The sequence below is a fragment of the Kitasatospora sp. MBT66 genome, from assembly GCF_000710405.2.
Classification (GTDB): Bacteria; Actinomycetota; Actinomycetes; order Streptomycetales; family Streptomycetaceae; genus Kitasatospora; species Kitasatospora purpeofusca.
Window position 1 is genome coordinate 284,315 of record NZ_JAIY01000008.1, and the last position, 45,414, is coordinate 329,728.

Here is a 45,414-nt window from a genome sequence, read left to right on the forward strand (position 1 = left end):
CCCGCAGGTCCCGCCGCAGGGCGGCGCGCCCGCACCGGCGGCGCCCGCGGCCCCCGGCGCACCGGCCGCACCGGCGCCCAGCAATGAGACCAATGTCGTCCCGGCCCCGGTGGGCGGCCTGGTCGACAACCTCACCAGCGGGCTCACCGGGGCCAAGCCCTCGCCCAGCGCGGACGCGCCGGCCCCGCCGTTCTGCTCGGCCAGGAGGCTCACCCGGCCCGGAGGGGCACTCGGCTCAGAAGAAGACCGAGCGCCGCCGCACCAGCAGCTGGTAGAGCGTGTGCTGGATGGTCTCCCGGACCTCGTCGGCCAGGTCGAAGACCAGCATCGGGTCGTCCGCCGCCTCCACCGGGTGCCGGTCGGTCGCGATCGGCTCGCCGAACTCGATGATCCACTTGGTCGGCAGCGGCACCGCCCCCAGCGGGCCCAGCCACGGGAAGGTCGGCGTGATCGGCACGTACGGCAGGCCCAGCAGCCGGGCCAGGGTCCGGAAGTCGCCGATCATCGGGTAGGTCTCCTCCGCCCCGACGATCGAGCACGGCACGATCGGCACCCGGGCCCGCAGCGCCGAGGAGACGAAGCCGCCCCGGCCGAAGCGCTGGAGCTTGTACCGCTCGGAGAACGGCTTGCCGACCCCCTTGAAGCCCTCCGGCCACACCCCGACCAGCTCGCCGCGCTCCAGCAGGGCCTGGGCGTCCTCGTTGCAGGCCAGGGTGTGCCCGGCCTTGCGGGCCAGCTCGTTGATCCCGGGCAGGACGAACACCAGGTCCGCGGCGAGCATCCGCAGGTGCCGGTGGCGCGGGTGGTGGTCGTGTATCACCACCTGGGTCATCAGCGCGTCCAGCGGGATCGTCCCGGAGTGGTTGGCGACGATCAGCGCGCCGCCCTCGGCCGGGATGTTCTCGATCCCGCGCACCTCGATCCGGAAGTACTTCTCCGCCAGCGGCCGCAGCAGCCCGAGCAGCACCTCCTCGGTGAGCTCCCGGTCGAAGCCGAACTCGTCCACCTCGTAGTCGCCGGTGATCCGGCGGCGCAGGAAGGCCAGGCCGTCGGCGGCCCGGTCCTCCCAGCCCTTGCCGAAGGCGCGGGTGGCGGCGGCGCCGAGCCGGCCGGCCAGCGCGCCGCCGACGGCACCGGCCACCCGGTCGGCCAGGCCGGAGCCGTCGGCCGGCGGTTCGCTCCAGCTGGGGGCGGACTCGATCGGGATGACCTTCGCCTCGCCCGGCGCGTTCTCGGCGGCGGCACTCATGCGGGTTCAGCTCCTGGGTCGGTGCGGTCGGGCGGGGGTGCCCGGGGTGGTGGGGCCCGGGCCGGTGGTCCGGCCGGCCTCCGGGCCGAGCAGCGCGGCCAGTCCGTCGGTGACGGCGGTCAGCCGGCCCGGCGGCAGCAGGCCCGGCGACTGCGCGGCGGCGAAGTCCGCGAAGGCCTCCGGGGTGCTGAACGCCGGGCGGTAGCCGAAGGACTCGCGCAGCCGGGCGGTGTCCACCACCCGGCCGTGGGTCAGCAGCCGCAGGTGCTCGGGCGAGACGTCGACCAGCCGGGTCTGCCGGGCCAGTCCGGCGATCCAGCTGACCGCCGGCAGCAGCAGCGGCAGGGTCGGCCGGCCCAGTCGGCGGGCGCACTGGGAGAGCAGCAGCACGCCCTCCCCGGCGACGTTGACGGTGCCGGTGTTCACGGTGCCCGGCTCGGCCGGGAAGGAGGCCCGGCAGAGCACCTCGACCACGTCGTCCTCGTGCGCGAACTGCAGCCGGGGGTCGTAGCCGAGCACGGTCGGCAGGACCGGCAGCGCGAAGTAGTCGGTCAGCGGGGTGTCGGCGCCCGGGCCGACGATGTTGGCGAACCGCAGCACCGTGACCGCGACATCCGGACGGCGCCGGGCGAAGCCCCGGACGTAGCCCTCCACCTCGACCGCGTCCTTGGCGAAACCGCCGCCCGGCAGGGTCTTCGGCTGGGTCCGCTCGGTGAACACGGCCGGGTCGCGCGGCGCCGAGCCGTAGACGCCGGTGGTCGACTTCACCACCAGCCGGCGCACCCCCGGCGCCTTCTGGCAGGCGCCGAGCAGCTGCATCGTGCCGATCACATTGGACTCCTTCACCGCGGAGCGGTTGGTGGAGCCCAGTCCGGTGGCGCTGACCGCGAGGTGCACCACGGTGTCGACGCCGTGCTCGGCGATCACCCGCGCCACGGCGGGGCGGCGCAGGTCCAGCTGGTGGAAGCGGTAGGACGCGGCGGGCCCGTCCGGCTCGGCGAGCGCGCGCAGCGCCGGGCCCGGCGGCTGCACGTCCACGCCGACCACCAGGTCCACGCCCGGGCGGCGGCGCAGCTCGGCGGCGAAGCGGGCGCCCAGGTGCCGGCCGACACCGGTGACGAGCACGACCGTTCCCACAGCGCTGCACCCCATTCCTCGGCCCGGGAGACCTGCGTGCACCGTACCGCGCCGCCCCGGCGGGCCGGGAAACACCGGGCCGGGAAACGACCGGGCCAGGAGAACGGCGGGGCCAGGAGAACGGCGGGGCCGGAAAAGCGGACGGGCCGGAAAAGCGGCACCGCCCGCCCCGGCCGGAAGGCCAGGACGGGCGGTGCCAAGCGCTGGGCGCGCGAGCGCGGCCGGGGGCGCTTACTTCTTGTTGCGACGCTGAACGCGCGTGCGCTTGAGAAGCTTGCGGTGCTTCTTCTTGGCCATACGCTTGCGACGCTTCTTGATGACAGAGCCCACGGAACAACCCTCGCTCACTGAGACTCTCGCCCGTGAGAGACGGAGTCCATACGACTGACGTGAGGGCCCAGCCTACCGTCCCCTTGCCCAGGGTCGTAATCGCGCCCCCGGGAGCAGGCGAACCGCAGGCGAATCCGGAGCGAACGGAGGCGGGGCCCACCGGTGGTGGACCCCGCCCGGACCGGCCTTTGCCTACGCGCTCTCGAGCCGCACGTAGGACTCCTTGAGGTACTCGTGCACTGCCTGCTGGGGCACCCTGAACGAGCGGCCGACCCGGATGGCAGGCAGCTCACCGCTGTGCACCAACCGGTAGACCGTCATCTTGGAGACCCGCATGACCGCGGCCACCTCGGCCACGGTCAGGAAGACGACGTCCTGCAAGGGGCGTTCGCCGGAACTCATGACCATCACCCGACCCTTACCCGTGTGCAAGGCACCGGCTTCCCCTCCGGTGACTCCACCGGCACACGTGTATCCCCAGAGTAGTTATGGGTGGTACCAGTGGGAAGAGGGAGAAGCCCAGTCCTCGTACGGTGAGGGATAAGTCGGTTGCAGTACGTAGTCGATCGGCGATCTGTACCGGTCGGCCTGCGCACGGAACGCGACCGGACACCAGGTCCTCACAAGCGGACGGCGATCCTTCGCCACCGCTCAGGGCAGCAGGCCGTGGTGCGGCAGGACGGCGCGGCGGGCGGCCAGAATCGCCTGGTCGAGGCGGTCCGCCGGATCGTATCCCGCGTCGAAGTCCCGCCAGACCGGGCTGGCGCCGTCGGTCATCCGGAGCGGGGCGGGGCCCCGGGTGCGCCGGTAGACCTCGGCGCGCCAGGACTCCGGGGTCTCGGTGGCCGGGTCGACCGGCCGGCCCGCGGCGGTGGCGACCAGGTGGGTCCAGGCTCTCGGGACGACGTCGACCACCGCGTAGCCGCCCCCGCCGAGCGCGATCCACCGGCCGTCGGCGTGCTCGTGCGCCAGCCCGTGCAGCGCCCCGGCGATGGCCCGCTGGGCGTCCACGGTCACGGCGAGGTGGGCGAGCGGGTCCTCCAGATGGGTGTCGGCCCCGTGCTGGGTGACCAGGACCTGCGGGCGGAAGGCGGCCAGCAGCTCGGGCACCAGGGCGTGGAAGGCGCGCAGCCAGCCGGCGTCGCCGGTGCCGGCCGGCAGCGGGAGGTTGGCGGCGGACCCCTCGGCGCCCGGGCCGCCGGTCTCGGTGCTCCAGCCGGTCTGCGGGAAGAGCGTGGCCGGGTGCTCGTGCAGCGAGACGGTGAGCACCCGGGGGTCGTCCCAGAACGCCTGCTGGACGCCGTCGCCGTGGTGGACGTCCACGTCGACGTAGGCGATCCGCTCGGCGCCGAGTTCGAGCAGCCGGGCGATGGCGAGGGCCGGGTCGTTGTAGACGCAGAAGCCGGAGGCGCGGTCGGGCATCGCGTGGTGCAGCCCGCCGGCGAAGTTGACGGCGTGCGGGGTCTCCCCGCGCCAGACGGCCTCGGCGGCGGCGACCGACTGGCCGGCGATCAGCGCGGAGGCGGAGTGGAGGGCGGGGAAGGACCAGTTGTCGTCGGTGCCCAGGCCGTGCCGCGAGTCCTGCCGGTCGGGGTGGGCGGCGGCCTGCTTGACCGCCTCGACGTACGCCGCGGTGTGCACCAGCCGGAGGGTGGAGTCGCCCGCGGCGGGCGCGGAGCGGACGGTGACACCCGGTCCGGCGGCGAGGCCGAGGTCCTCGACCAGGCGCATGGTGAGCGACAGCCGGGTGGGGTCCATCGGGTGGCCCGGGCCGAAGTCGTAGGCGGTGACCGCCTCGTCCCAGAACAGGTGCAGGCCGCAGGAGGGGTCACGCTCGGCGTCGGGCATGGCCTCCACCGTAGTGGGTGGCGGCCGTCCGGCCGGGCAACGGGTCCTTGAACGCCCGCGGTACGGGAGTCAGACCCGGGCGCTCGTCCCCGGGGCGGGCGCGGCGGCGGGCGTGGCCGCGCCAACGGGGGCGTGCGCGGGCGTCCGGGCGGCGGCGCGGGCGGTTCGGCGGCCGGCCAGCCGGCAGCCGAGGCAATCGGGGTGGCCGTGCCGGCCGGCCGGGTCGGGGGTGCGCCAGTGCCGCAGTTCCGGCGGGCGCGGCCCGGTGGCCTTGCCCCGGCCTGCCAGGTGCAGCACCCAGGCGGCGACCGCCCCGAGCAGGATCAGCGCCGCGCCGGCCCAGAGGCCCGGTCCGGAGCCCGCGACGAAGGCCGCGCCCGCGACGGCGAAGCCCAGGGTGACGACGGCGGTGCCGGTCCAGCCGGCCACGGTGTGGCCCATGTCGTGATCGGCGTGTGCGCCCATGTGTCCTCGTTTGGTGTGATGGACGGGTCCACCCGGGCTCCCGTCCGCGAACGGACCGACGGCTTATCTCACGAGATAAGTAACTTAGATGCTAAGGAGATTTCCCGTGGAGGGCAAGCCGCGCCCCGAGGCGTCGCCCGAGCAGGCGCTCTACGCGATGGACCGGATGATCGCGCTCGCGCAGTTCGGCCAGCAGGACATCGCGGCGCGGCTCGGTCTGAACGTCACCGACCTCACCTGCGTCGGCTTCCTGATCGAGGCGGCGATGGCCGGCGAGGCCCTGGCCGCGGGCGACCTCGCCGAACGCGCGCAGCTGACCACCGGCGCGGTGACCGGCGTGCTCAACCGGCTGGAGAAGGCCGGGTACGCCCGGCGCGAGGCCGACCCGGGCGACCGCCGCCGGGTGCGGGTGGTGCTGGAGGCCGCCGCGCAGGACCGGATCATGGAGGTCTACGGCCCGTTCTACGGCCGGATCAACGGCCTCTTCGCCGACTACACCCCGGCCGAGATCGCCGTACTCACCGACTGGTTCACCCGCGCCAGGGCGATCCTGGACGAGTCGCTGACGGAGATCAGGGAGGCGACAGCCTGAGGCCGACGCCCTTGAGCCGGACCGCCTGAGGCGCGCCCTCCGGTGGCGCGCCCTACGGCGTGCCCCGGACGGCGTCCCGGACGGCCGGACCGGTGGGCGCCGGGGACGGCGCCGCCGCCGGGGCGAAGCGGTCCGCCAGCGGCAGCACCGCCAGCACCAGCAGCATCGGCGCCAGCAGCGCCCAGCGGTACGAACTCGCGTCCGCGAGCGCCCCCACCAATGGCGAACCCACCAGGAACCCCACGTAGTTGAACAGGTTGAGCCGGGCCACCGCGGCGTCCGAGTCGGCCGGGAACAGCCGCCCGCCGGCCGCGAACACCTGCGGGATGATCGCGCAGATCCCCAGCCCCAGCACGGTGAAGCCGGCGATCCCGGCCCAGGCGGCGGGCGCGGCGGCGGCCAGCGCGAACCCGAGCGCGGACAGCGCGGCACCGGACCGCACCACCGGGACGGCGCCCCAGCGCTGCACCGCGCGGTCGCCGAGCGCCCGGCCGAGCAGCATCGCCACCATGTAGCCGAGGTACGAGAGCTTGGCGACGTCCTCGGGGCTGCCCAGACCGTCGGTCAGGTACTTGACGCTGTAGTTGGAGACCGAGGCGTCGGCGATGTAGGCGAAGGCCATCACCAGGCAGAGCGGCAGCAGCGGCCGCCAGGGGATCGACCGGGCCGCGGCGGCGGCGGCCTCCCGTACCGCGTCGCCGAGTTCGGCCGGTCCGGCGAACCTGGTGCCGGCCAGCAGCGCGAGCGGGGCGACCACCCCGGCCGCCGTCCCGAACAGCACCGGCAGACCGAGCCCGACGTGCGCGCCGAGACCCGCGACGGCCGCGCCGACGATGCCGCCGAGGCTGAACGCGGCGTGGAAGCCGAGCATCACCGAGCGGCCGTAGCGGTGCTGGAGCCCGACCCCGAGCATGTTCATACTCGCGTCCAGCGCGCCGACCAGCAGGCCGAAGGCACCCAGGGCCAGCGCCAGTTGCCAGAGCTCGTCGCCCAGGCCGGCGGCGGCAAGGGTCGCGCAGACCGCCGGCTGGACCACCCGCAGCACGGCCCGCGCGCTCGTCCGGCGCACCAGCCGCTCGGAGGCGATCGACCCCACCCCGGCCAGCACCGGCACCGCGGCCAGGAACAGCGGCAGCAGGGAGTCGCTCAGCCCGTACCGGTCCTGGATCTCCGGGATGCAGGTGACCAGCAGGGCGAAGGTGACGCCCTGGAGGAGGAAGCTCGCGGCCAGCGCCGCCCGGCCGGCCCGGAGCCGCGGCGTGACCGGGACGCTCCCGTCCCCCGCGTCGCTCCCGGAACGGTAGGCACTCTCGGTAGGCACATCCACCTCGCTACTGGCCGGTACGGCGGTCGGTGGCGAGAGCGTAGGCGCTGGCGGGCGTTCGCGGGAGGGGGTGTGCGTGGGTCGGCCGCGTCCGCCGACCGGCCCCGGGGACTCCGGGAGCTACCGGTCGAGCAGGGGGAGCACCTCGGCGAGGTCGGCGATCAGGCCGGTGGCGCCGGCGGCGGTCAGCTTCGCCGGGTCGGTCAGCGCGGTGTAGCCGTACACGTCCATACCGGCCGCACGGGCGGCGAGCACGCCGTTCGGGCTGTCCTCCACCACCAGGCAGGCGGCCGGATCGACGCCGAGGGTACGGGCGGCGTGCAGGAAGAGGTCCGGTGCCGGCTTGCCCACCCCCACGTCCTGGGCGCTGAAGATCCGCTCCTCCGGGAGCCACCCGCGCAGACCGGTGACGTCCAGCGCGGCGCGGATCCAGCTGTGGTGCGCGGACGAGGCCAGGCAGTACGGCACGGAGCGCTGCCGGAGCTCCTTCAGCAGCGTCTCCGCGCCCCGCACGGCGGCGAGTTCGGCGGTGAAGGTGTCGAAGACCCGGCCGTGGAACGCCTCGTCGAAGCCCTCCGGGAGGAGCGCGCCGTCGTACCGCTCGGCGATCACGTCGTGCACCCGGTGGGCCGCGGTGCCCATGAAGTCCCGGTAGGAGTCCTCGACGGTGGTCGGGTAACCCAGCTCGGTCAGGTACTCGGCGAGCACCCGGTTGGAGAGCGGCTCGCTGTCCACCAGGACACCGTCGTTGTCGAAGATCACCAGTTCATAGGCCATACGGGCGACCCTACCGGCCGTCCCGGCCGGTCACTTGCCGCCGGAGGCCAGCTCCCGGGAGCGGTCCCGGGCCGCCTCCAGGGCGCTCAGCAGGGCCGCCCGCACCCCGTGGTTCTCCAGCTCGCGGATGGCCGCGATGGTGGTGCCGGCCGGCGAGGTGACCGCCTCGCGCAGCTTCACCGGGTGCTCCCCGGAGTCCCGCAGCATCACCGAGGCGCCGATCGCCGACTGCACGATGAGGTCGTGCGCCACCTGCCGGGGCAGGCCGAGCAGAATGCCCGCGTCGGTCATCGCCTCGACCAGGAAGTAGAAGTACGCCGGGCCGGAGCCGGAGAGGGCCGTCGCCGCGTCCTGCTGGGACTCGGGCAGCCGCAGCGCCTTGCCGACCGAGCGGAAGATCTCCTCCGCCCGCTCCAGGTGCGCCTCGGCGGCGTGCGACCCGCCGGAGATGACGCTCATGCCCTCGTCCACCAGCACGGGCGTGTTCGGCATCACCCGGACCACCGGGGTGCCGGGCGCCAGCCGGGCCTCGAACCAGGCGGTGGGGATGCCGGCCGCGGCCGAGATCACCAGCCGGTCGGGGTCGATGTGCGGCGCCAGCTCGTCCAGCAGGGTGCCCATGTCCTGCGGCTTCACCGCGAGGATCAGGGTGTCCGCGAGCTTGGCGGCCTCGGCGTTGCCCACCGCGCCGACCCCGTACCTGGCGGCCAGCTCGGCGGCCCGCTCCGGCCGACGGGCCGTCACCAGGACGTCCGCCGGGTCCTTGCCGGCCCGCAGCAGACCGGAGAGCAGGGCCTCCCCGATCTTGCCCGTGCCGAGGAAGGCGATCTTCTGTCCGTGTGCCGCGCTGCTGGTCATGGCCGCTCCTTGCCTCCGGTGCCGCGTCCCGCTACCCCGGCCATCCTCGCACCGCGCCCCGCCCCGGGGCGGCACCGTCCACCCTGCGGGCACCGGTGCGACGCAGCCCCTAGGGCGAAACTCGGGGTTCTCCCCTATGGCCCGGCGGTGGGCGCGGGCGCACCGTGGAGGCATGGCACACGGAGAGATGTCCCGACGTGAGAACCGGCAGGTCGCCGTCGCCGCGGCGACCTTGGGCCCGTGGCGGACGGCCGCGGGGGTCGGTGCGCTGGTGGGGGCGACGGACCTGGTGATCGATCTGATCGACGGGGACTGGTCGCTGAGCATGCTGGCCGGTCCGGCCGGCGTCGCCCTGTTCTTCTTCTTCCTGGTCGGCACGGTGGGCGGCCGGCTGCGCCGGGACACCGCCGACCGGCGGCTGCAGAAGTGGGCGAACGAGCACCCCTGGCAGGCCGCGCTCCCGGCGGCGGGCGGAATGCTCCTCCTGAACACGCTGGCCCAGCTGTTCCTCGGCGACGCGGGCGTGTTCGAGGCGTTCTTCCTCTCGCTGTTCCCGGCGGCCATGGTCCTGGGTGTGGCGGGGGTGGTCGGCTCGGTGAAGCGCGCCCGCACCAAGGACTGACGTTCCGGGAGAAAACGGGTGGTCTGACGGCCTGCGCCGAGCTGGTGTTCACCCGGCGGTGCGCCCCCGATCGAACAGCTGTCGCACCCCGTCGGCATACTGGCGCGATGCCGATCGCCGAAGACCCCGAACCGCGTCCGTCCGAGGAGCCGAAGGACGGGAAGGACCCGTTCGCCGACCTCGTGCTCGACGAGGAGTTCGTCCGCGGTGCCGCCGTCAAGGAGCAGGCCGGCCGCACCCGAATGCTCGCCGCCCGGTGGCAGCACACGCCGCCGGTCGACCCCGGCGGCCGCCGCTCGGTGAACGACGGGCCCCGGCCGCAGCGGCGTTTCGCCCGCCGGGCGCGGCCGGTCGACCCGTGGGGCAACCCCCGGCCGCGCCGCGGCGGACGGTGGCGGACGCCGCTGTTCGTGGTGCTCACCGTCGCCCTGGTGCTCGCGGCGCTGAACGTCGACGGGCTGCGGTCCTGGTACTCGACGCGGTTCGGCGACGGCTCCGGCGGTACGACGGCCGGCACGCCCGTGGCGACCGTCGCCCCGGAGACCGCGGCACCGACCGCCGCGCCACCGCCGGTCGACCCGAAGCAGCCGACCGTCGACCGCCCGTGGGCGGGCTCCCCCGCCGAGGGGTGGCCCACCACCGTCGACGCCTTCGGGCCCGAACCGGGCACGGTCACCAGGATCGGCGTGTTCGGCGCCGACCAGGTCGCCGCGCAGGTCGAACTGGTCAAGCGGTACCTGGTGGCTGCCAACCTGGACCCGCGGACGGTGGCCGGCGCCCGCCCGGAGGCGGCCCTGGCCATGCTGGGCCCGGAGGACCGGGCGGCGGCCGAGAAGGCGCTGGCCAGCCCCTCCCGCGAGCAGGACCCGACCAACTGGTTCAGCCGCTTCGACGGGCGCGACGCGATCCCGGTCGGCGACACCTACCGGCTGCAGGGCCGGATCAGCGTCGAGGGGGACGGCAAGCGCGGCGTGCTGGTGCACACCGACTTCACCTTCGTCTACCCGCTCCGGCCCGGCCCGGACGCCGCCAAGCGCGCCACCGCGCCCCGGCCCTCCGGTCCCCCGCGGCCGGCGGGCAGCCCGGCGCCCGGCGGGGGCGGCGTGGCGAAGCCGGTCGGCCTGCTCACCCCGGCGGCCGACGTGGCCGGCGACACCTGGACGGCGCGGACCGTCGTGCGCCGGGTGGACACCTTCCGCTTCTACGACCCGGCGAAGTTCAACGTCGAGCGGGACCGGCTCTACTTCGAGAAGACCACGACCGACGCGGGCAACACCGAGTGCGACGTGTACGACGGCTGGTACCACCCGCAGTTCGACCAGTTCGCGGCCGTCGCAGGGGCGTCCCCCGCGCCGTCCGGGCCGACCTCGGACCCGTACGACCGCAGCCAGGAGCCGCGGACGGACGGCGTCTGCGGCACGGTCAGCCGCAGCTGACCCGGCCGGTGCGGCGCCGGGTCAGCGCCGGCGCCGGCCCCGGCCCTGGGCGCCGGTGCCGGGCCGGCCGCTGCGGCCGGCCTGCCGGCGCTCGTGCTGGGCGAGCGCCTTCTCGTAGCGGGCCCGGTGGAGGGCCTCGCCGGGGGCCTCGCGCAGGGCGCGGAGGAAGTAGGCGAGCAGGGAGCCGACCCCGCCGATCACCCAGACCACGCCGAGCGACTTGTCCTCGGCCATCCAGCCGGTCAGCGCGTCCCGGCCCTCGGTGAGCAGCTTCCAGGTGCGCAGCGCGGCGAGCAGCGAGCAGATCGCGACGGCGGCGACCAGCAGTCCGTTGAGGAAGCCGCCGTTGTCGGCGAGCTTGATGCCGTCGACGGCGAGGCGCAGCACGAAGGCGCCGGCCGCGGCGGCGAGCAGCGCCCCGACCGGGACGAGGACGCGGCGCAGCCGGTAGTCGCCGCCGCGCTCGACCCAGCTGGTGCCGAACCAGCGGATCGGCTCCGGCTCGGGGGCGCCGGCGGGCTGGGTGGTGGGGGTGCGTTCCTGGGTCACGGGTCCGATTATCCCCGGCGGGCGGGAACGGCGGAGGCGCCGTCCCGGTGGCCGGGACGGCGCCCAGGACACGCCCATGGTCGCGGTGGGGTCAGCCGAGCTTGCTGACGTCCCGGACGGCGCCCTTGTCGGCGGAGGTGGCCATCGCGGCGTAGGCGCGCAGGGCCTGGCTGACCTGGCGGTCGCGGTTCTGCGGCCGGTAGCCGTGGCCGGCCTCCAGGACGCGGCGGCGCTCGTCCAGCACCTCGGCCGGGACCTCCAGCGAGATCCGCCGGCCCGGGATGTCGATGGCGATGGTGTCGCCGTCCTCGACCAGGGCGATGGTGCCGCCGGACGCGGCCTCCGGGGAGGCGTGGCCGATCGACAGTCCCGAGGTGCCGCCGGAGAAGCGGCCGTCGGTGACCAGCGCGCAGGCCTTGCCCAGGCCCCGGCCCTTGAGGAAGGAGGTCGGGTAGAGCATCTCCTGCATGCCGGGGCCGCCCTTGGGGCCCTCGTAGCGGATGACGACGACGTCGCCCTCCTTGATCCGCTTGGCGAGGATCGCCTCGACCGCGTCCTCCTGGGACTCGACCACGACGGCCGGGCCGCTGAACGTCCAGATCGACTCGTCGACGCCGGCGGTCTTCACGATGCAGCCGTCCTCGGCGAGGTTGCCGTACAGCACGGCGAGTCCGCCCTCGACGGAGTAGGCGTGCTCGACGGCGCGGATGCAGCCCCGGGCGCCGTCGGTGTCCAGCGACTCCCAGCGCTCGGACTGCGAGAAGGCCTCGGCGGAGCGGACGCAGCCGGGGGCGGCGTGCCACAGCTCGACGGCCTCCGCGGACGGCGAGCCGCCGCGGACGTCCCAGGTCTTGAGCCACTCGGTGAGCGAGTCGGAGTGGACGGTGTGCACGTCCTCGTTCAGCAGCCCGCCCCGGTGCAGCTCGCCGAGGATGGCGGGGATCCCGCCGGCCCGGTGCACGTCCTCCATGTAGTACGCGCCGTTGGGCGCGACCTTGGACAGGCACGGCACCTTGCGGGAGATCGCGTCGATGGCCCGGAGGTCGAAGTCCAGCTCGGCCTCCTGGGCGGCGGCGAGCAGGTGGAGGATGGTGTTGGTCGAGCCGCCCATGGCGATGTCGAGGGCCATGGCGTTCTCGAAGGCGGCGCGGGAGGCGATCGAGCGCGGCAGGACGGAGTGGTCGTCCTGGCCGTAGTGCCGGTTCGTGATCTCGACCACGGTCCGGCCGGCGGCCTCGTAGAGGGCGCGGCGGGCGGTGTGGGTGGCGAGCAGCGAGCCGTTGCCGGGCAGCGAGAGGCCGATCGCCTCGGTGAGGCAGTTCATCGAGTTGGCGGTGAACATGCCCGAGCAGGAGCCGCAGGTCGGACAGGCGTTCTCCTCGATGATCGCGATGTCCTCGTCGGAGACGTTCTCGTTGACCGCCTGCGAGATCGCGTCGACCAGGTCGAGCTTGCGCACCGTGCCGTCGACCAGGGTGGCCTTGCCGGCCTCCATCGGGCCGCCGGAGACGAACACCGTCGGGATGTTCAGCCGCAGTGCGGCCATCAGCATGCCGGGGGTGATCTTGTCGCAGTTGGAGATGCAGATCAGCGCGTCCGCGCAGTGCGCGTTGACCATGTACTCGACCGAGTCGGCGATCAGATCGCGCGAGGGCAGCGAGTACAGCATGCCGCTGTGGCCCATCGCGATGCCGTCGTCCACCGCGATGGTGTTGAACTCGCGGGGGATGCCGCCGGCCTGCTTGATCGCCTCGGACACGATCCGGCCGACCGGCTGGAGGTGGGTGTGACCGGGGACGAACTCGGTGAAGGAGTTGGCGACCGCGATGATCGGCTTGCCGAAGTCCTCGCGGGCTACGCCGGCCGCCCGGAGAAGCGCCCGGGCGCCTGCCATGTTGCGACCGTGGGTGACCGTACGGGACCTCAGCTCGGGCACTGTGCTCCACTCCTTCGGAGGCTGACTGGCGGCCCCGCTCGATCAGGAGGGTGCGGGGCCACTGTGTCTGTCGAGCCTACGCCCGCCGTCCGGGCGGCGGACACGGCGTCCGCGATGCGGTCAGCCGGGTGGCCGCACCGCGGGGCCGGGCGGCCCCCGGCGGGGGTCAGGACGGGGTGAGCGCCACGGTGAGGTCCAGGACGTACGGCTCGACGACCGTGCCGTCCGGGAACTCCGCCAGCAGGGCCTCGCGCTCGACGGCCAGCAGCGGCGCGCGCTGCTCCGGGGCGAGCGCGGCGAGGTAGGAGCGGGAGGTGAGGTCGGTGATCATGTGGTCCACGGTGACCCGGCGCTCCCATCGCAGCCGGGTGTGTTCCACCCGCAGGTCGTAGGGGGCGAGGTGCGAGGTGACCTCGTCGACGGCGCCGTAGCCGTGGTAGGTGGTGGGCAGCGCGGCGTGCAGCCGCTCGCCCATCGCCCGGACCCAGGCCGCGTTGCTGTCCTTCACGTTCCACCAGAGGGCCAGCGCGCCGCCGGGCCGCAGGACCCGGATCGCCTCCGGCACGGACTTCTCCGGGGTGGTCCAGTGGAAGGCCTGGGCGTAGGTGACGAAGTCCGCCGAGGCGTCGTGGAACGGCAGCTCGTCGCCGCTGCCCCGGACCAGCCCGAGCCCGGGCGAGACGGCGAGGAACTGCCCGGCCATGCCCGCGTTCGGCTCCACCGCGAGCACGTCGGCGCCGCGGCCGGCCAGCAGCCGGGTCGAGATGCCGGTGCCGGCGCCGACGTCCAGCACCCGCGCGCCCTTCAGACCGCGCCCGGCCAGCCGCTCCAGCGCGTCGAACAACTCCTGCGGGTACGAGGGCCTGGCCCGGTCGTACTCCGCCGCCACGCCGCCGAAGGACTTCGCCAGTTCACGGAAGTCGCTGCTGGGCCCGGTTCCGGTCTTTTCCGCCATGTGTCCCCCTGTGGACGGCAGTTCGTGTGCCGTCAGCGTACGCGCGCGGGGGTGGCCAGGTGCAAGCGGGTGAAGGCGAGGGCCTCGGCCAGGTCGGCCTCGCGTTCGGCGGGCGACGCGGAGCGGCGGGTGTTGACCTCCAGCACGACGTGGCCGTCGAAGCCGGTCCGGGCGAGGTGTTCCAGCAGCTCGGCGCAGGGCTGCTTGCCCCGGCCGGGGATGAGGTGCTCGTCCTTGCCGGAGCCGGAGCCGTCCGCCAGGTGGATGTGGGCGAGCCGGTCCCCCATCCGCTCGACCATCGCGAAGGCGTCCACCCGCGAGGTGGCGACGTGCGACAGGTCGATGGTGAAGTGCCGGTACTCCTCCTCGGTGACGTCCCAGCCCGGCGCGTAGGCCAGCATCTCGCGGTCCTTGTACCGCCACGGGTACATGTTCTCGACCGCGAAGCGGACGTCGGTCTCCCCCGCCATCCGGTGGATGCCCTCGACGAACTCCCGGGCGTACTGGCGCTGCCAGCGGAACGGCGGGTGGACGACGACCGCGCTCGCGCCGAGCTTCTCGGCCGCCGCCCGGGCGCGGACCAGCTTGGTCCACGGGTCGGTGCTCCACACCCGCTGGGTGATCAGCAGGCACGGCGCGTGCACGGCGAGGATCGGCATCCGGTGGGCGTCGGAGAGCCGGCGCAGCGCCTCGATGTCCTGGCTGACCGGGTCGTTCCAGACCATCACCTCGACACCGTCGTAGCCGAGTTTGGCGGCCAGCTCGAAGGCGACCGCGGTGGTGGCCGGGTAGACCGAGGCGGTGGAGAGGACGACCTTGGTGTCCGGGATGTGCAGGGCCGGGTGCGGGGGCAGGACCAGGCGGTCGGTGGTGCGCAGCAGCGGCGGGCGGGCGGCGGCCTGGCGGGCGGCCTTGACCGACTTCACGGACTGGACGGCGGCCTTGGCGGCGCCGGCCGCCCGGGCGGTGCGGGTGGGCTCGGCACCGGGGGCCTTGGGTCCCTTGCGCGCCCCGGCGGTCTTCGCCGCCCCGGTGGCTGCGGCGGGTCCGGTCGCACCGGTCGCACCGGTGGCCCTGGTCGCCTTGGTGGCCGCGCGGCTCGCGGCCTTGCGGGCGGCCTTCTCGGCGACGCCGCCGGCCGCCTCCCGGGCCGCCTTCACCGCCTTGACGCCCTTGGCACCCCTGGCGTCCTTGACGCCCTTGACGCCCTTCGCCGGCTTGACGCCCTTGACCGCCTTGCCGAGCTTGCGGGTCGGCGCGGGAGCCCCCGGAGAGGTGTCCGGACCGGTGTCCGAACCAGGGGTCGGGTCGGTATCGGTGTCGGTGCCGGTGTCCGGAGCGGGATCCGCGGCGGCGTCCGGGCCGGGACCGGAGCCGGTGCGGCGCCCGGCGCGGCGCGGGGCGTCCGGCCGCGGCTTCCCGTCCTGGGGCGCGCGGCCCTCCCGCGTCCCGTCCTCGTCCGCTGGTTGCGCCACGGGAGACAGCGTAAGCGGACCGCGCCCGGAACGGGGAGCCGGTCGGCGCGCGCCCGGCCGCCCCGCTCCCGGGGTCAGGGGGTGAGCGCGACGGGCCGGCGGCGGTCGGCGGGGCTGTCCATGGCGTCCAGTCGGCGCAGGATGATGCCCTCGCGCAGCGCCCAGGGGCAGACGTCCAGCTCGTCCAGGCCGAACAGGTCCATCGCCGCGTCGGCGACCAGCGCGCCCGCGAGCAGCTGCTTGGCGCGGCCCTCGGAGACCCCGGGGATCTGCGCGCGCTCGGCGACGGTCATCGCGGACAGCCGGGGCAGCCAGGCGGCGAGGTTGGCGCGGGTGAGCCGGCGGTCCGCGTACGGGCCGGCGTCAGCCGGGGCGGCGCCGGTCATCCGGGCCAGCTGCTTGAAGGTCTTGGAGGTGGCGACGGCGTGGTCCGGCGGGCCGAGCCGGGAGATCTCGCCGACGACGGTGGCGATCTCGGCGCGGATGTGCCGTCTCAGCCGGCGGAGCTGCTCGGGGTCGGCGACGTCTCCGGGCAGCCAGCGGGCGGTCAGCCGGCCGGCGCCCAGCGGCACCGAGCAGGCCACGTCGGGCTGCTCGTCCAGGCCGCAGGCGATCTCCAGCGAGCCGCCGCCGATGTCGAGGTTGAGCAGTCGGCCGGAGGACCAGCCGAACCAGCGGCGGACCGCCAGGAAGGTGAGCCGGGCCTCGTCCTGGCCGGAGAGCACCCGCAGTTCGACCCCGGTCTCCTCGGCGACCCGGCGGAGCACCTCCTCGCCGTTGGCGGCCTCGCGCACGGCGGAGGTGGCGAAGGGCAGTATGTCGACCACGCCCTTGTCCTCGGCGACCCGCAGCGAGGAGGCGATCATGCCGATCAGCTTCTCGACCCCGGATCCGTCGATCGCGCCCTGCTCGTCGAGGAGTTCGGCGAGCCGCAGCTCGGCCTTGTGGGAGTACGCGGGCAGGGGTGCGGCGCCCGGGTGGGCGTCGACCACCAGGAAGTGGACCGTGTTGGAACCTACGTCGAGTACACCGAGTCGCATAACCCTCCACGCTACGCGATCTCGCGCCGGAGGTGACCGGTCGTGCCGGTGTTCGTGCTGGTCCGGGTACTGATCGCGGGCCGGGACGGACCGGCCGGGCCGGACCGGGGCCCCGGTTCGAACGGCATTCGGCCGGTGTTGACCCGGCGTTCACCGGGCCCGGCGGTGAACTCGCCGTGAACCGCGCGACCACGGACGGTTCGCAGCTCCGCGGAGGCTCTACCCTTGCCGGGTGGCAGCAGCAGACACGTCCCAGCACAGCGGCACCTCCAAGGGCGGCAAGAAGAAGTCCGGGAGCGGCGGCCCGGGCGCCGTCGACCTGGCGATGCCGACCCTCCGCTCCGAACTCCGCCCCGAGGTCCCGCTCGACTTCGCGCGCGCCTGGGTCGAGTTCACCGACCCCGAGGACGAGGAGCAGGTCTTCCGCTGCGACCTGACCTGGCTGACCTCGCGCTGGTCGTGCATCTTCGGCCAGGGCTGCCAGGGCATTCGCGAGGGCCGGGGCGAGTCCGACGGCTGCTGCACCCTGGGCGCGCACTACTCGGACGAGGACGACGAGAAGCGGGTGGCCGGCCACGCGGCCCGGCTCACCCCGGAGCTGTGGGAGAACCACCGGCACGGCACCGACGCCAAGGGCCGGCTCAAGCTCGACGGCGGCATCACCATGTTCGACGAGGACGGCGACCGCCAGACCCGGCGGGTCGACGGCGCCTGCATCTTCGTGAACAGCCCCGGCTTCGCCGGCGGAGGGGGCTGCGCCCTGCACGCGCTGGCGCTCGCGGAGGGCCGCGAGCCTCTGGAGACCAAGCCGGACGTCTGCTGGCAGCTGCCGGTCCGCCGCACCTACGACTGGATCGACCGGCCGGACGACACCCGCTACCTCCAGGTCACCATCGGCGAGTACGACCGCCGGGGCTGGGGCCCGGGCGGCCACGACCTGCACTGGTGGTGCACCGGCAGCCCGGACGCGCACCAGGGCGCCGACCCGGTCTACGTCAGCTACCGCCCGGAGCTCACCGAGCTGATGGGCCGGGCCGCGTACCGGGTGCTGGCCGGCCTCTGCGAGGAGCGGATCGCCACCAAGGGCGACCGCAAGGTGGCCCCGCACCCGGCCGACCCGGTGAAGCGGCCGAAGGCGCCGAAGAAGTAGTCCGCCCCGGCGAGGAGCAGCCGACCGGCTGCTCCTCGCCGGCCGGCTACTTGTCGATGTCGCCGACGACGAAGAACATCGAGCCCAGGATCGCCACCATGTCCGCGACCAGGGTCCCCGGCAGCAGCTCGGTCAGCGTCTGGATGTTGTTGAACGAGGCCGAGCGCAGCTTCAGCCGCCATGGCGTCTTGTCGCCGCGCGACACCAGGTAGTAGCCGTTGACGCCGAGCGGGTTCTCGGTCCAGGCGTAGGTGCTGCCCTCCGGGGCCTTGAGCACCTTGGGCAGCCGCAGGTTGACCGGCCCGGGGGCGAGCGTGGCCAGCTTGTCGAGGCAGGCGTCGGCGAGGTCGAGCGCGTTGACGGTCTGCTCCAGCAGGCACTCGAAGCGGGCCAGGCAGTCGCCCTCCTCGCGGGTGACCACGGTCAGCACCTGCCGCAGCTCCTCGCTGCCGTACGCCAGGTAGGGCTCGTCCCGGCGCAGGTCGAGGTCGAGGCCGCTCGCCCGCGCGATCGGGCCGCTGGCGCCGTACGCCTCGGCCTGCGCCCGGGTCAGCACGCCGACACCGGCGGTGCGGGCGCGGAAGATCTCGTTGCCCAGCACCAGGTCCTCGAAGACCGGCAGCTGGGAGCGGACCACGGCGACGGCGGCGCGGACCCGGCCGAGCCAGCCGGCCGGCAGGTCCTCCTTGAGGCCGCCGACCCGGTTGAACATGTAGTGCATCCGGCCGCCGGAGGCCTCCTCCAGCACGTGCTGGAGGTCCTCGCGGCCGGTGAAGGCGTGGAAGATCGGGGTGATCCCGCCCAGCTCCAGCGGGTAGGAGCCGAGGAACATCAGATGGTTGAGGACGCGGTTCAGCTCGGCCAGCAGGGTGCGGATCCACACCGCCCGCTCGGGCACCTCCATGCCGAGCATCCGCTCGACGCCGAGCACCACGCCCAGTTCGTTGGAGAAGGCCGAGAGCCAGTCGTGCCGGTTGGCCAGCATGATGATCTGCCGGTAGTCCCGGGCCTCGAAGAGCTTCTCCGCACCCCGGTGCATATAGCCGATCACCGGCTCGGCGCTGACGATGCGCTCGCCGTCCAGCACCAGGCGCAGCCGCAGCACACCGTGGGTCGCCGGGTGCTGCGGGCCGATGTTGAGCACCATGTCGGTGCTGCCCGCCCCGCCCGTGAAGTTCTCGGCTCCCGCCCCGATGCCGACCGTGGTCTCCCTCATGGGGTCAGAGTCTGCCATCCCGGCAGCGCCCCGAGGCCCGGCGGTACCGGCATCCGGACGGCCTGCGAGAGCCAGCCGAATCCGCCCAGGCCGGCGGGGTCGGTGAGCTCGGCGCCCTCGCCCGCGCCGCCGAGCGCGCGCAGGTAGCCGACCGGGTCGCTGGAGGCGAGGGCCAGCGGCGGCCGGGCGCCGCTGACGCCGAGCGCCCGCAGCGCCTCCCGCTGCGTCGTCCACAGGCTGTGGAGACCGGGCGCGGCCACCGCGTCCAGTGCCACGTGCGCGGTGACGTCGCACGAGCCGTCGGGCACCGGGGGCACCTCGCGGCCGGCCCGGAAGCCGGTCCGGGTGGGGAACGGCGGGCGGCGCCCGGCGGTGTGCCCGTAGTCGACGGCCACGGCCAGGCCGCGTTCCAGGCCGGCCACCGCGTGCGCCCAGGCGGCGTCCCTGGGCGTGCCGAACTCGACGAAGTCCCCGGGCCGTTCGGCCGGCCACCAGCGGGCGGCCCAGTCCGCGTCGGCGGCGTCCACCGGCCCGCCGAGCCGCTCCTCGCCGGTCGCCGGGTCCACCTCCAGGTAGCGCAGCAGCCCGTCCTCGCCGACCTCGCCGGTGTCCAGCGGCACGTTGTCCAGCCACTCGTTGGCGAACAGCAGCCCGGTGACGCCGCGCGGCACCTCCGCCGTCCACACCGTCCGGGCCCAGCTCCGCTCCGTCCACAGGCCTGTGGACGGAGCGGCGGGCGGCGCGTCCGGGCGGGCGGCGAGCTCCACCGCCCACACCCGCAGCCGCTCCCCCACCGGCTCCGGCAGTTCGGCCAGCACCCCGGCGACCAGCTCGCCCCGGCCGGCCCCGACGTCCACGAAGGCCAGCTCCTCCGGACGGCCGAGCGCCTCGTCCACCTCCAGCAGCAGTCGGGCCACCGCCCGGGCGAACAGCGGCGAGGCGTGCACCGAGGTTCGGAAGTGCCCGGCCGGGCCCTCCGGCCTGCGGTAGAAGCCGCCGTCGGGGTCGTAGAGGGCACGCTCCGTGGCGGGCGCCCACCGCATCCAGCTCATGGAGCGGGACGCTACACACCCGGTCCGTACCCGCCCAATCCGTACGGCAGCGGCATGCCGGGCTCTCCGACCTAGGGAGTAGGACGGATCGCCCTCCCGGCGGACCTGGGCACAGGGTGCGACTGCCTACGCTTGAGTCGTGCATCGACTCAACGCCTGGCTCCGCCGTCACCCCATGGTGATCGACTCCGTCTGGGCCGCGATGGTGCTCTTCGTCGGCGTGCTGCCGGAGAACGGGAGCGGAAACAGCGGCTGGCGACTCGGGGTCCACTTCGCCGTGGCCGTCCTGCTGCCCCTGCTGATGGTGTTCCGCCGCCGCTTCCCCGACGCGACCGTGGCCGCCGCGGGCCTGATCGGCTTCACCCAGGTCCTGCTGGACGTCACCCCGGCGATCTCCAGCATCGCCTACCTGGTGTTCGCCTACACCGGCGCCGCGTTCGGCAAGCCCTGGACGTCCCGGTTCGCGCTGCTCGGCGGACTGCTCGCGGGCCCGCTGGTGTACTGGCGGCTGCATCCGCAGAAGATCGAGTCGGTCGCCGACTCCGACGTCCACTTCGTCAGCTACTCCGCCCCCGAGGCGCTGCTCATCATCGGCCTGATGACCACCCCGTTCATCCTCTGCTGGGCCTGGGGCCGGCTGACCCGGGTGCGCCGGGCGTACCTGGTCGAGCTGGAGGACCGCGCGGCCCGGCTGGAGCGGGAGCGTGACGCCCAGTCCAAGGTCGCGGTCGCCGCCGAGCGGGCCCGGATCGCCCGCGAACTGCACGACGTGGTCGCGCACAACGTCTCGGTGATGATCGTCCAGGCCGACGGCGCCGCCTACGTCCTGGACAACTCGCCGCAGCAGGCCAAGGAGGCGCTGAGCACCATCGCCTCGACCGGCCGGCAGGCGCTGGTCGAGATGCGCCGGCTGCTGGGCGTGCTGCGCAGCGCCGACAGCAAGGGCGAGGAGTACGTGCCGCAGCCCGGCGTCGAGGAGCTGCCGGAGCTGCTAGACCAGGTCCGCACGGCCGGCCTCCAGGTGGACTTCGCCACCTCGGGCCACCCGCGCGAGCTGCCGCGCGGCGTCGAGCTGACGGTCTACCGGATCGTCCAGGAGGCGCTGACCAACGTCCGCAAGCACGGCGGCCCCGACGTCCACGCCCGGGTCGCGGTCGACTTCGGCGAGCGCGAGCTCGCGGTGCTGGTCGAGGACGACGGCCGCGGCAGCACCGACGAGCAGCTCGCCTCCGGCGGCACCGACGGCCAGGGCCACGGCCTGATCGGCATGCGCGAGCGGGTCGGTATGGTCAGCGGCAGCCTCGACATCGGGCCGCGCCCCGGCGGCGGGTTCCGGATCCGCGCCGTCCTGCCGCTCAAGGCCGCCTGACCCCCGGACACCCGCAGACCCGCCGACGGGCACCACCGCCCCCCGCTGTCCTCCCCGAGGAACCTAGGAGCCACCCATGACCATCCGCGTGATGCTGGTCGACGACCAGGAGCTGCTGCGCACCGGATTCCGGATGATCCTCCAGTCGCAGGGGGACATCGAGATCGCCGCCGAGGCCGGGGACGGCGCCCAGGCCGTGGAGAAGCTCCGGCACACGGAGGTGGACGTGATCCTCATGGACGTCCGGATGCCGCGGCTGGACGGGGTGCAGGCCACCCGGCGGATCTGCCTGGCCGAGGACGGCAGCCCGCTGCCGGACGCCCCGCACGTGCTCATCCTCACCACCTTCGACCTCGACGAGTACGCCTTCGCCGCGCTCAAGGCCGGGGCCAGCGGCTTCCTGCTCAAGGACGTGCCGCCGACCGAGCTGGTGGCGGCGATCCGCGCCGTCCACGGCGGGGACGCCGTGGTCGCGCCGACCACCACCCGCCGCATGATCGACCGCTTCGCCGAGGTGCTGCCGACCCCGCAGAGCGGCCCCGGCGGCTCCGACACCCTGGGCCCGCTCACCGAGCGCGAGCGCGAGGTGTTCCTGCTGGTCGCCCAGGGCCTGTCGAACGGGGAGATCGCGGCCCGGCTGGTGCTCTCCGAGGCCACCGTGAAGACCCACGTCGGGCGGATCCTGGCCAAGCTGGGCCTGCGCGACCGGGTCCAGGCCGTGGTGCTGGCCTACGAGGCCGGACTGATCCGGGCCGGCGCCACCGACTGACCCGCGCAGGCCCCGACCCCCGACCCCGGACCCCGACCCCGGACCCGGCCCCGCGCCCGGTCCGGAGCGAACCGCTCCGCGGGCCCGGCCCCGCCCGTAGAATGGGCCGGTACGTCCGGTACCCCGGCTGTGGACTGGAACGGAACCCCTGGACAAAGGTGGACGCGTGAGTCCGTCCGACTTCGCCGACCGCGGCGAGTTCGCCCCGCTCGCCGACGGCCTCGGCGACCCGGCCGATCCCGGCAACCGCCCCGCCCGCCTGGCCGTCGGCGTGGTCGGCACCGGCCGGGTCGGACCGGCGCTCGGCGCCGCCCTCCAGCTCGCCGGCCACAAGGTGGTCGCCGCCTCCGGGGTGTCCGCCGCCTCGCGCCGCCGGGCCGAGACCCTGCTGCCGGGCGTACGGATCGTCACCCCGCCGCAGGTGCTGGCCGCCGCCGACCTCGTCCTGCTCACCGTCCCCGACGACGCACTGGCCGACCTGGTCACCGGCCTCGCCGCCACCGGCGCCGTCCGGCCCGGCCAGATCCTGGTGCACACCTCCGGCGCGCACGGCGTGGCCGTGCTGGAGCCGGCCGCCGCGGCCGGCGCGCTGCCGCTCGCACTGCACCCCGCGATGACGTTCACCGGCACCTCCGTCGACCTGGCCCGGCTGGCCGGCTGCCCCTTCGGGGTGACCGCCCCCGAGGAGCTGCGACCGGTCGCCGAGGCGCTGGTGGTGGAGATGGGCGGCGAACCCGAGTGGGTGCCCGAGAGCGTCCGCCCGATGTACCACACCGCCCTCGCGCACGGCGCCAACCACCTGGTCACGCTGGTCGCGCAGGCGATGGAGCTGCTGCGCACGGCCGGCGTCGCCGAGCCCGGCCGGATGCTCGGCCCGCTGCTCGGCGCCGCCCTCGACAACTCCCTGCGCTCCGGCGACGCGGCCCTCACCGGCCCGGTCGCCCGGGGCGACGCCGGCACCGTACGGCGCCACCTGGCGCAGCTCAGTACGGTGTCCCCGGACATCCCCGCCGCCTACCGGGCGATGGCCCGGGCCACCGCCCAGCGGGCCCTGGCCCGCGGAACGATCGACGAGACGTCGGCGGCGGCGCTGCTGGACGTACTGAACGAGGAGAAGCAGTAATGGCACGCGGCAAGCAGCCGGGCAAGGCCCAGCACGCCCCGAAGGTCCACCGGGCCGTCGTCACCCGCACCGTCGACGACTTCGAGTCGGCGTTCTGGCCGGACGAGCAGCCGGTCGACAACGCGGTCGTGATGACGATGGGCGCCCTGCACGAGGGCCACGCCGCGCTGATCCGGGCCGCCCGCAAGCAGGTCGGCCGGGACGGCCGGGTCGCCGTCACCGTCTTCGTCAACCCGCTGCAGTTCGGTGCCGGCGAGGACCTCGAGCGCTACCCGCGCAGCCTGGACGACGACGTGCGGCTGGCCGAGGCCAGCGGTGCCGACGTGGTCTTCGCGCCGTCCGTCGACGAGGTCTACCCGAACGGCGAGCCGCAGGTGCGGCTGGCGGCCGGCCCGATGGGCGAGCGCTACGAGGGCGCCACCCGGCCCGGCCACTTCGACGGGGTGCTGACCGTCGTCGCCAAGCTGCTGCACATCACCGACCCGGACTTCGCGTTCTTCGGCGAGAAGGACGCCCAGCAGCTGGCGGTCGTCCGCCGGATGGTGGCCGACCTGGACTTCGACGTCGAGATCGTCGGCGTGCCGACCGTCCGCGAGGAGGACGGCCTGGCGCTCTCCTCCCGCAACCGCTACCTCTCGGCCGAGGAGCGCGACCGCGCCCTGGCCCTGTCCGGCGCCCTGTTCGCCGGCCGGGACGCGGCCGCGCGGGGCCCGGAGGCCGTGCGCGAGGCCGCCTCGGCCGTGCTCGACGCCGCCGAGGGCGTCGACCTCGACTACCTCTCCCTGATCGATCCGCACGACTTCACCGAGGCGCCGGACGACTTCCGGGGCGAGGCGGTGCTGGCCGTCGCCGCGAAGGTGGGCGCGACCCGCCTGATCGACAACGTCCGCGTCGTCGTCCGGTAGCCACCGCGCCGGACCGCAGCACCGAACCGAAACAAACGCTCGCCCGCAGAGCGTTGGGCAGCAAGTACCCCCTAGGCATGCACTCACAGGAGGCGTGACCCGCAATGCTCCGCACCATGCTCAAGTCCAAGATCCACCGGGCCACCGTGACCCAGGCCGACCTGCACTACGTCGGCTCGGTCACGGTGGACGAGGACCTGCTCGACGCCGCCGACCTGCTCCCCGGCGAGCTGGTCCACATCGTCGACATCAACAACGGCGCCCGGCTGGAGACGTACACCATCGCCGGCCCGCGCGGCTCCGGCGTCATCGGCATCAACGGCGCCGCCGCCCGCCTGGTCCACCCCGGTGACCTGGTCATCCTCATCGCCTACGGGCAGATGGACACCGCCGAGGCCAAGGGCTACCTGCCCAAGGTCGTCTTCGTCGACGAGCGGAACCGGGTCACCGGCACCGGCGGCGACCCGGCCGAGGCCGGGGAGGGCACCGGACTGCTGCGCGGCGACGCGGCGTACCGTGGCGACAACGGTGCGGCCGACCCGGTCGCGCGCTGAAGGAGCCACTGAAGTCATGTCCGTCACCCACCGCCTCACCGCCCCCGCACCGGGCTGGACCACCGACACCGACGTCGTCGTGGTCGGCTCCGGCGTGGCCGGGCTCACCGTCGCCCTCAACGTCCGCCGGGCCGGCCTGCGGGCCATGGTGGTCACCAAGGCGATGCTGGACGACGGGTCCACCCGCTGGGCCCAGGGCGGCATCGCGGCCGCCCTGGGCGAGGGCGACACCCCCGAGCAGCACCTGGCCGACACCCTGGTGGCGGGCGCCGGGCTGTGCGACGGGGACAGCGTCCGCACCCTGGTCACCGAGGGCCCGGGCGCGGTCCGCCGGCTGATCGCGGTCGGCGCGGCCTTCGACCGGGGCGAGGACGGCGACGTCCTGCTCACCCGCGAGGGCGGCCACCACCGGAACCGGATCGCGCACGCCGGCGGGGACGCCACCGGCGCCGAGATATCCCGCGCCCTGGTCGAAGCCGTCCGCCGGGACCCGGACATCGAGCTGATCGAGCACGCCCTGGTGCTCGACCTGCTCACCGACGCCGAGGGGCACGCCGCCGGACTCACCCTGCACGTGATGGGCGAGGGCCAGCGGGACGGCGTCGGCGCGGTCCGCGCCCGCGCCGTGGTGCTCGCCACCGGCGGCATGGGCCAGGTCTTCTCGGCCACCACCAACCCGCCGGTCTCCACCGGCGACGGCGTGGCGCTCGCGCTGCGGGCCGGCGCCGAGGTCACCGACCTGGAGTTCGTCCAGTTCCACCCCACCGTGCTCTGGCTCGGCCCCGGGGCGGAGGGCCAGCAGCCGCTGGTCTCCGAGGCGGTCCGCGGCGAGGGCGCGCACCTGGTCGACGCGGACGGCGTCCGGTTCATGCTCGGGCAGCACGAGCTGGCCGAACTGGCCCCGCGCGACATCGTCGCCAAGGCGATCACCCGCCGGATGCGGGAGCACGGCACCGACCACATGTACCTGGACGGGCGGCACTTCGGCGCCGAGATGTGGCAGCGGCGCTTCCCCACCATCCTGGCCTCCTGCCGCGCGCACGGCATCGACCCGGTCACCGAGCCGATCCCGATCGCGCCGGCCGCGCACTACGCCTCCGGCGGGGTGCGCACCGACACCCGCGGCCGCACCTCCGTGCCCGGCCTCTCCGCGTGCGGCGAGGTGGCCTGCACCGGGGTGCACGGCGCCAACCGGCTGGCCTCCAACTCCCTGCTGGAGGGCCTGGTCTTCGCCGAGCGGATCGCCGCCGACCTGACCGCCCGGCACGCCGCCGGGGAGCTGCCCGAGCGCGTCGTCGACGTCGAGGCGGCCAGGGCCGCCCAGCCGGTGCCGCTGCCCGCGCCCGAGGCGCGGGCCGAGATCCAGCGGCTGATGTCGCGCGGCACCGGTGTGCTGCGCTCGGCCGCGTCGATGGCCGCCACGGCGGAGGGGCTGGCCCTGCTCGCCGGGCAGACCCGCGCCGCCGTCGCCGAGGAGAAGCCGGCCGACCCCCGGGTGGAGACCTGGGAGGCCGCCAACCTGCTGCTGGTCGCCGACGCCCTGGTCACCGCCGCCGCGCAGCGCGAGGAGACCCGCGGCTGCCACTGGCGCGAGGATTTCCCGGAGCGCGACGACGCGCACTGGCAACGCCATCTGATCACCACCCTCACCGCCTCCGGCGGACCCGTCAGCACCCTCGAGGAGCCGTAACCACCATGACCGACGCGACCGACGTGACCCACCTGCACGAGCACGAGCACGACGAGCTCCCGCTGGCCGGCGGCTGCGGCGACGGCTGCGCCTGCGGGGACGGCGAGGGCTACGAGACCGGCCTGGACCCCCAGCTCGCCGAGCTGCTGGAGGAGGCCGGCCTGGACCCGGTCGAGGTCGAGGACATCGCGACCCTGGCGCTGGCCGAGGACCTGGCCGGCGGCGAGGACGTCACCTCGGTGGCCACCGTGCCCGCCGACGCCGTCGCCACCGCCGACTTCACCGCCCGCGAGGCGGGCGTGGTGGCCGGCCTGCGGATCGCCGAGGCCGTCGTCTCGCTGGTCTGCGAGGAGGAGTTCGAGGTCGAGCGGCACGTCCAGGACGGCGACCGGGTCGAGGCCGGCCAGGTGCTGCTCTCGGTCCGCTCCCGCACCCGGGACCTGCTGACCGCCGAGCGCAGCGCGCTCAACCTGCTCTGCCACCTGTCCGGCATCGCCACCGCCACCCGTGCCTGGGCGGACGCCCTGGAGGGCACCGACGCGGTGGTCCGCGACACCCGCAAGACCACCCCGGGCCTGCGCGCGCTGGAGAAGTTCGCGGTCCGCTGCGGCGGCGGCGCGAACCACCGGATGGCGCTCTCGGACGCGGCCCTGGTCAAGGACAACCACGTGGTCGCGGCCGGCGGCGTCGCCGAGGCGTTCCGGGCCGTCCGGGCCGCCTACCCGGAGCTGCCGGTCGAGGTCGAGGTCGACACCCTGGAGCAGATCGCCCCGGTCCTGGAGGCCGGCGCGGAGCTGATCCTGCTGGACAACTTCACCGTCCCGCAGCTGCGCGAGGCGGTCGCCCTGGTGGCCGGCCGGGCCGAGCTGGAGGCGTCCGGCGGACTCACCCTGGCCACCGCGCGCGAGGTCGCCCAGACTGGTGTCCAGTACCTGGCGGTGGGCGCGCTGACCCACTCCTCGCCGATCCTGGACATCGGCCTGGACCTGCGCGCCTGACCGTCCGTCCGGCCCGTTCGCCCGTTCGCCCCCGGTCCTCGACGCAGAAAGCACCCGATGCTGCTCACCATCGACGTCGGCAACACCCAGACCACCCTCGGCCTGTTCGGCGGTGAGGAGGTGGTCGAGACCTGGCGGATCTCCACCGATCCGCGCCGCACGGCGGACGAGCTGGCGGTGCTGCTGCACGGCCTGACGGGCTCGCAGGGATCGGGTACCGCGATCGCGGACGCGAAGGTCGAGGGCCTGGCGATCTGCTCCTCCGTCCCCTCCGTGCTCCACGAGTTCCGCGAGGTGGCGCGCCGGTACTACGGCGACGTCCCCGCGGTGATCGTGGAGCCGGGGGTGAAGACGGGGGTGCACGTCCTGATGGACAACCCCAAGGAGGTCGGCGCCGACCGGATCGTCAACGCGCTGGCCGCCAACCACCTCTACGGCGGCCCCTGCATCGTGGTCGACTTCGGCACCGCCACCACCTTCGACGCGGTCAACGCCCGCGGCGACTACGTCGGCGGCGCGATCGCCCCCGGCATCGAGATCTCGGTCGAGGCGCTCGGAAACCGCGGCGCCCTGCTGCGCAAGATCGAGCTGACCCGCCCGCGCAACGTGATCGGCAAGAACACCGTCGAGGGCATGCAGTCCGGCATCCTCTACGGCTTCGCCGGGCAGGTCGACGGACTGGTCGACCGGATGGCCCGGGAGCTGTCCAAGGACCCCGACGACGTCCAGGTGATCGCCACCGGCGGCCTGGCCCCGCTCGTCCTCGGCGAGGCCGGCTCCCTCGACGTCCACGAGCCCTGGCTCACCCTCATCGGCCTGCGCCTGGTCTTCGAACGCAACCGCCCCAGCTGACCCGGGGGACCCGCCGCAGCGTCCGATCGTGGGGGCTCGGCGCGACACTACCGACAAATCGGATATTCCTCACGTAGTGTCAGCCCATGCCTACGCCACACGGATCGCGCGGCGGCATGGCCTTCAGCGCCGACGAAGTCCGCGTGCTGCGCCGCGCCCTCGCCCAAGCCCTGCACCCCGCCGTCCCCGTCCACTTCCAGCTACCCGACCGGCCGCTGTACGCCGATGCGGGCGCCGCCCTGTGGGCCGAGGACGTCCAGGACGCACTGCGTCTGACCGAGGCGATCGACGAGGCCGTCCAGGAGGGGGGCCGGCTGCGCGCCTTCCTCCTCGCCGACCTCAGCCGCTACCGGGCCGCCCTGCCCGGCAGCGCCAGCGGCTACCTGGAACGGCTGGAGGAGGCGGTGACCGACGGCTACCTCCCGGGACCGGAGGACCTCACCGCGCTGCGCGGACTGTCCCGCCAGCCCTGCGGCCAGCACGAGCGCTCCCGCCGCTCCCGGCTGGCCGGACGCTGCCACGCGCTGGCCGAGGCCGCCGTCCGCGAACGGCTCGCCCTCACCAGCGGCCAGCGCCACCTCGTCGCCGTACCGAGCCCCGCCGCACCCCCGAGCAGTCCCCTCATCCCTGTTGGAGGACGGATCCCGATGAGCAGCACCGAGCACCCCGCCGAGCAGCCCGCCGCCGCCCGCAAGGGCGCCCCCCGCGGCCCGCAGGACCAGCAGCCCGCCCGGCCGCACCGGATGCCGACCCCCGCCGAACTCTTCGGCCGCCGCCCCAAGGCCGCCCCCCACCCGGACCGGCCGGTCCACCCGGCCGCGCCCGAGGACCTGGAACTGGCCACCGGCACCGGCTGAGCCCGCACCGCCACCGCCTCCCGGGGAGGCCGCGCCGCACCGAGCGGCCCGGCCTCCCCGGTCCATCTGTCGACAATGCCGTTCCCCGGGCCGATCGTTCGGGTCACAACTCGATAACCATCACCGCGCGCGCCGCCGGATCGCTCCCGTCCTGTACGAATTGATGGGCGATCAACCGGCTTGACGTCGGGCCGACCGTCCATAGGGTCGCGGGGACACCCCACGATCAAGAGGACCCCCGTGAACTCGACCCGCACGCGCCGGGTGCTCGGCTCGGCCGCGGCGACGGCCGTCGCCGCCCTGTCCGTCGGCACGCTCGCCGTTCCCGCCCACGCCGCGGGGCCGACCCTCAGCCTCGACGTCGGCGCCCTGATCCAGATCCAGGGCGAGCCGACCACCCAGCCGCAGTTCGGCGAGAACGTCTTCGTCCGGGTCGGCCGGACCGGCACCGCCCCGGTCCCGGGCGCCACGCTCACCCTCGACACCACCGGGCTGGTCGGCGTCGCCGAGCTCACCGCCTCCGGCGGCCGCTGCGTCACCGCGGCCCGGGCGATCACCTGCGACCTCAACAACCTCAGCAGCCCGAACGTCAATCTCACCGACCACCTGTGGCTGAGCGCGGTGCCCGGGGTCAAGCCCGGCACCAGGGGCGTGGTGCGCGCCGCGCTGACCGCGCCCGGCGCCGAGTCGGCGTACAAGGAGTTCGCGGTCGAGGTCGGCGGCGCGGTGTTCCGGACCGCCGAGATCCCCCTCAAGGAGCACGCCAAGGTCGGCAGCACCTTCTCCCCGCCCGTGCGGTTCGCCAACCGCGGCGGCGTCTCGGCCGCCCGGGCGGTCGTCGAGGTCATGCTGCTGCCCGGGCTGAAGGTCGAGAACTGGCCGTCCAACTGCGAGTACGCCACCGACCCGGGCCAGCTCGGCAAGGAGGGCTTCGGCACGCCGATCGCGACCACGCACGCCATCTGCACCGTCGAGGGCCAGGTCCTGCCCAACGAGCCGGTCCGGCTGAACGGCCTCGACCTCACCGTCACCTCCGAGGCCGAGTACACCTTCGCGGACTTCTCGGTCTTCGCCGACGCGAACGCCGCCGCCGCGCAGGGACCGGCGCTGCGCCAACGGCTGGCCTTCCAGCGCGGCACCGGCGCGCCCGCCACCCTGACCCGCGACTCCGCCGAGGGCATCCCCTCCGGCTACCCCGACATCAACGGCCACTTCACCGAGCAGGAGGTGCTCGCGGACAACGGCGCCGACTTCGGCCTGACCGGCACCTGGGCCCCGGACGCCTCCGGCCGCGCCGGAACGCTCACCGTCACGGCCGCCAACCGGGGCCCGGCCTCGATCTTCGACCGCAGCGGCGGCGAGGGCACCCCGTTCGTCCGGATCCAGCTGCCCGAGGGCGCCACGGTCACCGACCTGCCGAAGAACTGCCGGGCGAACAACCGCGTCCTGGGCGAGACCCAGGACCACCCGCTCAACAAGTTCGACTGCGAGGCCTTCGGCTTCTTCATGGCCAACGGCGCGTCCAGCGGCCACGTCCTGGGCGTGCAGCTGGACGAGGGCACCGTCCCGCTCTCCGCCACCGTCTCGTTCCAGAACCAGCACAGCGACCTGGAGGAGGGCTACCCGAGCGCCCCCATGAGCTGGGACCCCAACCCGGAGAACGACCGGATCAAGGTCGCGCTGCGCTCGCTCCCCGCTCCCGGGCCGACCGTCCCGGACCGCGGGGCCGGGACTCCGGTCGAGCCGGTCTCGCCGGTCGTACCGGCCTCGGTGGCCGACTCCACCGGCTCCGGCAGCGGCACCGGGACCACCGCGACCGGCAGCACCGGTGGCACCGCCGCCACCGCGACGACCGGCAGGACCGGCACCGGGACGACCGGGACCGCGGGCACCGGCACGCCCGGCCTCGCGGACGGCGGCGAACTGGCCGACAGCGGCCGCGGCGACGCCGTCCCGCTGGCCTGGGCCTCCGCCACCGCGCTGGCCCTGGGCGGCGCCGCGCTCCTCACCTCCCGCCGCCTCGGCCGCCGGCGCTCCTGAACCCGTCGCGCGGGGCGGGGGCGGCGTACCCCGGCCCCGCCCCGCGCGGCGCGGTAATCCCGTGGCGGAGCACCACCGCGGGCTGGCTACCCTGGTGGGGTGAGCGATCAGAGTCCCATCACCGCGACCGACGACCTTCCCGAGCAGATGCGCGTCCGGCGCGAGAAGCTGGACCGGCTCCGGGCGGCCGGCATCGACCCGTACCCGGTCGGCTTCCCCCGCACCAGCACCATCGCCGACCTCCGGGACAAGCACCCTGACCTGGCCCCGGACACCGCGACCGGCGAGCGGACCGGCATCACCGGCCGGGTGATCCTCTCCCGCACCGGCGGCAAGCTCTGCTTCGCGACCCTGCGCGACGGCTCCGGCGACCTCCAGGTGATGCTGTCCCTGGACAAGCTGGGCGAGGAGCGGCTGGCGGCCTGGAAGTCCGACATCGACCTGGGCGACCAGGTCGGCGTCGAGGGCGAGGTGATCACCTCCCGGCGCGGCGAGCTGTCGGTGATGGTGGACCGCTGGGAGCTCACCGCCAAGTGCCTGCGCCCGCTGCCCGACAAGCACAAGGGCCTGACCGACCCGGAGGCCCGGGTCCGCCAGCGGTACGTGGACCTGATCGTCAACCCCGAGGCCCGCGAGATCCTGCACCTGCGCTCCAAGGTGGTCCGCTCGATCCGCCGCACCTACGAGGAGCGCGGCTACATCGAGGTCGAGACCCCGATGCTGCAGCCGGTGCACGGCGGCGCCAACGCGCGTCCGTTCAAGACGCACATCAACGCATACGACATCGACCTCTTCATGCGGATCGCCCCCGAGCTGTACCTCAAGCGGCTGGTGGTCGGCGGCGCGGAGAAGGTCTTCGAGATCAACCGCAACTTCCGCAACGAGGGCGCGGACTCCACCCACAACCCGGAGTTCACCTCGCTGGAGTCGTACGAGGCCTACGGCGACTACGACACCCAGGCCGAGCTGATCCGGGCCACCATCGTCAACGCGGCCCGGGACGCGCTGGGTACCACGGTGATCAAGGGCCTGGACCCGCACGGCGTGGAGCACGAGATCGACCTGGCCGAGCCCTGGGCCGAGGTGAGCGTCTACCCCGGCATCTCCGCGCACCTGGGCACCGAGGTCACCCCGGAGACCGGCGTCGAGGAGCTGCGCAGGCTGGCCTCCGAGCACGGCATCCCCTTCGAGAAGGAGTGGGGCCACGGCCAGATCGTGCTGGAGATGGTCGAGCGCCTGCTGGAGGAGAACGCCGTCCGGCCGACCTTCATCAAGGACTACCCGACCGAGGTCTCCCCGCTCACCCGCCAGCACCGCTCGATCCCGGGCGTGGCCGAGAAGTGGGACCTGGTCATCTTCGGCACCGAGATCGGCACCGCCTACTCCGAGCTGATCGACCCGGTCGAGCAGCGCGCCCGCCTCACCGCGCAGTCCCTGCTCGCGGCCGGCGGCGACGTCGAGGCGATGCAGATCGACGAGGACTTCCTGCGGGCCCTGGAGTACGCGATGCCGCCCACCGGCGGCCTCGGGCTCGGGGTGGACCGCCTGATCATGCTGCTCACCGGCAAGAACATCCGGGAGACCGTGCTCTTCCCGCTGGTGAAGCCGGAGCCCAAGGCGTCCGCCGGTACGGCGGAGCAGACCGAGGAGGAGTGACCTGATGGACTACGTCAGCGCGATCGTCCCACCGCTGGTCATGGCGATCGGCTTCGGCTTCCTGGTGCGGGCCATCATCCGCACCCAGGGCGGCGCCCAGAAGGCCAAGGAGGACCTGGTCGACTGAGTCGCCGCACGGCCGCCCGGCATCCGCCGGACGCCCCCGTCGCACCCCGCGCCGCCATTCCCGGATTCCGGGGGTGGCGGCGCGCCGGTTTCGCGGCACTTCACAAGATTTGCCCCGTTCACTCCCTATCCTGGCCGCACTATGGTCCGGCAACTCGGCGAACTTGAGAACGCCATCATGACCCGGGTGTGGCAGTGGAACCGACCGGTCACGGTTCGCGAGGTCCTTCTGGATCTGCGGTCGGAACGGGAAATCGCGTACACCACGGTGATGACCGTCCTGGACAAGCTGCACCGAAAGGGCTGGCTCCGCCGGGAGCGCGTCGGCCGGGCCTATCGATATGAACCGGTCTCCTCGCGCGAGGCGTACACGGCGGCCCTGATGAACGACGCGTGGGCCACCGGCGACAATCCGGCCGCGGCCCTGGTGCACTTCTTCGGCCTGATGTCGCCTGAGCAACGGGAGGCGCTGCGGGACGCCTTGCGGGTGGCCGCTCTGTTCCCGACCGATCCGGCGGCCCCGGATTCTCCGGAGCGCGGAGCGGAGAACGGCGCGGAGAACGGCGCGGAGAGCGGGCCGGAGAGCGAACCGGAGAGCGGGCCGGATACCGGGGAGACCGGATCGGGGCCGGCACGATAACGTCCCGCCATGGAGGTCACCATCCGCCGGGCGCGGACCACGGACGTGCGGGCAGTGCGCAGGCTCATCGACACCTACTCGCGTGACGGGATTCTGCTCGACAAGCCCACCGTCATGCTGTTCGAATCGGTGCAGGAGTTCTGGGTCGCGGAACGCGACGACAACGGGACGGTGGTGGCCTGCGGCGCGCTGCACGTCATGTGGGAGGACCTCGCCGAGGTCCGCACGCTCGCCGTCGACGAGTCCTGCCGGGGCCACGGTGTCGGACACCTGCTGCTGGAGAAGCTGCTGCAGACCGCCCGCTGGCTCGGCGTCCGTCGGATTTTCTGCTTGACGTTCGAGGTCCCGTTCTTCGCGAAACACGGTTTCGTGGAGATCGGAGAGGCCCAGGAAACCGATGATGGTACGACAGACCCGGCGGCGATCGCTACGGATGTCTATGAAGAACTTCTCCGCTCGTACGATGAAGGTGTTGCCGAGTTCCTCGACCTGGAGCGGGTGAAGCCCAACACGCTGGGCAACTCGCGCATGCTGCTGCACCTGTGAGCCGCCCCCGGACGGTCAGGGGTTTGTGTTTTCCGGGAAAAGGCGCTTTCCTTTCCTTAGGCAATGGGTCGTTTAGCGGAAAGGGAAGCCCGTGGCACAGAGGGTGCAGGTCATTCTTGAAGACGATCTCGACGGCGGGTCGGCGGACGAGACGGTGACGTTCGCCCTCGACGGCGTTGCCTACGAGATCGATCTGAAGAGCGCCAACGCGGACAAGCTCCGCGGTCTGCTGGCGCCGTACGTCGAGAAGGGGCGCAAGCAGAGCGGCCGCCTCGCCGGCCCCCGCCGCGCGGGCCGCAGCACCGCCCCGCGCCCGTCCGGCAGCGTCCCGGACACCGCCAAGATCCGCGCGTGGGCCAAGGAGCAGGGCCTGGAGGTCAACGACCGCGGCCGCGTCCCCAGCAATGTGCGCGAGGCCTACGAGAAGGCCAACGCGGCCTGATCCGGGCACTGCCCGGCCGGCCGGACGAGCACGGTGCCCGGGGCACCCGCCGAAGCGTCCACGGCACACGCGCGGGGCGCGGAGGGATTCCCTCCGCGCCCCGCGGCGTACGCCCGGACGGCGCCGCGGCGGCCGGGCGCGGGCACGGCCGCCCGTTCGGGCAGCGGGCCGGGCACGGGCTCGGGCGGCGGAACGGTCACGGCCTGTGCAACGCTGGAGGGGCGAAGCGGTAACGCGGGCACCACCGGGATGGCGTACCGGCCACCGCGGCCGCGGCTGACCGACCGTCAGCGGCGGCCGACTTCTCGCCAGGCGAACACCGCCACCGCGGAAACTGCGCGAGAACCGCCCCGATACCGGGTATGAATGCAGATGGACGGGGCCCGTGGCCCTGTCCGGGGCAGTACGCGTGACCGGTCGGACGCCCACCGACTGCGCCGCGGCGGCGTTTGTTCGCCGATGGCGTAGCGGTATCCGGTGCATCCGGCCCGCGTGCGGGAACACCGTCTCCCAACATCGGGTTGGGATTGGTGTCGGCTGGTCGCGCAGCATGTCGCTCCCCGTGAGGGGAGCGAATCCGTGGGCCGCGCCGCTGAGCGGGACTAGCATGCGGAAGGACAGGGCGGGGACGGACCCCGAACTGCCCGACCGCTCTGAGGAGCGATAAACGATGTTCGAGAGGTTCACCGACCGCGCGCGGCGGGTTGTCGTCCTGGCTCAGGAAGAAGCCCGGATGCTCAACCACAACTACATCGGCACCGAGCACATCCTCCTGGGTCTGATCCACGAGGGTGAGGGTGTCGCCGCTAAGGCCCTGGAGAGCCTCGGGATTTCTCTTGAGGCCGTTCGCCAGCAGGTCGAGGAGATCATCGGCCAGGGCCAGCAGGCCCCGTCCGGTCACATTCCCTTCACCCCGCGGGCCAAGAAGGTCCTGGAGCTGTCGCTCCGGGAGGCCCTGCAGCTCGGCCACAACTACATCGGCACCGAGCACATCCTGCTCGGCCTGATCCGCGAGGGCGAGGGCGTCGCGGCCCAGGTCCTGGTGAAGCTGGGCGCCGACCTGAACCGGGTCCGTCAGCAGGTCATCCAGCTGCTCTCCGGTTACCAGACCCCCGGCGGCAAGGAGTCGGCCACGGCCGGCGGTCCGGCCGAGGGCACCCCGTCGACCTCGCTGGTCCTGGACCAGTTCGGCCGCAACCTCACCCAGGCCGCCCGCGAGGCCAAGCTCGACCCGGTGATCGGGCGCGAGAAGGAGATCGAGCGGGTCATGCAGGTGCTGTCCCGCCGCACCAAGAACAACCCGGTCCTGATCGGTGAGCCCGGCGTCGGCAAGACCGCCGTCGTCGAGGGCCTGGCCCAGGCGATCGTCAAGGGCGAGGTCCCGGAGACGCTCAAGGACAAGCAGCTCTACACGCTGGACCTGGGCGCTCTGGTGGCCGGCTCGCGCTACCGCGGTGACTTCGAGGAGCGCCTGAAGAAGGTCCTCAAGGAGATCCGCACCCGCGGCGACATCATCCTGTTCATCGACGAGCTGCACACCCTGGTCGGCGCGGGCGCCGCCGAGGGTGCGATCGACGCGGCCTCGATCCTCAAGCCGATGCTGGCCCGCGGTGAGCTCCAGACCATCGGTGCCACCACGCTCGACGAGTACCGCAAGCACCTGGAGAAGGACGCCGCGCTGGAGCGCCGCTTCCAGCCGATCCAGGTCGCCGAGCCCTCGCTGCCGCACACCATCGAGATCCTCAAGGGCCTGCGCGACCGCTACGAGGCGCACCACCGGGTCTCGATCACGGACGCCGCCCTGGTCGCCGCCGCCACCCTGGCCGACCGGTACATCTCGGACCGCTTCCTGCCGGACAAGGCGATCGACCTGATCGACGAGGCCGGCTCCCGGATGCGCATCCGCCGGATGACCGCGCCGCCGGACCTCCGCGAGTTCGACGAGAAGATCGCCGACGTGCGCCGCGAGAAGGAGAGCGCGATCGACGCGCAGGACTTCGAGAAGGCCGCGTCCCTGCGCGACGACGAGAAGCAGCTCCTGCAGGCCAAGGCCAAGCGCGAGAAGGAGTGGAAGGCCGGCGACATGGATGTCGTCGCGGAGGTCGACGAGGAGCTCATCGCCGAGGTCCTGGCCACCGCCACCGGCATCCCGGTCTTCAAGCTGACCGAGGAGGAGACCTCCCGGCTGCTGCGCATGGAGGACGAGCTGCACAAGCGCGTCATCGGCCAGAAGGACGCCATCAAGGCGCTCTCCCAGGCCATCCGGCGCACCCGTGCGGGCCTCAAGGACCCGAAGCGCCCCGGCGGCTCGTTCATCTTCGCCGGCCCGTCCGGTGTCGGTAAGACCGAGCTGTCCAAGACGCTCGCCGAGTTCCTCTTCGGCGACGAGGACGCGCTGATCGCGCTGGACATGTCGGAGTTCTCGGAGAAGCACACCGTCTCCCGGCTCTTCGGCTCGCCCCCCGGCTACGTCGGCTACGAGGAGGGCGGCCAGCTCACCGAGAAGGTGCGCCGCAAGCCGTTCTCCGTCGTCCTCTTCGACGAGGTGGAGAAGGCCCACCCGGACATCTTCAACTCGCTGCTGCAGATCCTGGAGGACGGTCGCCTGACCGACTCCCAGGGCCGCGTGGTCGACTTCAAGAACACCGTCATCATCATGACGACCAACCTCGGCACCCGGGACATCTCCAAGGGCTTCAACCTGGGCTTCGCGGCCCAGGGCGACACCCAGACCGGGTACGACCGGATGAAGGCGAAGGTCGGCGAGGAGCTCAAGCAGCACTTCCGCCCCGAGTTCCTGAACCGCGTCGACGACATCGTGGTCTTCCACCAGCTGTCCGAGGAAGACATCATCCAGATCGTCGACCTCATGATCGACAAGGTGGACGAGCGGCTCAAGGACAAGGACATGGGCCTGGAGCTCAGCGTCGAGGCCAAGAAGCTGCTGGCCAAGCGCGGCTACGACCCGATCCTGGGCGCCCGGCCGCTGCGCCGGACCATCCAGCGCGAGATCGAGGACCACCTCTCCGAGAAGATCCTCTTCGGCGAGCTGCGGGCCGGCCACATCGTGGTCGTCGGTGTCGAGGGCGAGGGCAAGGAAGCGAAGTTCACCTTCCGCGGCGAGGAGAAGTCCGCGGTCGCGGACACTCCGGCCGCCGTCGCCTCGCCGGGTCCGGACCTGACGAAGTAGCAACATTTAACAGACAACATCAACGGTTAGGGCCCCCGGCGTTCGCGCCGGGGGCCCTAACCGTTTTCCGTACCCCCGTCGAAACTGTGATCCGAACCACGAACCGGCAGGTCGCTGGCCTGAACGGGGGCCGGTGCGGGTGCGATCGAAGCTGCGGTCATCTTTAATGACAATGTTGTTGACAGCACGTCAGCTGATACGGAGTCGCGGAGGATAGCGCTGTGGCCATGTCACGGTCAAGGTCTATCTTTTCCGTCCACGCTTGGATCAAATGTCGTCCACCTGTCTTTCATTGGTTTACCGGAAGGCCAAGAGCCGGACGGTTTGGGGAGGACGTCACAACGTTGAAGATGACCAGGAAAGCCGCTTCGGCCGCCTCAGTCGTGGCGGTCATAGCCGCACTCGGCGCGGGACTGCTCCCGAGCACGGCGGTCGCCGCCGGCGCCGCCCCCGTCCCGCAGGACCCGGCCGACGCCGTTCAGACCAGCACTGAGCACAACATTCCCGGCCCGCTGACCGAGAAGGTCGAGGCCGAGCAGAAGGCCGCCACCGAGCAGCTGCTCGCCGGCACGGCCCAGATCGAGCAGCACGGCGGCGGCTCCAGCATCAAGCTGGGCAAGGACAAGTACGTCGAGCTGGCCCGTGAGCGCACGGACAAGATCTTCACCATCCTGGTGGAGTTCGGCGACGAGGTGGACAGCACCACCAAGACCCCGGACGGCAAGATCAAGTACGGCGGCCAGCCCGGCCCGCAGCGCAACCAGATCGAGAAGCCGGACGCCGCGACCAACAACTCCACCCTCTGGCAGGCTGACTACAACCAGCAGCACTACCAGGACCTGTACTTCAACAAGACCGGCGACTCGCTGAAGACCTACTACGAGAAGCAGTCCTCGGGCCGCTACTCGGTCGACGGCCAGGTCACCGACTGGGTGAAGGTCAAGTACAACGAGGCCCGTTACGGCTCGGACTACTGCGGCCAGCACGTCTGCGCCAACGCGCAGGACCTGATCCGCGACGCGATCAACACCTGGGTCGCCGACCAGAAGGCCAAGGGCCAGACGGACGCGCAGATCAAGGCCACCATCGCGCAGTACGACCAGTGGGACCGGTACGACTACAACCACAACGGCAACTTCAACGAGCCGGACGGTTACATCGACCACTTCCAGATCGTGCACGCCGGTGAGGACCAGTCGGCGGGCGGCGGCAAGCAGGGCACTGACGCCCTGTGGGCCCACCGCTCGTACGCCTACGGCACCGGCGCCGGCACCACCGGTCCGGACACCAACAAGCTCGGCGGCACCCCCGTCGGCGGCACCGGCGTCTGGGTCGGCGACTACACCATGCAGCCCGAGAACGGCGGCCTCGGTGTCTTCGCCCACGAGTACGGCCACGACCTCGGTCTGCCGGACCTCTACGACACCTCCGGCAGCGGCATCGACAACTCGGTCGGCTTCTGGTCGCTGATGTCGTCCGGCTCCTGGCTCGGCGAGGGCAAGAACTCGATCGGCGACATGCCGAACGACCTCGACGCCTGGAGCAAGCTCAAGCTCGGCTGGCTGAAGTTCGACAAGGCCAAGGCCGGCACCGAGTCGACCCACCACATCGGCCCGGTCGAGTACAACAGCGCGCTCCCGCAGGCGCTCGTCGTCGACCTGCCGAAGAAGGCCGTCACCACCACCATCAACAAGCCCTTCGCGGGCGCCAACGAGTGGTGGAGCGGCAGCGCGGACAACCTCAACGTCTCGCTGACCCGCGACCTCGACCTGACCGGCAAGGCCAAGGCCTCGCTGTCGGCCAAGGCCTGGTACGACATCGAGCAGGACTTCGACTACGGCTACGCCGAGGTCTCCACCGACGGTGGCGCCAACTGGACCGCCCTCGACGGCACCTACAACGGCGTCGCACTGCCGAAGGACCCCTCCGGCAAGGCTTCGCTGACCGGCAACTCGGGCGACAAGTGGGGCGACCTCGCCTTCCCGCTGGACGCCTACGCCGGCAAGGCCGTCAAGGTCCGCTTCCGCTACACCACCGACGGCGGCCTGCACCTCAAGGGCCTGGCCCTGGACGACATCGCGGTGACCGCGGACGGCGCCAACGTCTTCACCGACGGTGCCGAGAACGGTGACAACGGCTGGACCGCGAAGGGCTTCTCGCGCACCACCGGCTCGTTCACCAACGAGTACAACCAGTACTACATCGCGGAGAACCGCCAGTACGTCTCGTACGACCGCACCCTCAAGGTCGGCCCGTACAACTTCGGCTTCGCCGACAAGCCGCTGTTCGTCGAGCACTACCCGTACCAGGCCGGTCTGCTGATCTGGTACTGGGACGAGTCGCAGACCGACAACAACGTCACCAACCACCCGGGTCAGGGCCTGATCCTGCCGGTCGACTCGCACCCGACCCCGCTGAAGTGGAAGGACGGCACGCTGATGCGCCCGCGCATCAACGGCTACGACTCCACCTTCGGCTCGCGCCGCACCGACGGTCTGACCCTGCACAGGGCGGGCGTCGAGACGGTCGTCCCGAAGGCCAAGGGCGTCGACGAGTTCTCCGACCTGAAGTCCTACTGGACCAAGGACAACCCGTACAGCAGCGTCATCGTCCCGAAGACGGGCACCAGCATCGAGGTCGAGAACGAGTCCTCGAACTACCTGGAGACCTGGATCCGCGTCCGCCCGGTCGACAACTGATCGAACCGAGCTCTGACGCCCGGTCCGTGACCAGGCACCGCTGAGCCGATCCGGCCCGCTCCCGCACCTGCGGGGGCGGGCCGGATTCTTTTCAGGATTATTTGTACTCGGACGGTCCAAACCGGCCCGGCAGGTGGTGCTCCTCACAGCCTTCGGGAGGGGTACGAGCGGGAGTAGTAGGACGGCGGGGCGGACGGGCCCGGCCCTCGCCCCATGAACGGAGCATCCGATCGCATGATCCTTACTCCATCGGTTTGAATCTCCGGCCCGATGATGACTACACGCCGTAGTACGTCACACGGTTTGGGACTCCGCTCGGTGACGGTTACACCTGAGTGGTCCCCCACTCTGCACGCCCGAACGGGCTCAGCGTGCTGCCCCCGTACGTGTTCGTGAGGTTCCGATGTCTCCTGTCCCCCCGCTGGGGCCGACCCTGTGCCGGCTCGCCGACGCCTTCCTCAGGCAGACCGACCGGAACCGCTCCACCACCGCCGCCGCGGCCGGGGCGGCCGTCCTGACCGGCGCCCTGGTGCTCACCGCCGCGGTCAGCGCCTCGGCGCAGACCATCGCCCCGACCACCCCCGGCAGCTCGGTGTTCACCGCGCCGCACGGCGCGGCCCCGGCCCCGGCGCTGGTCCAGGTCGCCGGCCCCAGCGCGTACAACCTGCCGTCGGAGCAGTCCTCGGCCCAGGACTCGGTGGCGATCGCCGCCAATCTGCTGACCGCGCAGGCGGAGGCCCCGGCGCCGTCCGCCGACCAGGCACCGGCCGAGGAGCAGGCCCCGGCCGAGGAGCAGGCACCCGCCGCCGAGCCGGAGCCCGCGGCACCGGAGCAGGCCCCCGCACCCGCACCCGCGCCTGCCCCTGCCTCTGCGCCCGCCCCGGCCCCGGCCCGGCAGTGGTCCGCGCCGATCCCGGGGGCGCCGACCAGCAACCCCTACGGCGTGCGCAACCCCGAGTACGCGGCCGGGTACCACACCGGCGTGGACTTCGCGGTCTCCCCCGGCACCGCGCTGCTCGCGGTCGGCAACGCCACCGTGGTGTCGGCCGGCTGGGACGGCGCCTACGGCAAGGAGGTCGTGCTGCGGCTGGCCGACGGCCGGTACGCCCAGTACGCGCACATGTCGGCGCTCGCGGTGTCGCCGGGTCAGAAGGTCGCGGCCGGGCAGCAGATCGGCCGCTCGGGCAACACCGGCAACTCGACCGGCCCGCACCTGCACTTCGAGATCCGCTCCGCCAACCAGTACGGCGCGGTGATCAACCCGATCGCCTACCTCGCCGCGCGCGGGGTCACCGACTTCTGATCCCCGGACCGAGCGGGGGTGCGGGCCGCTCGGCCATGCGCCCCCGCTCAGTCCGTCGGAGTGGGCCGGACGATCAGCCGGCAGATCTCCAGCGCCACGTGCTGGGCCGCCTCGATCGCTTCCTCGCGGGTGGCCTCGGCGACCGGGATGTCGCCGACGTAGCGGTCGACCCCGGGCCGCTGGTCCTGGTACAGCAGGAAGAGCGCCGAGTTGATGGTGAACAGGGACATCATCGCCCGCAGCCGGTCCTCGAAGGTCGCCCCCGGGCCGTGCACCAGCCGGACCAGGGCGATCATGCGGTCCCGGAACTCCTGACCGGCCGGCAGGTCGCGCAGCGCGGGCTGGTTCTCCTGGAAGAAGCGCAGCAGCGGCGCCCGCTCGGCCATCCCGGCCGCGAAGCGGCGGATCAGCTCGTCCCGCACCTCGGGGGTCCAGGTCTGCTCGCGGCCCCAGGCGATCAGCTCGTCGATCGGCGCCGCGGTGGTCGCCACGATGCCGTGGACGATGTCTTCCTTCGTCTTGAAGTGGTAGTAGAGCGCGGCCTTGGTGACGCCCAGCCGGTCCGCGATCTCCCGCAGCGAGGTGCGCTCGTAGCCCTGCTCGGAGAAGAGCTCCAGGGCGATCGCGACGATGCGCGCCCGGGTGTCGCTACGGGGGCTCTGCGTCGTGCCCATCGCCTGCCTCTGACTGCGTCGTGGTTCGGTCCCCGGCGACCCGCGGCCGCCGCGGCATGGGCGACGGGCGCCCCGACCGGCGACCACTGGTGCGCCCATTCTTCCTGCCCCGGGAGTCCACCGAAAAACTGGCTTGACGACCGGCTAGTGAACAACCTACCGTGCCCACGGTCCACAAACTAGCCGGGCGACAAGTAAGGGGGCTTCCGCAGGCCCCACCGGTCGCCCGCCCCCTGTCCGGGAGTCCCACCCATGTCACACCCCAAGGCCGGCAACGCGGCCCCCGAGAAGCAACCGGCCGAGGACGAGCAGCCCCGTTCGGCCCGCGAGATCCGCCTGGTCATGATCGGCCTGGTGGTCACCATGCTGCTCGCCATGCTCGACGGCCTGATCGTCGGCACCGCGATGCCGACCATCGTCGGCGAGCTGGGCGGCGCCGAGCACCTCTCGTGGGTGGTCACCTCCTACACCCTGGCCACCGCCGCCTCCACCCCGATCTGGGGCAAGCTCGGCGACCTCTACGGCCGCAAGGGCACCTTCCTCACCTCCATCGTGATCTTCCTGGTGGGCTCGGCGCTCTCCGGCCTCTCCCAGGACATGACGGAGCTCATCGGCTTCCGCGCCCTCCAGGGCCTGGGCGCCGGCGGTCTGATGGTCGGCGTGATGTCGATCATGGGCGCGCTGGTCCCGCCGCGCGACCGCGGCAAGTACCAGGGCATGTTCGCCGCGGTGATGGCGCTCGCCACCATCGGCGGCCCGCTGGTCGGCGGCTTCATCACCGACCACCTGAACTGGCGCTGGACCTTCTACATCAACCTGCCGCTCGGCGCCGTCGCGCTCGCCGTCGTCGTGGTCACCCTGAAGCTGCCGAAGGTCCGCAGCAAGGCCAGGATCGACTACCTCGGCGCGCTGCTGCTCACCACCGGCATCACCTCGCTCACCCTGATCACCACCTGGGGCGGCCAGGAGTACGCCTGGGGCTCGAAGCAGATCCTCGGCCTGAGCGCGCTGGCCGCGGCCACCCTGATCGGGTTCTGCTACGTCGAGCAGCGGGTCGAGGAGCCGATGCTGCCGCTGTCGCTGTTCAAGAACCTGAACTTCACCCTGGTCTCGATCATCGGCTTCGTGGTCGGCTTCGTGATGTTCGGCTCGACCGTCTTCCTGCCGCTCTACCAGCAGACCGTGCAGGGCGCCTCGGCGACCAACTCCGGGCTGCTGCTGATGCCGATGATGTTCGGGATGCTGGTCGTCTCGCTGGTGGTCGGCCAGGCGGTGACCAAGACCGGCAAGTACCGGATCTACCCGATCATCGGCACCGTCGTGATGACCGCCGGCATGCTGCTGCTGTCGACCCTCTCCACCGACACCTCGGGCTTCACCTCCGCCTGCTGGATGGTGGTGCTCGGTGCCGGCATGGGCTTCCTGATGCAGATCACCATGCTGGTCGCGCAGAACAGCGTCGAGCTCAAGGACATGGGTGTGGCCAGCTCCACCGCCACCCTGTTCCGCACCATCGGCGGCTCCTTCGGTGTAGCGCTGTTCGGCGCGCTGTTCAACAACCGGGTCACCGAGACCATGAACGAGCGGCTCGGTTCGGCCGCCGGGGCGGGTGCCGGGCACGGCGGCGACCCGGCCCAGCTGAGCCCGAACGCGCTCAGGGCGCTGCCCGCGCCGGTCCAGGACGCCTACCACCACGCGGTGGCCAACGGCATGCACACCGTCTTCCTCTGGGGTGCGGCCGCCGCCGTGATCTCGGTCGCCGCCGCGGTCTTCATGCGGGAGGTGCCGCTGCGCGGCGCCGGCGGGCCGACCGCCGACGCCAAGGACGGCGAGGCCGACAAGGGCGCGGCGATCGGCAACACCGAGGCCGTCACAATCTGACCCGGTCCGGCACCGGAACGCACCGGGCCCCCGCTCGCCGAACCGGCGGGCGGGGGCCTTCGTTTCCTCCTGGGGCCGGGGGCGCTACGGGGGCCGGGGGCGCTACGGGGGCCGGGGGCGCTACCGCGTCGGGAGCGCTACCGGGGCAGTCGGTAGACGCCCTGCTCGACCGGCTCGACCAGCCCGTCGGCGACCAGCCCGTCCAGGGCGCGGGCGCGCTGCACGGCGTCCGGCCAGACCGCGTCGAGCCGGGCCTGCGGCACCTCGTCGTGCGCCTCGCGGAGCACCGCGAGCAGCTTGCCGCGCACCTGGCGGTCGGTGCCCTCGTAGGTCTGGCCGCGCCGGGCCGGGCCCTCGTAGGGCGGGCGGCCGGCCCGCTGCCAGGCGCAGGAGGTGAACAGCGGGCAGTCCCCGCACTCCGGGCCCCGGGCCGTGCAGACCAGCGCGCCCAGCTCCATCACGGCGACCGCCCAGGTGGCGGCCGTGCGGTCGGCGGCGGGCAGCAGCGCGGTCGCGGTCCGCCGCTCGGCCGCCGTGGTGGCCTGCGCCGGGTACTCGGCACCGGTCACGGCGCGGGCGAACACCCGGCGGACATTGGTGTCCAGCACCACGTGCCGCTGGCCGAAGGCGAAGGAGGCCACCGCCGCCGCGGTGTACTCGCCGACACCGGGCAGCGAGAGCAGGGTCGCGTGGTCCTCCGGCACCTCGCCGCCGTGCTTCTCGGTGATCGCCACCGCGGCGCCGTGCAGTCGCAGCGCCCGGCGCGGGTAGCCCAGCCGCCCCCACATCCGGACGGCCTCGCCGGGCGCCTCGGCGGCCAGGTCGGCCGGGGTGGGCCAGCGCTCCATCCAGGTCTCCCAGACGGGCAGGACCCGCTTCACCGGGGTCTGCTGAAGCATGAACTCGCTGACCATCACGGCCCAGGGCGAGGCGTCCGGCGTGCGCCAGGGCAGGTCCCTGGCGTTGGCCGCGTACCAGTCGAGGACGGTCGCGTGCAGGACCGGAAGGGGCAGCCCGAGCTTCGGCGCCGCCTCGGCGGGCGCGTCGACGCCCGGCGGTGCGGCGGGGCCGGCGGGTGCGGCGGGGCCG

General features: G+C 73.1%; 41 protein-coding genes. 23 read left to right on the top strand and 18 right to left on the bottom strand.

The window, feature by feature from the left end; genetic code table 11:
* Positions 1-235 precede the first annotated feature (235 nt).
* The 6 genes from BI06_RS22590 to BI06_RS22610 all read right to left on the bottom strand — a co-directional run bounded on the left by BI06_RS22590 (position 236) and on the right by BI06_RS22610 (position 5,029).
* On the bottom strand, positions 236-1,249 hold the full coding sequence (locus BI06_RS22590) for a lysophospholipid acyltransferase family protein (protein ID WP_030393787.1): 1,014 nt from the start codon (positions 1,247-1,249) through the stop codon (positions 236-238).
* 6 nt (positions 1,250-1,255) lie between these two features.
* Positions 1,256-2,386 carry an NAD-dependent epimerase/dehydratase family protein gene (locus tag BI06_RS22595; protein WP_051741592.1) on the bottom strand — a complete coding sequence of 377 codons (1,131 nt, stop codon included), beginning with the start codon at positions 2,384-2,386 and terminating at the stop codon, positions 1,256-1,258.
* Positions 2,387-2,617: 231 nt separating this feature from the next.
* Positions 2,618-2,716 carry a 30S ribosomal protein bS22 gene (locus tag BI06_RS46605; protein ID WP_003948845.1) on the bottom strand — a complete coding sequence of 33 codons (99 nt, stop codon included), beginning with the start codon at positions 2,714-2,716 and terminating at the stop codon, positions 2,618-2,620.
* A gap of 192 nt (positions 2,717-2,908) precedes the next feature.
* Positions 2,909-3,118: a helix-turn-helix domain-containing protein gene (locus BI06_RS22600; RefSeq protein ID WP_045937940.1), complete on the bottom strand. Its 210-nt coding sequence runs from the start codon at positions 3,116-3,118 to the stop codon at positions 2,909-2,911.
* Between the two features lie 249 nt (positions 3,119-3,367).
* Positions 3,368-4,564, bottom strand: a complete 1,197-nt coding sequence (locus BI06_RS22605; RefSeq protein ID WP_051741734.1) for an acetoin utilization protein AcuC — start codon at positions 4,562-4,564, stop codon at positions 3,368-3,370.
* 69 nt (positions 4,565-4,633) lie between these two features.
* The gene (locus BI06_RS22610; RefSeq protein WP_037779805.1) at positions 4,634-5,029 is read right to left on the bottom strand and encodes an HGxxPAAW family protein; all 396 of its coding nucleotides are present in this window, start codon (positions 5,027-5,029) and stop codon (positions 4,634-4,636) included.
* A 106-nt stretch (positions 5,030-5,135) separates the two neighbouring features.
* On the opposite strand from BI06_RS22610, the gene BI06_RS22615 reads away from it, so the two are divergent.
* Positions 5,136-5,621 carry a MarR family winged helix-turn-helix transcriptional regulator gene (locus BI06_RS22615; RefSeq protein ID WP_030393783.1) on the top strand — a complete coding sequence of 162 codons (486 nt, stop codon included), beginning with the start codon at positions 5,136-5,138 and terminating at the stop codon, positions 5,619-5,621.
* A 52-nt stretch (positions 5,622-5,673) separates the two neighbouring features.
* Here the strand turns inward: BI06_RS22615 and BI06_RS22620 are convergent, their stop codons facing one another.
* The 3 genes from BI06_RS22620 to proC form a co-directional block, all read right to left on the bottom strand.
* A complete protein-coding gene (locus BI06_RS22620; protein ID WP_051741737.1) occupies positions 5,674-6,852 on the bottom strand; it encodes an MFS transporter in 1,179 nt (392 codons plus the stop codon).
* A 213-nt stretch (positions 6,853-7,065) separates the two neighbouring features.
* Complete coding sequence (locus BI06_RS22625) at positions 7,066-7,722, bottom strand: HAD family phosphatase (RefSeq protein ID WP_030393781.1); 657 nt, start codon at positions 7,720-7,722, stop codon at positions 7,066-7,068.
* Positions 7,723-7,752: 30 nt separating this feature from the next.
* Positions 7,753-8,580, bottom strand: a complete 828-nt coding sequence (proC, locus tag BI06_RS22630) for a pyrroline-5-carboxylate reductase (protein ID WP_030393780.1) — start codon at positions 8,578-8,580, stop codon at positions 7,753-7,755.
* 172 nt (positions 8,581-8,752) lie between these two features.
* Here proC and BI06_RS48270 point away from each other — a divergent pair, with 172 nt between their 5' ends.
* Both BI06_RS48270 and BI06_RS22640 read left to right on the top strand, forming a co-directional pair.
* Entirely contained in the window at positions 8,753-9,202 is a 450-nt protein-coding gene (locus tag BI06_RS48270) for a hypothetical protein (RefSeq protein WP_149030442.1), read from the top strand.
* Positions 9,203-9,309: 107 nt separating this feature from the next.
* A complete protein-coding gene (locus tag BI06_RS22640; protein ID WP_043470891.1) occupies positions 9,310-10,638 on the top strand; it encodes a hypothetical protein in 1,329 nt (442 codons plus the stop codon).
* Between the two features lie 21 nt (positions 10,639-10,659).
* On the opposite strand, the gene BI06_RS22645 is transcribed toward BI06_RS22640, so the two are convergent.
* The 5 genes from BI06_RS22645 to BI06_RS22665 form a co-directional block, all read right to left on the bottom strand.
* Positions 10,660-11,187: a hypothetical protein gene (locus BI06_RS22645; protein ID WP_030393777.1), complete on the bottom strand. Its 528-nt coding sequence runs from the start codon at positions 11,185-11,187 to the stop codon at positions 10,660-10,662.
* A 91-nt stretch (positions 11,188-11,278) separates the two neighbouring features.
* Positions 11,279-13,123, bottom strand: coding sequence for a dihydroxy-acid dehydratase (gene ilvD, locus BI06_RS22650; RefSeq protein WP_043470894.1), 1,845 nt, complete (start codon positions 13,121-13,123; stop codon positions 11,279-11,281).
* 166 nt (positions 13,124-13,289) lie between these two features.
* Complete coding sequence (locus tag BI06_RS22655) at positions 13,290-14,078, bottom strand: class I SAM-dependent methyltransferase (RefSeq protein ID WP_030393775.1); 789 nt, start codon at positions 14,076-14,078, stop codon at positions 13,290-13,292.
* Positions 14,079-14,110: 32 nt separating this feature from the next.
* Complete coding sequence (locus BI06_RS22660; protein ID WP_199523341.1) at positions 14,111-14,914, bottom strand: sugar phosphate isomerase/epimerase; 804 nt, start codon at positions 14,912-14,914, stop codon at positions 14,111-14,113.
* Between the two features lie 713 nt (positions 14,915-15,627).
* Entirely contained in the window at positions 15,628-16,593 is a 966-nt protein-coding gene (locus tag BI06_RS22665; RefSeq protein ID WP_043470898.1) for a Ppx/GppA phosphatase family protein, read from the bottom strand.
* A 325-nt stretch (positions 16,594-16,918) separates the two neighbouring features.
* Between BI06_RS22665 and BI06_RS22670 the strand changes: the two genes are divergently transcribed.
* Positions 16,919-17,743: a hypothetical protein gene (locus tag BI06_RS22670; RefSeq protein WP_037779847.1), complete on the top strand. Its 825-nt coding sequence runs from the start codon at positions 16,919-16,921 to the stop codon at positions 17,741-17,743.
* A 46-nt stretch (positions 17,744-17,789) separates the two neighbouring features.
* Here BI06_RS22670 and BI06_RS22675 read toward each other — a convergent pair whose 3' ends face one another.
* Entirely contained in the window at positions 17,790-18,959 is a 1,170-nt protein-coding gene (locus BI06_RS22675) for an NADH-quinone oxidoreductase subunit D (protein ID WP_030393771.1), read from the bottom strand.
* Positions 18,956-20,011, bottom strand: coding sequence for an SAM-dependent methyltransferase (locus BI06_RS22680; protein ID WP_037779803.1), 1,056 nt, complete (start codon positions 20,009-20,011; stop codon positions 18,956-18,958). The genes BI06_RS22675 and BI06_RS22680 overlap by 4 nt, the downstream gene beginning before the upstream one ends.
* A 175-nt stretch (positions 20,012-20,186) precedes the next feature.
* Between BI06_RS22680 and BI06_RS22685 the strand changes: the two genes are divergently transcribed.
* The 18 genes from BI06_RS22685 to BI06_RS55185 all read left to right on the top strand — a co-directional run bounded on the left by BI06_RS22685 (position 20,187) and on the right by BI06_RS55185 (position 41,770).
* Positions 20,187-21,380: a sensor histidine kinase gene (locus BI06_RS22685; RefSeq protein WP_369826211.1), complete on the top strand. Its 1,194-nt coding sequence runs from the start codon at positions 20,187-20,189 to the stop codon at positions 21,378-21,380.
* 76 nt (positions 21,381-21,456) lie between these two features.
* Positions 21,457-22,149 (top strand): response regulator transcription factor, encoded by a 693-nt coding sequence (locus tag BI06_RS22690; protein ID WP_030393768.1) that lies wholly within the window; start codon positions 21,457-21,459, stop codon positions 22,147-22,149.
* A gap of 259 nt (positions 22,150-22,408) precedes the next feature.
* The gene (locus BI06_RS22695; protein ID WP_051741738.1) at positions 22,409-23,272 is read left to right on the top strand and encodes a Rossmann-like and DUF2520 domain-containing protein; all 864 of its coding nucleotides are present in this window, start codon (positions 22,409-22,411) and stop codon (positions 23,270-23,272) included.
* Positions 23,272-24,177 (top strand): pantoate--beta-alanine ligase, encoded by a 906-nt coding sequence (gene panC, locus BI06_RS22700; protein WP_043470901.1) that lies wholly within the window; start codon positions 23,272-23,274, stop codon positions 24,175-24,177. Before BI06_RS22695 ends, panC begins: the two co-directional genes overlap by 1 nt.
* Before the next feature lie 104 nt (positions 24,178-24,281).
* Complete coding sequence (panD, locus tag BI06_RS22705; protein ID WP_030393765.1) at positions 24,282-24,731, top strand: aspartate 1-decarboxylase; 450 nt, start codon at positions 24,282-24,284, stop codon at positions 24,729-24,731.
* Positions 24,732-24,747: 16 nt separating this feature from the next.
* A complete protein-coding gene (locus tag BI06_RS22710) occupies positions 24,748-26,421 on the top strand; it encodes an L-aspartate oxidase (protein ID WP_030393764.1) in 1,674 nt (557 codons plus the stop codon).
* A gap of 5 nt (positions 26,422-26,426) precedes the next feature.
* Positions 26,427-27,419 (top strand): carboxylating nicotinate-nucleotide diphosphorylase, encoded by a 993-nt coding sequence (gene nadC, locus BI06_RS22715; protein ID WP_051741594.1) that lies wholly within the window; start codon positions 26,427-26,429, stop codon positions 27,417-27,419.
* A gap of 57 nt (positions 27,420-27,476) precedes the next feature.
* Complete coding sequence (locus tag BI06_RS22720; RefSeq protein WP_030393762.1) at positions 27,477-28,271, top strand: type III pantothenate kinase; 795 nt, start codon at positions 27,477-27,479, stop codon at positions 28,269-28,271.
* An 86-nt stretch (positions 28,272-28,357) separates the two neighbouring features.
* Entirely contained in the window at positions 28,358-29,128 is a 771-nt protein-coding gene (locus BI06_RS22725; protein WP_078879956.1) for a hypothetical protein, read from the top strand.
* A gap of 240 nt (positions 29,129-29,368) precedes the next feature.
* Positions 29,369-31,168, top strand: a complete 1,800-nt coding sequence (locus tag BI06_RS22730; RefSeq protein ID WP_043470903.1) for a hypothetical protein — start codon at positions 29,369-29,371, stop codon at positions 31,166-31,168.
* 99 nt (positions 31,169-31,267) lie between these two features.
* Positions 31,268-32,824: a bifunctional lysylphosphatidylglycerol synthetase/lysine--tRNA ligase LysX gene (gene lysX / locus BI06_RS22735; RefSeq protein WP_030393759.1), complete on the top strand. Its 1,557-nt coding sequence runs from the start codon at positions 31,268-31,270 to the stop codon at positions 32,822-32,824.
* Between the two features lie 4 nt (positions 32,825-32,828).
* Positions 32,829-32,951, top strand: coding sequence for a hypothetical protein (locus tag BI06_RS54745; protein WP_030393758.1), 123 nt, complete (start codon positions 32,829-32,831; stop codon positions 32,949-32,951).
* A gap of 141 nt (positions 32,952-33,092) precedes the next feature.
* Positions 33,093-33,590 carry a BlaI/MecI/CopY family transcriptional regulator gene (locus BI06_RS22740; RefSeq protein ID WP_043470906.1) on the top strand — a complete coding sequence of 166 codons (498 nt, stop codon included), beginning with the start codon at positions 33,093-33,095 and terminating at the stop codon, positions 33,588-33,590.
* Between the two features lie 9 nt (positions 33,591-33,599).
* Positions 33,600-34,136 (top strand): amino-acid N-acetyltransferase, encoded by a 537-nt coding sequence (locus tag BI06_RS22745; RefSeq protein WP_030393756.1) that lies wholly within the window; start codon positions 33,600-33,602, stop codon positions 34,134-34,136.
* A 91-nt stretch (positions 34,137-34,227) separates the two neighbouring features.
* Complete coding sequence (locus tag BI06_RS22750) at positions 34,228-34,578, top strand: Lsr2 family protein (RefSeq protein WP_030393755.1); 351 nt, start codon at positions 34,228-34,230, stop codon at positions 34,576-34,578.
* Between the two features lie 670 nt (positions 34,579-35,248).
* The gene (locus BI06_RS22755; protein WP_043470908.1) at positions 35,249-37,768 is read left to right on the top strand and encodes an ATP-dependent Clp protease ATP-binding subunit; all 2,520 of its coding nucleotides are present in this window, start codon (positions 35,249-35,251) and stop codon (positions 37,766-37,768) included.
* 350 nt (positions 37,769-38,118) lie between these two features.
* Complete coding sequence (locus tag BI06_RS22760) at positions 38,119-40,467, top strand: immune inhibitor A domain-containing protein (protein ID WP_051741596.1); 2,349 nt, start codon at positions 38,119-38,121, stop codon at positions 40,465-40,467.
* A gap of 403 nt (positions 40,468-40,870) precedes the next feature.
* Positions 40,871-41,770, top strand: coding sequence for a M23 family metallopeptidase (locus BI06_RS55185; RefSeq protein WP_051741598.1), 900 nt, complete (start codon positions 40,871-40,873; stop codon positions 41,768-41,770).
* Positions 41,771-41,817: 47 nt separating this feature from the next.
* On the opposite strand, the gene BI06_RS22770 is transcribed toward BI06_RS55185, so the two are convergent.
* Entirely contained in the window at positions 41,818-42,444 is a 627-nt protein-coding gene (locus tag BI06_RS22770) for a TetR/AcrR family transcriptional regulator (RefSeq protein WP_051741600.1), read from the bottom strand.
* Between the two features lie 252 nt (positions 42,445-42,696).
* Here BI06_RS22770 and BI06_RS22775 point away from each other — a divergent pair, with 252 nt between their 5' ends.
* Positions 42,697-44,325 (top strand): MDR family MFS transporter, encoded by a 1,629-nt coding sequence (locus BI06_RS22775; RefSeq protein ID WP_107113383.1) that lies wholly within the window; start codon positions 42,697-42,699, stop codon positions 44,323-44,325.
* Between the two features lie 137 nt (positions 44,326-44,462).
* On the opposite strand, the gene BI06_RS22780 is transcribed toward BI06_RS22775, so the two are convergent.
* Positions 44,463-45,414: endonuclease III domain-containing protein (locus BI06_RS22780; protein ID WP_051741743.1), on the bottom strand; the 952-nt coding region annotated here is incomplete at its 5' end.

Coding starts and splice junctions, on each gene's coding strand:
- BI06_RS22590 (WP_030393787.1), bottom strand. CDS start 1,249: ATGAGTGCCGCCGCCGAGAACGCGCCGGGCGAGGCGAAGGTCATCCCG.
- BI06_RS22600 (WP_045937940.1), bottom strand. CDS start 3,118: ATGAGTTCCGGCGAACGCCCCTTGCAGGACGTCGTCTTCCTGACCGTG.
- BI06_RS22605 (WP_051741734.1), bottom strand. CDS start 4,564: ATGCCCGACGCCGAGCGTGACCCCTCCTGCGGCCTGCACCTGTTCTGG.
- BI06_RS22610 (WP_037779805.1), bottom strand. CDS start 5,029: ATGGGCGCACACGCCGATCACGACATGGGCCACACCGTGGCCGGCTGG.
- BI06_RS22625 (WP_030393781.1), bottom strand. CDS start 7,722: ATGGCCTATGAACTGGTGATCTTCGACAACGACGGTGTCCTGGTGGAC.
- proC (WP_030393780.1), bottom strand. CDS start 8,580: ATGACCAGCAGCGCGGCACACGGACAGAAGATCGCCTTCCTCGGCACG.
- BI06_RS48270 (WP_149030442.1), top strand. CDS start 8,753: ATGGCACACGGAGAGATGTCCCGACGTGAGAACCGGCAGGTCGCCGTC.
- BI06_RS22640 (WP_043470891.1), top strand. CDS start 9,310: ATGCCGATCGCCGAAGACCCCGAACCGCGTCCGTCCGAGGAGCCGAAG.
- BI06_RS22655 (WP_030393775.1), bottom strand. CDS start 14,078: ATGGCGGAAAAGACCGGAACCGGGCCCAGCAGCGACTTCCGTGAACTG.
- BI06_RS22665 (WP_043470898.1), bottom strand. CDS start 16,593: ATGCGACTCGGTGTACTCGACGTAGGTTCCAACACGGTCCACTTCCTG.
- BI06_RS22670 (WP_037779847.1), top strand. CDS start 16,919: ATGCCGACCCTCCGCTCCGAACTCCGCCCCGAGGTCCCGCTCGACTTC.
- BI06_RS22675 (WP_030393771.1), bottom strand. CDS start 18,959: ATGAGGGAGACCACGGTCGGCATCGGGGCGGGAGCCGAGAACTTCACG.
- BI06_RS22680 (WP_037779803.1), bottom strand. CDS start 20,011: ATGAGCTGGATGCGGTGGGCGCCCGCCACGGAGCGTGCCCTCTACGAC.
- BI06_RS22685 (WP_369826211.1), top strand. CDS start 20,187: ATGGTGATCGACTCCGTCTGGGCCGCGATGGTGCTCTTCGTCGGCGTG.
- BI06_RS22690 (WP_030393768.1), top strand. CDS start 21,457: ATGACCATCCGCGTGATGCTGGTCGACGACCAGGAGCTGCTGCGCACC.
- panC (WP_043470901.1), top strand. CDS start 23,272: ATGGCACGCGGCAAGCAGCCGGGCAAGGCCCAGCACGCCCCGAAGGTC.
- panD (WP_030393765.1), top strand. CDS start 24,282: ATGCTCCGCACCATGCTCAAGTCCAAGATCCACCGGGCCACCGTGACC.
- BI06_RS22710 (WP_030393764.1), top strand. CDS start 24,748: ATGTCCGTCACCCACCGCCTCACCGCCCCCGCACCGGGCTGGACCACC.
- nadC (WP_051741594.1), top strand. CDS start 26,427: ATGACCGACGCGACCGACGTGACCCACCTGCACGAGCACGAGCACGAC.
- BI06_RS22720 (WP_030393762.1), top strand. CDS start 27,477: ATGCTGCTCACCATCGACGTCGGCAACACCCAGACCACCCTCGGCCTG.
- BI06_RS22725 (WP_078879956.1), top strand. CDS start 28,358: ATGCCTACGCCACACGGATCGCGCGGCGGCATGGCCTTCAGCGCCGAC.
- BI06_RS54745 (WP_030393758.1), top strand. CDS start 32,829: ATGGACTACGTCAGCGCGATCGTCCCACCGCTGGTCATGGCGATCGGC.
- BI06_RS22740 (WP_043470906.1), top strand. CDS start 33,093: ATGGTCCGGCAACTCGGCGAACTTGAGAACGCCATCATGACCCGGGTG.
- BI06_RS22745 (WP_030393756.1), top strand. CDS start 33,600: ATGGAGGTCACCATCCGCCGGGCGCGGACCACGGACGTGCGGGCAGTG.
- BI06_RS22755 (WP_043470908.1), top strand. CDS start 35,249: ATGTTCGAGAGGTTCACCGACCGCGCGCGGCGGGTTGTCGTCCTGGCT.
- BI06_RS22760 (WP_051741596.1), top strand. CDS start 38,119: ATGACCAGGAAAGCCGCTTCGGCCGCCTCAGTCGTGGCGGTCATAGCC.
- BI06_RS55185 (WP_051741598.1), top strand. CDS start 40,871: ATGTCTCCTGTCCCCCCGCTGGGGCCGACCCTGTGCCGGCTCGCCGAC.
- BI06_RS22770 (WP_051741600.1), bottom strand. CDS start 42,444: ATGGGCACGACGCAGAGCCCCCGTAGCGACACCCGGGCGCGCATCGTC.
- BI06_RS22775 (WP_107113383.1), top strand. CDS start 42,697: ATGTCACACCCCAAGGCCGGCAACGCGGCCCCCGAGAAGCAACCGGCC.